Annotated in this window: 46 protein-coding genes and 1 riboswitch; of the genes, 15 read left to right on the plus strand and 31 right to left on the minus strand. The window is 72.5% G+C overall.

Annotated features, from left to right (window positions below; genetic code table 11):
• Nucleotides 1-154: 154 nt before the first annotated feature.
• From gatB to ACFY60_RS01095, 12 genes are all read right to left on the minus strand, one after another.
• The gene (gatB, locus tag ACFY60_RS01040; RefSeq protein ID WP_388607844.1) at nucleotides 155-1,666 is read right to left on the minus strand and encodes an Asp-tRNA(Asn)/Glu-tRNA(Gln) amidotransferase subunit GatB; all 1,512 of its coding nucleotides are present in this window, start codon (nucleotides 1,664-1,666) and stop codon (nucleotides 155-157) included.
• A gap of 16 nt (nucleotides 1,667-1,682) precedes the next feature.
• Nucleotides 1,683-1,916 (minus strand): hypothetical protein, encoded by a 234-nt coding sequence (locus ACFY60_RS01045; RefSeq protein WP_250765831.1) that lies wholly within the window; start codon nucleotides 1,914-1,916, stop codon nucleotides 1,683-1,685.
• Between the two features lie 5 nt (nucleotides 1,917-1,921).
• Nucleotides 1,922-3,418, minus strand: coding sequence for an Asp-tRNA(Asn)/Glu-tRNA(Gln) amidotransferase subunit GatA (gatA, locus tag ACFY60_RS01050; protein WP_388607841.1), 1,497 nt, complete (start codon nucleotides 3,416-3,418; stop codon nucleotides 1,922-1,924).
• 4 nt (nucleotides 3,419-3,422) lie between these two features.
• Entirely contained in the window at nucleotides 3,423-3,719 is a 297-nt protein-coding gene (gene gatC / locus ACFY60_RS01055; RefSeq protein WP_015036350.1) for an Asp-tRNA(Asn)/Glu-tRNA(Gln) amidotransferase subunit GatC, read from the minus strand.
• 98 nt (nucleotides 3,720-3,817) lie between these two features.
• Nucleotides 3,818-5,986, minus strand: a complete 2,169-nt coding sequence (locus ACFY60_RS01060; RefSeq protein ID WP_388607840.1) for a putative bifunctional diguanylate cyclase/phosphodiesterase — start codon at nucleotides 5,984-5,986, stop codon at nucleotides 3,818-3,820.
• A 315-nt stretch (nucleotides 5,987-6,301) separates the two neighbouring features.
• Nucleotides 6,302-8,479 carry an NAD-dependent DNA ligase LigA gene (gene ligA / locus ACFY60_RS01065; protein ID WP_388607838.1) on the minus strand — a complete coding sequence of 726 codons (2,178 nt, stop codon included), beginning with the start codon at nucleotides 8,477-8,479 and terminating at the stop codon, nucleotides 6,302-6,304.
• A gap of 32 nt (nucleotides 8,480-8,511) precedes the next feature.
• On the minus strand, nucleotides 8,512-9,510 hold the full coding sequence (locus ACFY60_RS01070) for a methionine synthase (protein ID WP_388607837.1): 999 nt from the start codon (nucleotides 9,508-9,510) through the stop codon (nucleotides 8,512-8,514).
• Between the two features lie 2 nt (nucleotides 9,511-9,512).
• A complete protein-coding gene (locus tag ACFY60_RS01075) occupies nucleotides 9,513-10,211 on the minus strand; it encodes an SDR family oxidoreductase (RefSeq protein ID WP_388607835.1) in 699 nt (232 codons plus the stop codon).
• 14 nt (nucleotides 10,212-10,225) lie between these two features.
• Nucleotides 10,226-10,696: a hypothetical protein gene (locus tag ACFY60_RS01080; protein ID WP_388607833.1), complete on the minus strand. Its 471-nt coding sequence runs from the start codon at nucleotides 10,694-10,696 to the stop codon at nucleotides 10,226-10,228.
• Nucleotides 10,697-10,797: 101 nt separating this feature from the next.
• A complete protein-coding gene (locus ACFY60_RS01085; protein ID WP_388607832.1) occupies nucleotides 10,798-12,636 on the minus strand; it encodes an alpha/beta hydrolase in 1,839 nt (612 codons plus the stop codon).
• Nucleotides 12,633-13,058, minus strand: a complete 426-nt coding sequence (locus tag ACFY60_RS01090; protein ID WP_388607830.1) for a hypothetical protein — start codon at nucleotides 13,056-13,058, stop codon at nucleotides 12,633-12,635. The genes ACFY60_RS01085 and ACFY60_RS01090 overlap by 4 nt, the downstream gene beginning before the upstream one ends.
• Nucleotides 13,059-13,241: 183 nt before the next feature.
• Entirely contained in the window at nucleotides 13,242-13,775 is a 534-nt protein-coding gene (locus ACFY60_RS01095; RefSeq protein ID WP_388607828.1) for a TIGR00730 family Rossman fold protein, read from the minus strand.
• A gap of 98 nt (nucleotides 13,776-13,873) precedes the next feature.
• Between ACFY60_RS01095 and ACFY60_RS01100 the strand changes: the two genes are divergently transcribed.
• Complete coding sequence (locus ACFY60_RS01100) at nucleotides 13,874-14,662, plus strand: alpha/beta fold hydrolase (RefSeq protein WP_388607826.1); 789 nt, start codon at nucleotides 13,874-13,876, stop codon at nucleotides 14,660-14,662.
• 63 nt (nucleotides 14,663-14,725) lie between these two features.
• Here the strand turns inward: ACFY60_RS01100 and mnmA are convergent, their stop codons facing one another.
• On the minus strand, nucleotides 14,726-15,877 hold the full coding sequence (gene mnmA / locus ACFY60_RS01105; RefSeq protein ID WP_388607825.1) for a tRNA 2-thiouridine(34) synthase MnmA: 1,152 nt from the start codon (nucleotides 15,875-15,877) through the stop codon (nucleotides 14,726-14,728).
• A 61-nt stretch (nucleotides 15,878-15,938) separates the two neighbouring features.
• On the opposite strand from mnmA, the gene ACFY60_RS01110 reads away from it, so the two are divergent.
• Complete coding sequence (locus ACFY60_RS01110) at nucleotides 15,939-16,631, plus strand: N-acetylmuramoyl-L-alanine amidase (RefSeq protein ID WP_388608175.1); 693 nt, start codon at nucleotides 15,939-15,941, stop codon at nucleotides 16,629-16,631.
• Between the two features lie 53 nt (nucleotides 16,632-16,684).
• Here ACFY60_RS01110 and ACFY60_RS01115 read toward each other — a convergent pair whose 3' ends face one another.
• From ACFY60_RS01115 to ACFY60_RS01165, 11 genes are all read right to left on the minus strand, one after another.
• Entirely contained in the window at nucleotides 16,685-17,848 is a 1,164-nt protein-coding gene (locus tag ACFY60_RS01115; RefSeq protein ID WP_388607823.1) for a cysteine desulfurase family protein, read from the minus strand.
• Nucleotides 17,849-17,978: 130 nt separating this feature from the next.
• The gene (locus ACFY60_RS01120; protein ID WP_388607822.1) at nucleotides 17,979-18,839 is read right to left on the minus strand and encodes a thioesterase family protein; all 861 of its coding nucleotides are present in this window, start codon (nucleotides 18,837-18,839) and stop codon (nucleotides 17,979-17,981) included.
• A gap of 23 nt (nucleotides 18,840-18,862) precedes the next feature.
• Nucleotides 18,863-19,543, minus strand: a complete 681-nt coding sequence (locus ACFY60_RS01125; RefSeq protein WP_345285718.1) for a trimeric intracellular cation channel family protein — start codon at nucleotides 19,541-19,543, stop codon at nucleotides 18,863-18,865.
• Between the two features lie 124 nt (nucleotides 19,544-19,667).
• On the minus strand, nucleotides 19,668-20,792 hold the full coding sequence (locus tag ACFY60_RS01130) for an ABC transporter ATP-binding protein (RefSeq protein WP_388608173.1): 1,125 nt from the start codon (nucleotides 20,790-20,792) through the stop codon (nucleotides 19,668-19,670).
• 8 nt (nucleotides 20,793-20,800) lie between these two features.
• Nucleotides 20,801-21,907: an ABC transporter ATP-binding protein gene (locus ACFY60_RS01135; protein ID WP_388607820.1), complete on the minus strand. Its 1,107-nt coding sequence runs from the start codon at nucleotides 21,905-21,907 to the stop codon at nucleotides 20,801-20,803.
• Nucleotides 21,904-22,902, minus strand: a complete 999-nt coding sequence (locus ACFY60_RS01140; protein ID WP_388607817.1) for an ABC transporter permease — start codon at nucleotides 22,900-22,902, stop codon at nucleotides 21,904-21,906. Before ACFY60_RS01140 ends, ACFY60_RS01135 begins: the two co-directional genes overlap by 4 nt.
• A gap of 114 nt (nucleotides 22,903-23,016) precedes the next feature.
• On the minus strand, nucleotides 23,017-24,777 hold the full coding sequence (locus ACFY60_RS01145; protein ID WP_388607815.1) for an ABC transporter substrate-binding protein: 1,761 nt from the start codon (nucleotides 24,775-24,777) through the stop codon (nucleotides 23,017-23,019).
• A 108-nt stretch (nucleotides 24,778-24,885) separates the two neighbouring features.
• Complete coding sequence (locus ACFY60_RS01150) at nucleotides 24,886-25,902, minus strand: ABC transporter permease (RefSeq protein ID WP_388607814.1); 1,017 nt, start codon at nucleotides 25,900-25,902, stop codon at nucleotides 24,886-24,888.
• A 361-nt stretch (nucleotides 25,903-26,263) separates the two neighbouring features.
• Nucleotides 26,264-27,055 (minus strand): enhanced serine sensitivity protein SseB C-terminal domain-containing protein, encoded by a 792-nt coding sequence (locus ACFY60_RS01155; protein WP_388607812.1) that lies wholly within the window; start codon nucleotides 27,053-27,055, stop codon nucleotides 26,264-26,266.
• Between the two features lie 64 nt (nucleotides 27,056-27,119).
• The gene (locus ACFY60_RS01160) at nucleotides 27,120-27,860 is read right to left on the minus strand and encodes an enhanced serine sensitivity protein SseB (RefSeq protein WP_388607810.1); all 741 of its coding nucleotides are present in this window, start codon (nucleotides 27,858-27,860) and stop codon (nucleotides 27,120-27,122) included.
• Nucleotides 27,861-27,978: 118 nt separating this feature from the next.
• Complete coding sequence (locus ACFY60_RS01165) at nucleotides 27,979-28,659, minus strand: AAA family ATPase (protein WP_388607807.1); 681 nt, start codon at nucleotides 28,657-28,659, stop codon at nucleotides 27,979-27,981.
• Nucleotides 28,660-28,806: 147 nt separating this feature from the next.
• A riboswitch (glycine riboswitch) is annotated at nucleotides 28,807-28,906 on the plus strand.
• A gap of 160 nt (nucleotides 28,907-29,066) precedes the next feature.
• Between ACFY60_RS01165 and gcvT the strand changes: the two genes are divergently transcribed.
• The 4 genes from gcvT (at nucleotide 29,067) to ACFY60_RS01185 (ending at nucleotide 33,464) form a co-directional block, all read left to right on the plus strand.
• Nucleotides 29,067-30,182, plus strand: a complete 1,116-nt coding sequence (gene gcvT / locus ACFY60_RS01170) for a glycine cleavage system aminomethyltransferase GcvT (protein WP_388607805.1) — start codon at nucleotides 29,067-29,069, stop codon at nucleotides 30,180-30,182.
• Nucleotides 30,183-30,259: 77 nt separating this feature from the next.
• On the plus strand, nucleotides 30,260-30,637 hold the full coding sequence (gene gcvH, locus ACFY60_RS01175) for a glycine cleavage system protein GcvH (RefSeq protein ID WP_309051904.1): 378 nt from the start codon (nucleotides 30,260-30,262) through the stop codon (nucleotides 30,635-30,637).
• A 30-nt stretch (nucleotides 30,638-30,667) separates the two neighbouring features.
• Nucleotides 30,668-31,927: a serine hydroxymethyltransferase gene (gene glyA, locus ACFY60_RS01180; RefSeq protein ID WP_309051905.1), complete on the plus strand. Its 1,260-nt coding sequence runs from the start codon at nucleotides 30,668-30,670 to the stop codon at nucleotides 31,925-31,927.
• A gap of 166 nt (nucleotides 31,928-32,093) precedes the next feature.
• Nucleotides 32,094-33,464 (plus strand): L-serine ammonia-lyase, encoded by a 1,371-nt coding sequence (locus ACFY60_RS01185; protein ID WP_388607803.1) that lies wholly within the window; start codon nucleotides 32,094-32,096, stop codon nucleotides 33,462-33,464.
• A 38-nt stretch (nucleotides 33,465-33,502) separates the two neighbouring features.
• On the opposite strand, the gene ACFY60_RS01190 is transcribed toward ACFY60_RS01185, so the two are convergent.
• Both ACFY60_RS01190 and ACFY60_RS01195 read right to left on the minus strand, forming a co-directional pair.
• On the minus strand, nucleotides 33,503-34,414 hold the full coding sequence (locus ACFY60_RS01190) for a CopD family protein (protein ID WP_388607801.1): 912 nt from the start codon (nucleotides 34,412-34,414) through the stop codon (nucleotides 33,503-33,505).
• Between the two features lie 69 nt (nucleotides 34,415-34,483).
• Nucleotides 34,484-34,699, minus strand: coding sequence for an EF-hand domain-containing protein (locus ACFY60_RS01195; protein WP_388607800.1), 216 nt, complete (start codon nucleotides 34,697-34,699; stop codon nucleotides 34,484-34,486).
• Between the two features lie 74 nt (nucleotides 34,700-34,773).
• On the opposite strand from ACFY60_RS01195, the gene ACFY60_RS01200 reads away from it, so the two are divergent.
• Nucleotides 34,774-35,412: a GNAT family N-acetyltransferase gene (locus ACFY60_RS01200; protein ID WP_388607798.1), complete on the plus strand. Its 639-nt coding sequence runs from the start codon at nucleotides 34,774-34,776 to the stop codon at nucleotides 35,410-35,412.
• Nucleotides 35,413-35,740: 328 nt separating this feature from the next.
• On the opposite strand, the gene ACFY60_RS01205 is transcribed toward ACFY60_RS01200, so the two are convergent.
• From ACFY60_RS01205 to ACFY60_RS01220, 4 genes are all read right to left on the minus strand, one after another.
• Nucleotides 35,741-36,244 (minus strand): ATP-binding protein, encoded by a 504-nt coding sequence (locus ACFY60_RS01205; protein ID WP_309050852.1) that lies wholly within the window; start codon nucleotides 36,242-36,244, stop codon nucleotides 35,741-35,743.
• A gap of 123 nt (nucleotides 36,245-36,367) precedes the next feature.
• Nucleotides 36,368-37,135: an enoyl-CoA hydratase/isomerase family protein gene (locus ACFY60_RS01210; protein ID WP_388607796.1), complete on the minus strand. Its 768-nt coding sequence runs from the start codon at nucleotides 37,133-37,135 to the stop codon at nucleotides 36,368-36,370.
• 85 nt (nucleotides 37,136-37,220) lie between these two features.
• Entirely contained in the window at nucleotides 37,221-38,468 is a 1,248-nt protein-coding gene (locus tag ACFY60_RS01215) for an Ig-like domain-containing protein (RefSeq protein WP_388607794.1), read from the minus strand.
• A 219-nt stretch (nucleotides 38,469-38,687) separates the two neighbouring features.
• A complete protein-coding gene (locus ACFY60_RS01220; RefSeq protein WP_388607792.1) occupies nucleotides 38,688-39,917 on the minus strand; it encodes an Ig-like domain-containing protein in 1,230 nt (409 codons plus the stop codon).
• Nucleotides 39,918-40,081: 164 nt separating this feature from the next.
• On the opposite strand from ACFY60_RS01220, the gene glgX reads away from it, so the two are divergent.
• The 6 genes from glgX (at nucleotide 40,082) to ACFY60_RS01250 (ending at nucleotide 50,885) form a co-directional block, all read left to right on the plus strand.
• Nucleotides 40,082-42,283, plus strand: a complete 2,202-nt coding sequence (gene glgX / locus ACFY60_RS01225; protein ID WP_388607790.1) for a glycogen debranching protein GlgX — start codon at nucleotides 40,082-40,084, stop codon at nucleotides 42,281-42,283.
• Nucleotides 42,284-42,391: 108 nt separating this feature from the next.
• Complete coding sequence (locus tag ACFY60_RS01230) at nucleotides 42,392-44,221, plus strand: ABC transporter ATP-binding protein (RefSeq protein WP_388607787.1); 1,830 nt, start codon at nucleotides 42,392-42,394, stop codon at nucleotides 44,219-44,221.
• Complete coding sequence (locus tag ACFY60_RS01235) at nucleotides 44,218-46,089, plus strand: ABC transporter ATP-binding protein (RefSeq protein WP_388607785.1); 1,872 nt, start codon at nucleotides 44,218-44,220, stop codon at nucleotides 46,087-46,089. Before ACFY60_RS01230 ends, ACFY60_RS01235 begins: the two co-directional genes overlap by 4 nt.
• A gap of 459 nt (nucleotides 46,090-46,548) precedes the next feature.
• Nucleotides 46,549-48,585 (plus strand): M4 family metallopeptidase, encoded by a 2,037-nt coding sequence (locus ACFY60_RS01240; RefSeq protein WP_388607783.1) that lies wholly within the window; start codon nucleotides 46,549-46,551, stop codon nucleotides 48,583-48,585.
• A 109-nt stretch (nucleotides 48,586-48,694) separates the two neighbouring features.
• Nucleotides 48,695-49,372 carry a response regulator gene (locus tag ACFY60_RS01245; RefSeq protein WP_388607782.1) on the plus strand — a complete coding sequence of 226 codons (678 nt, stop codon included), beginning with the start codon at nucleotides 48,695-48,697 and terminating at the stop codon, nucleotides 49,370-49,372.
• Nucleotides 49,365-50,885, plus strand: a complete 1,521-nt coding sequence (locus ACFY60_RS01250; RefSeq protein ID WP_388607779.1) for a sensor histidine kinase — start codon at nucleotides 49,365-49,367, stop codon at nucleotides 50,883-50,885. The genes ACFY60_RS01245 and ACFY60_RS01250 overlap by 8 nt, the downstream gene beginning before the upstream one ends.
• A gap of 13 nt (nucleotides 50,886-50,898) precedes the next feature.
• Here the strand turns inward: ACFY60_RS01250 and glgP are convergent, their stop codons facing one another.
• Nucleotides 50,899-53,472, minus strand: a complete 2,574-nt coding sequence (gene glgP / locus ACFY60_RS01255) for an alpha-glucan family phosphorylase (protein WP_388607777.1) — start codon at nucleotides 53,470-53,472, stop codon at nucleotides 50,899-50,901.
• Nucleotides 53,473-53,841: 369 nt separating this feature from the next.
• Between glgP and ACFY60_RS01260 the strand changes: the two genes are divergently transcribed.
• Together ACFY60_RS01260 and treS are read left to right on the plus strand one after the other, a co-directional pair.
• Nucleotides 53,842-55,827, plus strand: a complete 1,986-nt coding sequence (locus ACFY60_RS01260; RefSeq protein ID WP_388607775.1) for an alpha-1,4-glucan--maltose-1-phosphate maltosyltransferase — start codon at nucleotides 53,842-53,844, stop codon at nucleotides 55,825-55,827.
• Nucleotides 55,824-57,536, plus strand: coding sequence for a maltose alpha-D-glucosyltransferase (treS, locus tag ACFY60_RS01265; protein ID WP_388607774.1), 1,713 nt, complete (start codon nucleotides 55,824-55,826; stop codon nucleotides 57,534-57,536). The genes ACFY60_RS01260 and treS overlap by 4 nt, the downstream gene beginning before the upstream one ends.
• The last annotated feature ends 135 nt before the right edge of the window (nucleotides 57,537-57,671 follow it).

Raw genomic sequence — 57,671 nt, forward strand, 5'->3', positions numbered from 1 at the left:
CATCTGCTCATCAGGTCTCCCCGGCCGCCACCCCCCCCCACCCCACACCCCCCCCGCCGCCCCCGGCCCGGTCGCCCCCCCCATTACCACCCGGGGCGCCCCCCCCCGGCCGGCCGGGGGGGGGCCCGCCCCTGTCACGCGTACGAGAACGGGATCAGCCCTCGCTGACGCCCAGCTTCTCCAGGATCAGGTCCTTGACCTTCGCCGCGTCCGCCTGGCCGCGCGTGGCCTTCATGACCGCGCCGACCAGGGCGCCGACCGCCGCGACCTTGCCGCCGCGGATCTTGTCGGCGATGGCCGCGTTGCCCGCGATGGCCTCGTCGACCGCCGCGCCGAGCGCGCCGTCGTCCGAGACGACCTTCAGACCGCGCTTCTCGACGACCTCGTCCGGGGCGCCCTCGCCGGCGAGGACGCCCTCGATGACCTGGCGGGCCAGCTTGTCGTTGAGCGAACCGTCCGCGACGAGCGCCGAGACCCGGGCCACGTCGGCCGGGGTGATGGGCAGCTCCTCCAGGGAGACGCCCTTCTCGTTGGCGTTGCGGGCGAGTTCACCCATCCACCACTTGCGGGCCGAGGCCGCGTCCGCGCCCGCCTCGACCGTGGCGACGATCGGGTCGACCGCGCCCGCGTTGAGGATGGCCTGCATCTCGACCTCGGAGACGCCCCACTCCTCGCGCAGCCGGTTGCGGCGCACCCGCGGCAGCTCCGGAAGGCCCTTGCGCAGCTCCTCGACCCACTCACGGGACGGGGCGACGGGGACCAGGTCCGGCTCCGGGAAGTACCGGTAGTCCTCGGCGTTGTCCTTGATGCGGCCGGCGGTGGTGGTGCCGTCGTCCTCGTGGAAGTGGCGGGTCTCCTGCACGATCGTCCCGCCGGAGGCCAGGACGGCCGCGTGGCGCTGGATCTCGAAACGGGCGGCCCGCTCCACCGAACGGAGCGAGTTGACGTTCTTCGTCTCCGAGCGGGTGCCGAAGGTCTCGCGGCCGTGGGGGCGCAGCGACAGGTTCACGTCGCAGCGCATCTGGCCCTTGTCCATGCGCGCCTCGGAGACGCCGAGGGCGCGGATCAGCTCGCGCAGCTCGGCGACGTACGCCTTGGCGACCTCGGGGGCCCGCTCGCCCGCGCCCTCGATGGGCTTGGTGACGATCTCGATGAGCGGGATGCCGGCCCGGTTGTAGTCGAGCAGCGAGTGCGAGGCGCCGTGGATGCGGCCGGTCGCGCCACCGATGTGGGTGGACTTGCCGGTGTCCTCCTCCATGTGGGCGCGCTCGATCTCCACGCGGAAGATCTCGCCGTCCTCCAGCTGGACGTCCAGGTAGCCGTTGAAGGCGATCGGCTCGTCGTACTGGGAGGTCTGGAAGTTCTTCGGCATGTCCGGATAGAAGTAGTTCTTCCGGGCGAAGCGGCACCACTCGGCGATCTCGCAGTTCAGCGCGAGACCGATCTTGATGGCGGACTCGACGCCGACCGCGTTGACCACCGGCAGCGAGCCGGGCAGGCCGAGGCAGGTCGGGCAGGTCTGCGTGTTGGCGTCCTGGCCCAGCTCGGTCGAGCAGCCGCAGAACATCTTCGTCTTCGTGCCGAGCTCGACATGGACCTCCAGGCCCATGACGGGGTCGTACTCGGCGAGTGCCGCTTCGTACGACAGCAGTTCAGTGACAGTCACGGTGGAACTTTCCCTCTCAGCCCAGCAGGACGTCGTCGTCGCCGAGGCGCTTCAGCTCGCGGTACAGGATCGCGAGGCCGGTGACGATGGCGGCGGCGGACACGGCGGCGTCGACCAGGCGCAGCATGTCGCCGTCGCTGCGGGCCAGCTTCGCCTGCTTGGCGACGCTGACCGCGCCGAAGGCGGTGCTGGCCAGCGACACGTAGACGCCGGTCTTCGACTTCTTGAAGTTCTTCGCCTTCTTGGCCATGGCGTTCACAGTGCGGGAGCCTCCTCGAGCAGCGGGTGGCCCCACCTTTCCACGAACGCGGCCTCGACGGCCGCACCGACCTTGTAGAGGCGGTCGTCCTTCATGGCGGGGGCGATGATCTGCAGGCCGACCGGGAGGCCGTCCTCCGGCGCGAGGCCGCAGGGCAGCGACATGGCGGCGTTGCCGGCCAGGTTGGTCGGGATAGTGCACAGGTCCGCGAGGTACATCGCCATCGGGTCGTCGGCGCGCTCGCCGATCGGGAAGGCGGTGGTGGGGGTCGTCGGGGAGACGATGACGTCCACCTGCTCGAAGGCCTGCTCGAACTCGCGCGTGATGAGGGTGCGGACCTTCTGGGCCGAACCGTAGTACGCGTCGTAGTAGCCGGAGCTCAGCGCGTACGTGCCGAGGATGACGCGGCGCTTGACCTCGTCGCCGAAGCCGGCCTCACGGGTGAGGGCGGTGACCTCCTCGGCCGAGCGCGTGCCGTCGTCGCCGACCCGCAGGCCGTAGCGCATGGCGTCGAAGCGGGCCAGGTTGGAGGAGCACTCCGAGGGCGCGATCAGGTAGTACGCGGAGAGGGCCAGGTCGAAGGTCGGGCAGTCCAGCTCGACGATCTCGGCGCCCAGCTCCTTCAGCAGCGCGACGGACTCGTCGAAGCGCTGCATCACGCCGGCCTGGTAGTGCTCGCCCCGGAACTGCTTGACGACGCCCACGCGCATGCCGGCGACCGAGCCGTTCCGCGCCGCCTCGACGACCGGCGGGACCGGGAGGTCGATGGAGGTCGAGTCGAGCGGGTCGTGGCCGGCGATGGCCTCGTGCAGCAGGGCCGCGTCCAGGACCGTACGGGCGCAGGGGCCGCCCTGGTCGAGGGAGGAGGAGAAGGCCACCATGCCGTAGCGGGAGACGCCGCCGTAGGTCGGCTTGACGCCCACGGTGCCGGTGACGGCGGCGGGCTGGCGGATGGAACCGCCGGTGTCGGTGCCGATCGCGAGGGGCGCCTCGTACGCGGCGAGGGCGGCCGAGGAACCGCCGCCGGAGCCACCGGGGATGCGGGTCAGGTCCCACGGGTTGCCGGTCGGGCCGTAGGCGCTGTTCTCCGTGGAGGAGCCCATCGCGAACTCGTCCATGTTGGTCTTGCCGAGGATGACGACGTCGGCGGCCTTCAGCTTCTTGACCAGGGTCGCGTCGTACGGCGGGATCCAGCCCTCGAGGATCTTCGAGCCGACGGTCGTCGGCACGCCGACGGTCGTGAAGATGTCCTTCAGCGCCAGCGGCACACCGGCGAGCGGGCCCAGCTTCTCGCCCCGGGCGCGCTTCTCGTCGACGGCGCGGGCCTGCGCGAGGGCGCCCTCACGGTCGACGTGCAGGAAGGCGTGGACCTTCTCGTCGACGGCCTCGATGCGGGCCAGGTGCGCCTCGGTGACCTCGACGGCCGTCAGTTCGCCGGAGGCGATCTTCGCGGCGATCTCGGCGGCCGTGAGCTTGATGATGCTGTCCGTCATGGTCTTAGTCCTCCCCCAGGATCTGCGGCACCTTGAAACGCTGCTGCTCCTGGGCCGGGGCGCCGGAGAGCGCCTGCTCGGGGGTGAGCGACGGACGAACCTCGTCCGCGCGCATGACATTCGTCAGCGGCAGCGGGTGGGAGGTCGGCGGTACGTCTTGGTCGGCGACCTCGGAGACGCGGGCGACCGCGCCGATGATGTCGTCGAGCTGGCCGGCGAAGTGATCGAGTTCTTCGCCCTTCAGCTCCAGACGCGCCAGCCGTGCGAGGTGGGCGACCTCCTCGCGCGTGATGCCAGGCATGCGGATCCTCACGGGGTGAGTGTGATGGTGTTGACCCAATCCTATGGGGCCCGCACCTCTGCCCGTGAAACGGTTTGCCCCGGGGGCGGCCGGGGCGGCTACTGCACGACCTGGCCGGGGGCCGGGTCGAGCTCGGCGGCGGGGGCCGGGTCGAGCGTCACGGCGGTGGCCCGGCCGAGCTCGGCGGCGGCCGCGGCGGCGATGTCGGCGGGGCGGCGCCAGCCGTGCTCGCCCCGGGCCAGCAGCCAGGCGGTGGCCTCGCCGGGCGGCATGGCGGCGGCGACCAGCCAGCCCTGCACGGCGTCGCAGCCCAGGTCGCGCAGCCGTTCCCAGGTCTCGTCGTCCTCCACGCCCTCCGCGACGACGAGCAGGCCGAGGGAGTGGGCGAGGTCGACGGTGCAGCGCACGATCTCGGCGTCCTCGGTGTCCACGGCGAGCCGGGCCACGAAGGAACGGTCGATCTTCAGTTCGCTGACGGGCAGCCGACGCAGGTGCACGAGGGAGGAGTAGCCCGTGCCGAAGTCGTCCAGGGACATCTTGACGCCGTGGCCGGTGAGCCCGTTGAGGGTGTCGGCGGCCTTCTGCGGGTCCTCCAGGAGGACGTGCTCGGTTATCTCCAGCTGGAGGGCGCCGGCCGGGACGCCGTGGCGGGCGAGGCGGGCGGCGACGGCGCCCGCGAAGCCGGGGGTGTGGACGTCGCGCGGCGAGACGTTGACGGCGACCGGGACGTTCAGGCCCTGGGCGCGCCAGCGGGCGACCTGGGCCAGGGCGGTCTCCAGGACGTACTCGGTCAGGTGCGGCATCAGGCCGGAGGACTCGGCGATGGCGATGAACTCGTCCGGAGGAACCTTCCCGCGCTCGGGGTGGACCCAGCGGACGAGGGCCTCCAGACCGGCGACCTGGCCGTCGAAGCGGACCTTGGGCTGGTAGTGGAGTTCGACCTCGCCGGCGTCCAGGGCGCGGCGGAGGTCACCGAGGAGGCCGAGCCGGTCGGGGGTGTTGGAGTCGCGCTTGGACTCGTAGACCTCGACGCCGGTGCGGTCGCGCTTGGCCTGGTACATGGCGACGTCGGCGCGGCGGAGCAGGCCCTCGGCGTCGAGGGCGTGCTCGGGGAAGACGGCGACGCCGGCGCTGGCCTCCAGGACGAGGGTGAGGCCGTCGAGGTCGAGCGGGGAGGAGAGTTCGGCGACGAGATGGCGGGCGACGCGCTGGGCGCTGGTGGTGGAGTCGGCGGCGGGGAGCAGGACGGCGAACTCGTCGCCGCCGAGGCGGGCGGCCTCGGCGCCGCGGGGCAGGGCGAGGCGGAGCCGTTCGGCGATCTGGAGGAGGAGCCGGTCGCCCGCGAGGTGGCCGAGGGTGTCGTTGACCGAGCGGAAGCGGTCGAGGTCGATGAGGACGAGGGCGGCCCGGACGCCCTGGCCCTCGGCCTCCTCCAGGGCCGCCCAGGTGCGCTCCAGGAGCCACTGGCGGTTGGGGAGGCCGGTGAGCGGGTCGCGCAGCTGCTCCTCGGCGCGGGCGCGGGCGATCCAGAGGGTGGAGTCCAGGGCGATGAGGGGGACGGCGAAGAGGGGCAGCAGGATCGGCCGGGAGGCGGCGACGACGCAGATGAGGGGGGTGATGCCGAGGAGGGCGACGGCCACGAGGCCCTGGCGCAGCAGGGCGGTGCGGGCGACGGTGGGCAGGCCGCGGCCGGGGGGCGAGAGCGTGTACCACAGCAGGAGCCGGGTCGCGACCAGGTAGACGGCGGCGGCGAGCGCCACTTCCGGTACGTCCGCGATCCCCCAGTCGAGGGGCTGCCAGGGCTGTTCGACCGTCGGTACGTCTCCGAAGAGCGCGAGGACCAGGGCGGCGGCGCCGACGCCGAGGATGTCGGCGGCGCCGTGCAGGAGGCCCTGGCGCCAGCGGTGGCGGCGGGCCGCGCCGACCAGGACGACGACCGTGAGCGAGACGAGCCCGGCGGGCACCCAGCCGTACAGCAGCAGGACGGCGAGGGTGAGGGCGGCGCCGGACCCGGTGCCGCCCCACCAGCGGTCCCGGCCGAGGGCGACCAGGTGGCCGACGATGAGGCCGGTGAGGACGGCGAAGGACCAGCCGGTCGCGCCGCCGGGGAAGAGTCCGCGGCCGGTGCTCAGGGCCCACTGGAGGCCGGTGACGAGCACGGCGGCCGCGGTGCCCACCACGGCGGTGGGCAGGCCGGGGACGAAGCCGGCGGGGGCCACACGGCGACGCGGCCGTGCGACCGGGGCGGCGCTCTCGGTCGGTTCCATTCCCGTCCCTCTCACAGGCGGCGGTGCCGTCGGTGTGCGATGGGCCGCGGAGGCGGCCGTGTGTCGTCGTCCGTGGCGGGAGCGGCCGCGGGGCGGCCGCTCCTGGTGCCACGGGGCCGGTGTCCTGGCGCCGCACCGGGCAGAGCCCTCGCTCGGCCGTGCGGAACAGGACGCACGGTCTCCACACTAGGCCGCCGAGGGCGCGACGGGCAGCGCTCTCCATGTCTTGCCCGAATGCGAGCCGGCCACCCGTAACGATCTGGTATGCGCCGAACGGGTGAGCCTCGGGGGCGGCGAGGGGGTGTCCGCGGACGGTCAGCCGGCGACCGGGACGGCGGCCTCCCGAGCGGCTTCGGGCCCCTGTTCGAGCAGGATTCTGAAGCCGTCCTCGTCCAGAACCGGAACCTTCAGCTGCATCGCCTTGTCGTACTTGGAACCCGGGTTCTCCCCGACGACCACGAAGGCGGTCTTCTTGGAAACGGAACCGGAAACCTTGGCTCCGAGGGCTTGGAGCGACTCTTTTGCGCCATCCCTGGTGAAGTCCTGGAGGGTGCCGGTGACCACGACCGTGAGCCCGTCCAGCGGCCGGGGCCCGAGGTCCTCTCCCGCGCCCTCGTCCTCGAAGCTCACGCCCGCCGCCCGCCACTTGCGCACGATCTCGCGGTGCCAATCCTCGGCGAACCACTGCTTCACCGCGGCCGCGATAATGTCACCTACGCCGTCGGTCGCCGCGAGTTCCGCCTCGCTCGCCTGCTCGATCCGCTCCAGGGAACGGAACTCCCGGGCCAGCGCCTCGGCGGCGACCGGGCCCACGTGCCGGATCGAGAGACCGTTGAGGAAGCGGGCCAGCGGACGGGTCTTGGCCTCCTCGATGTTCCGCAGCATGGCGAGGGCGTTCTTCTTCGGCTCGCCCTTCTGGTTGGCGAAGACGTGGACGATCTTCTCCTCGCCGGTCTTCGGGTCCCGCTTGGGCAGTCCGCTGTCCGGATCGAGGACATAGGCCCTGATCGGCAGCAGCTGCTCGATGGTGAGGTCGAAGAGGTCGCCCTCGTCGGCGAGCGGCGGCTCGGCCGGCTCCAGGGGCCGGGTCAGCGCGGCGGCGGCCACCGCGCCGAAGTTCTCGATGTCCAGGCACTGGCGCCCGGCGAGGTAGAAGAGACGTTCACGCAGCTGGGCGGGGCAGGTGCGGGCGTTGGGGCAGCGGAGGTCGATGTCGCCCTCCTTCATCGGCTGCAGCGGGGTGCCGCACTCGGGGCACTCCGCCGGCATGACGAACTCCCGCTCGCTGCCGTCCCGCAGGTCGGCCACCGGGCCGAGGATCTCCGGGATGACGTCACCGGCCTTGCGCAGCACGACCGTGTCCCCGATCAGCACGCCCTTGGCCTTCACCACCTCCTGGTTGTGGAGGGTGGCGAACTCGACCTCGGAACCGGCCACCGTCACCGGCTCGACCTGCGCGTACGGCGTGACGCGCCCGGTCCGGCCGACGCCGACCTTGATGTCGATCAGCTTGGTGTTGACCTCCTCCGGGGCGTACTTCCAGGCGATGGCCCAGCGCGGGGCGCGCGCCGTGGAGCCCAGCCGGCCCTGGAGCGGGATCTCGTCCAGCTTGACGACGACCCCGTCGATCTCGTGCTCCACGGAGTGCCGGTTCTCGCCGAAGCGGGTGATGAACGCCCGCACCTCGTCGAGTGAGCCGACCACCTCGTTGTGCCGGGCGGTGGGCAGGCCCCACCCGCGCAGCAGCCCGTACGCCTCGGAGAGCCGGGAGATGTCGAAGCCCTCGCGGGCGCCGATGCCGTGCACCACCATGTGGAGCGGGCGGGAGGCGGTGACCTTGGGGTCCTTCTGGCGCAGCGAACCGGCCGCCGCGTTCCGCGGGTTGGCGAAGGGCTTCTCGCCCGCCTCCACCAGGCGGGCGTTGAGCCCCTCGAAGGCCTCCATCGGGAAGTAGACCTCGCCCCGGATCTCGACCAGGGCGGGGACGTTCTCGCCGCGGAGGCGGTCCGGGACGTCGGCGATGGTCCGGACGTTGGGCGTGATGTCCTCGCCGGTGCGGCCGTCGCCGCGGGTCGCGGCCCGGGTCAGCCGGCCGTGCTCGTAGGTGAGGTTGACCGCGAGGCCGTCGACCTTCAGTTCGCACAGGTAGTGGAAGTCGGGGGTGCCGACGTCCCGGGCGACGCGCTCGGCCCAGGTGGCGAGCTCCGCGTCGTCGAAGGCGTTGTCCAGGGAGAGCATGCGCTCCCGGTGCTCGACGGCGGTGAACTCCGTCTCGTACTGCCCGGCGACCTTCTGGGTCGGCGAGTCGGGCGTGCGCAGCTCCGGGTACTCCTCCTCCAGCGCCTCCAGGGAGCGCAGGAGCCGGTCGAACTCGCCGTCGCTGATGACCGGCTGGTCCTTCACGTAGTACCGGAAGCGGTGCTCCTCGATCTGCTCGGCCAGCTCGGCGTGCTTCTCCCGCGCCTCCGCGGGGGCCCCCTGTTCGACTGCCACCTTCGTCCGTCCTCCCGTACCTCAGAACCCGGTCACTCTGGGTTGTCCGCGAGTGATCTCGCCGCCCGGACGCAGTGGGCGAGCGCCGCCCGGGCGTACGCGGGCGAGGCGCCCGCCAGCCCGCACGTGGGCGTGACGACCACGGACTCGGCGAGAGTCCCCGGATTCAGCCCCAGCCTGCGCCACAGCGTCCTGACACCCATGACGCTACCGCCCGGGTCCGACAACGGGCCGTCGGTGGACGGCACCACACCGGCGAGGAGCTTCGTCCCGGCCTCCACCGCCTCCCCGATCGCCTCCTCGTCACGCTCGGTGAGGAGTCCGAAGTCGAACGAGACGGCGGCCGCGCCGGACCGGCGCAGCAGCGCGAAGGGGACGTCGGGGGCGCAGGAGTGGACGGCCACCGGCCCGTCGTGGACGGCGACGATGTCGCGCAGGGCGCTCTCCACGACCTGCCGGTCGACGGCCCGGTAGGTGCGGTAGCCGCTGGCGGTACGGACCTGCCCGCGCAGCACGGCGGTGAGCGAGGGCTCGTCGAGCTGGAGCACGATCCGGGCGCCGGGGACGCGCCGGGTGACCTCCGCGAGGTGCGCGCGCAGCCCCTCGGCGAGGGAGGCGGCCAGGTCGCGGCAGGCGCCCGGGTCGCCGAGGGCGGCCTCGCCGCCGCGCAGCTCCAGGGCGGCGGCGAGCGTCCACGGGCCGACGGCCTGGACCTTCAGGGGGCCTTCGTACCCCTGGGTGAACTCCTCCAGGGCGTCGAGGTCCTCACCGAGCCAGGAGCGGGCGCGCCGGGTGTCCCGGCCGGGCCGGTCGCTGACCCGCCAGCCGCTCGGCTCCACGTGCGCGTACAGCTCGACGAGCAGCCCGAGGGTCCGGCCGATCATGTCGGCGCCGGGCCCGCGGGCGGGCAGTTCGGCCAGGAAGGGGAAGTCCTCGAAGGAGCCGGCGACGGTCTTCGCCGCCTCGCGTGCGTCACCGCCGGGGAGGGACCCGACGCCGGTGGCGGGGCCCCACAGGGTCGTCTCGGTCACGGTCACCGCCCCGGACGGACGGTGAGGTCGTTGATCTCCGCGTCGCGCGGCAGGTCGAGCGCGGTGAGGATCGCCGTCGCCACCGACTCGGGGTCGATCCACCGCGACGGGTCGTACTCCTTGCCCTCCTGCTGGTGCACCTTGGCCTGCATGGGGCTGGCGGTGCGGCCCGGGTAGACGGAGGTGACCCGCACGCCGTTGCCGTGCTCCTCGTGGCGCAGCGCGTCCGCGAGGGCCTTCAGTCCGTGCTTGGAGGCGGCGTACGCGCCCCACTCGGCGTGCGCGTTGAGGCCGGCGCCCGAGTTCACGAAGACGACGTGGCCCTGGGCGACCCGCAGTTGGGGCAGGAAGTGCCGGGTGAGCTCGGCGGGGGCGATCAGGTTCACGTTGAGCTGGTGGTGCCAGGTCTTCGGCGTGAGCTCGCCGACCGGCCCGAGGTCGACGACCCCGGCGATGTGCAGCAGGCCGTCCACCCGTTCCGGCAGGCTCTGGTGCGAGAACGCCCAGGACAGCCGGTCCGGGACGGCGAGGTCCCCCACGAGCGTCCGGGCCCCGGGGAACGCGGCGGCGAGCTCCTTGGCCCGCCCCGCGTCCCGCGCGTGCAGCACGAGCTCGTCCCCGCGCGCGTGGAGGCGGCGCGCGACGGCCGCGCCGATGCCGGAACCGGCTCCGGTGATCACATGTGTAGCCATGGGAGCCATGCTCCCACCTGCGGTCAGCCGGAGGGGGACGGGGCGGGGGTGGTGGCGGACCAGAAGTCGGAGCGGACGTGGGGGGTGGGGATGCGGCCGGGGGGGTGGGCGGGGCCGTTGGGCGGGGAGGTGGGCGCGGCGACGTCGGAGGGCTCCACGCAGGGGGTGATGACGTCGAAGAACGCTTGCCCCTTGTACCCGATCTTCAGGGCCAGCTGAAAGCCGTCGGGCGACGTGGCGAACAGGGCGGGCATCTCCTGGCTCGGATTCACCGAGGTGATCCGGAAGCCGCTCTTCTTCCAGAAGCGCTCGACGACACCCAGGAAGCTGCCCCGCCGCTCCTGCGAGATGATGGTCGTCACCGCCCGGCGCCGGGTCACGTCGCAGCCACGCGCCGTGTGGGTGCGGTGGTTCCACTGGACCTCGGGCTCGATCGCCCCCAGAGTCGCGTCCAGCATGGCGTCCGCGCGGTCCGCCGCCTCCTGCATGTTCATCTCCGCCGCTCCTCCCTCGTCGCCCTGCCTTCCGCACCCCACGAGAACCACACCCGCCGTGACGACCGGCACTAGGACCCGCGCAACCTGTCGCAGGCGCTTCATCGATGCTCCTCGGTGGTGATCTCGTGCGGCTTTCCGCCGACGACCTTGGCGATGTTGGCCGCGGACGCCGCGTCCACGGTCGGCGTGAAGTACTGCGAATGAGCATCCATGAAGCCCAGGTCGCGGACCGGGCGGGGCCCGTCGTCGACCAGGAACCGACGGCCCCCGAATGCCTCACTCGCGGGGTCCTTGCCGAAGCGCAGGTCGTCATCGCCCCGGTCCGCGATGTCGGATGCGATGAGCGCGCCGCCGATCATGCCGGCCGGACCGAGGGGTGCTCCGACGAGGGCGCCGGCCACACCGGCCCCGCTCTGCTGGTTCGACGGCATCTTGGTGACCAGGTCGTTGTCGGCGGAACCGACGAAGACGTGGTCGCGGCCCACTCCCAGATCCTCGGCCCTGTCGACTCCGACACCGGGGCTGCCGACCAGGACGATGTCGTCGACGCCGGGAATGCCACCCGACTGCCTGGCAGCCGTTCCCACGGTGAGCGAGCCGTACGAGTGCCCGATGGCCGTCAGATGAGGGTCCTTGTTCTCGTTGGTCTCCGCGAGTCCCGCCATGAACTGGTTGTAGGCGCGCCCGCCCCGCTCGGCGTCACCGGTCGTGGCCACGTCCGCGAGCTGTGGCGCGTCGTAGCCGAGCCAGATGATCGACGCGCTGGACGGATCGACCTCCTGGGCTCCGAGGGCCGTGTCCTGCGCGCGCTGCATCGTGTCCTTCACGAATTCACCGTCCAGCTTGGTGCGGAAGCCCGGCACGTACGCCGACACGTTCCTCGACGTGTCCGGGTTGCCGTACGAGACGATCGCGCGCCCGTTGCCCTCGTCGCCGATTCCCAGCAGGAACATCGGCGGGTCGCTCGGCTCGTTCAGTTTGCCCTGGAGCATGCGGAGGGCGTTGAGCTTCGTCTCGGCGTCACCGTCGCCCCTGCGGGAGAGGTCCTCGATGAGGACGGGCAGGTAGTTGCGGTTCGCCTCGTCGCGGGCCGCTGCGGGGATGCCGTCCAGGTTGCCGACGAGGTCCGGGGCCACCTCCAGGTACTCCTGGCGCTGCTCGTCCGTCAGGCCGTCCCACCACTTCTTGCGTTCGGCGGGGCTCTTGTCCTCCGGTACGCCTGCGCCGAGGTGCATTCCGGCGGTGGAGCGGACGTCGGCGGTGTCCCGGAAGACGTCCTTCAGCGTGGCCTCGGTGACGTCCAGGCCCTTCTCGGCCCGCAGTCCTTGCAGGGTCCTGGCGTACCGCGCGTCGATCTCCCGCGCCGAGCGCACGGCCCGGGCGATCCGGTCGGCCACGTCCTGGGCCTTGGCCGCGTTCGGGTTGAGGGGAGCGAAACCCGAGTACCCCGGACGCAGGGAGGGTTGTCCGCCGGGGCCGAGGCCGGGCGGTTCCAGAGGGAGGCGGGAGTCGCCGCGCGTGGTGCTTCCCGGGGTCTCCTGCTTCGTACCCGTGAGGTCCTCGACCTCGGCGGCCGGATAGCTCACGGAGCCGTCGTCGTGGACGGTGAAGTGCAGGGCGGCGGCGTCGGCGAGGGCTTGTCTCAGCTGGTTCTGCGGCTCGGTGAGGTCGCCGGCGAGGCCGTTGAGGGCGGTGCGGACGAGCCCGCATTCACTGTGCAGGTACTGGAAGTTCCGGCTCAGGCGCCGGAGTCTGCCGAGGGCCGCTTCCGCCGCCTCGCTCTCCTGGGTCTCGCGGAGTTTCGCGGACATCGCCCGCTCGACCCGGGCGCGGTCGGAGTCGGAGCGGTTCGACACCGCGTGCCACGTGTCGCCGGCATCCGTGAACCCGGATGTCTTGAGGTCCCGGAGCAGTTGCCAGGTAAGGGTCTCCGTCATCGCCGGTCCCCGGCCTTCCCGGCCGGGCCGCCGGCGCCCTGGAAGGACCTCTCGATCGCGCTCTCGGTCTCGCCCATCTCCTTGGCCACGGTGAGCAGTGACCCCTTGAGCTGCTCGCACTCGTCCCGCACCGCTCGCAGACGCTCCTCCCAGGAGGTGAGCACGCTCATCAGGGCCGCGACGGAGGTGAGACCTCCCGGCGTGACGCCCTCATGGCCGGGGCGGAGCGCCGAACGGCTCGTCTCCGTGCTGGTGCGGAGGCCGTCGGCGGTTCCGGCGGCGCTGGTCCACGGGCCGCCGCTGTGCCGGAGAGTCCCGTTCCCGCCTCCGGAGCGGGGCCCCGGGACGGCCGACGCGAGCCTCGTGGCGGGCCCGCCGTCGAGCGGCCCGAACACCTCCTGCCAGCGCTCCGAATACGACACTGCGCCCCCCTCTGCGTCCCTGTTCCGTTTTCGCGCTCCGCGAGGCTAACGCACACGATTTGCAGTTCTGCTACTGGAAAGTGGATCTCCGCCGGGAAAGCACTCGATCATGTAGCAGGAAGGTCTCGTCATCACAAGAGCATCTGTGCGCACATCGCACACGTGAACGGTGCGTCGGGTCGCTCAGGTCAGCGCCGCCTCCAGGTGGGCGAGGGCCTCCGGGCCGTCGTCGGCGAAGCGGACGAGGTCGGCGAGGGGGACCGGGAGGAAGCCCTCCTCCTCCATGCGGCGGAACTGCGTCTTCAGGCCGTCGTAGAAGCCCTCGGTGTTGAGGAGCACCACCGGCTTGTTGTGCTTGCCGTGCTTCTTCAGCTCCAGGATCTCGGTGGCCTCGTCCAGGGTGCCGGTGCCACCGACCATGATCACGACGGCGTCGGACTTGGCGAGGAGGAGCGCCTTGCGCTCGGCCAGGTCGCGGGCGACGACCATCTGGTCCGCGCCGGTGCGGGCTTTGTGGGCGAGGAAATCCACCGAGACGCCGACGAGCCGGCCGCCCGCCTCCTGGACGCCGTCCGCGACGACCTTCATCAGACCGGTGTCGGAGCCGCCCCACACGAGGGTGTGGCCGGCCTTGCCGAGGAGGTGGGCGAACTCGCGGGCGGGGGCGGTGTAGCGCTCGTCCAGGGTGGCGGCGGAGAGGAAGACGCAGATGTTCATGGCCTCCACCGTAGGCCCTGACCAGCGGTTTCCAGGATTTCCGAAGAAAGTGCGGCGAGCGGCGATGAGTTCCGGTGACGGGTCCGGTCTGCACTGGCATGGACGAGGTGGACACCACGCTGAGCAGGGTCCGGGGGCGGGTCACGTCACGGGACGGCACACGGATCGCGTACGAGCGGTACGGCGAAGGGGACGGGCGCGGGCCCGCGGTGGTCCTGGTGAGCGGGGCGCTGCGCACGGCGGCGAGCGAGCGCCCGCTGGCCCGGCTGCTGGCACGGGACGTGACGGTCGTGACGTACGACCGGCGGGGGCGGGGCGCGAGTGGCGACACCGCGCCGTACGCGGTGGAGCGGGAGGTCGAGGACCTGGCGGCCGTGGTCGAGGCGGCCGGGCCGGGGGCGGCGCTGCACGGGACGGACACGGGGGGCGCGCTGGCGCTCGCCGCGGCGGCGGCCGGGGTGCCGGTGGGGGCGGTCTCGATGTACGAGCCGCCGTACGCGGCGGAGGCGGCGGCCCGGCGGCGCGAGGCGGCGGCGCTGCTGGCGCGGGGGCGGCGGGCGGCGGCGCTCGACGCGTTCCTCGCGGACGGGATCGTACGGGGGGAGCCGCGGCCGGTCCTGGAGGCCGTGGCGCACACCCTGGCGTACGAGGACGCGGTCATGGGCGACGGGACGGTGCCGGCGGTGCACGCGCGCGTGCTGGTGATCGACGGCGGCGCGAGCCCGGCCGCGGCCCGCCGCGCCGCCCGGGACGTCACGGCGGCCCTCCCCCGGGCCCGGCACCGGACGCTGACGGGCCAGACCCACGAGGTCGCCCCGCACGTGCTGGCGCCGGTCCTGTCGGCGTTCCTGCGGGAGTTCGCGGCGGAGGGCGCGGAGGCGGCGTAGGCGCGGGGTTCCGGTGCCGTCCCGCGGATCGCGCCGGGCCCGCCGGGGGGCGGGCCCGGCGGCTCAGGCTTCGGCGGAGGCCGCGGCGGGGGTACGGCGGGTGGTGGTCGCGATGGTGGCCGAGCCGACCACGCGCGTGCCGTCGTAGAGGACGATCGCCTGGCCCGGGGCCACGCCCCGGACGGGCGCGTCGAAGGTGACGCGCAGTTCGCCGCCCTCCAGGGTGGCCGAGACGGGTGTCTCGTCGCCGTGGGCGCGGAGCTGGGCGGTGTAGCGGCCCGGGCCCTCGGGCACGGTGCCGCACCAGCGGGGCCGGATCGCGGTGAGGGCGGTGACGTCGAGGGACTCGGCGGGGCCGACCGTGACGGTGTTGTTCACGGGCGAGATGTCGAGGACGTAGCGGGGCTTGCCGTCCGGCGCGGGGTGCCCGATGCGCAGGCCCTTGCGCTGGCCGATGGTGAAGCCGTACGCGCCCTCGTGGGTGCCCACCTTCGTCCCCGACTCGTCCACGATGTCGCCCTCGGCCCTGCCGAGGCGGGTGGCGAGGAAGCCCTGGGTGTCGCCGTCGGCGATGAAGCAGATGTCGTGGCTGTCGGGCTTCTTGGCGACGGCGAGCCCGCGCCGCTCGGCCTCCGCCCGGATCTCGTCCTTGGTGGTGAGGGTGTCGCCGAGCGGGAACATCGCGTGGGCGAGCTGCTTCTCGTCCAGGACGCCGAGGACGTACGACTGGTCCTTGGCCATGTCGGAGGCCCGGTGCAGCTCGCGCGTGCCGTCCTCGTTGACCAGGACGGTGGCGTAGTGGCCGGTGCAGACCGCGTCGAAGCCGAGCGCGAGGGCCTTGTCGAGCAGCGCCGCGAACTTGATCTTCTCGTTGCAGCGCAGGCAGGGGTTGGGGGTGCGGCCGGCCTCGTACTCCGCGACGAAGTCGTCCACGACGTCCTCGCGGAACCGCTCGGCGAGGTCCCACACGTAGAAGGGGATGCCGATGACGTCGGCCGCCCGGCGCGCGTCGCGGGAGTCCTCGATCGTGCAGCAGCCGCGCGCTCCGGTGCGGAAGGACTGCGGGTTCGCGGAGAGCGCGAGGTGCACGCCGGTCACGTCGTGGCCCGCCTCGACCGCGCGGGCGGCGGCGACGGCGGAGTCCACTCCGCCGGACATGGCGGCGAGTACCCGGAGAGGGCGGGTGCGGGGGCTCTGGGGCGGGGTCTGAGTCATAGCCCTACCAGGGTACGGGGCGCCGGGAACCGGCGTGGCGGTCGTGAGCGTTCTGGCAGTCATGGGGAGCGAGCCGGGGAAGAACGTGGGGCGGCGCGCCGTGCTGCTCGGGGGCGGGGTCGCCGTGCTGGGCACGGCGGCGCTGGCCCGTGAGGAGCTGACGCGGGCCTGGTGGCGGCTGCCGTGGATGGAGAAGGAGCGGACCGACGGCGAGCTGGACCACAAGCCGGCCGAGTGGCGGGCGGCGTCGGCGGCGAACTCCCGGCGGGCCGACCGGCCGGACGACTTCTCCGTCGACCGGGTGGTGATCCACGTCGTGCAAGGCAGCTACGCGACCGCCCTGAAGGTCTTCCGCGATCCGCTGCACGGGGCGGCCACGCATTACGTCGTCCGCAAGGACGGGCACGTGGCGCAGATGGTGCGGGAGCTCGACGTGGCCTTCCACGCCGGGAACCGGGACATGAACGAGCGGAGCATCGGCATCGAGCACGAGGGGTTCGTGGACCGGCCGGAGGACTTCACGGCGGCGATGTACGCGGGCTCGGCGCGGCTGACGGCCGACATCTGCGCCCGGCACGGGATACCGGTGGACCGGGAGCACATCATCGGGCACGTGGAGGTGGAGGGCACCGACCACACCGATCCCGGTCCGCACTGGGACTGGGACCGGTACATGGAGCTGGTGGCGAAGGAGCGCGCGCGTCTGGACGGCGGCGGCTCGGCCCGGGCCGCCGGACGGGGGACGCGCGGCTGAACCGGCGGTACGGGCCGGGACTCCGGGCCGCCGCCCGGAACCCGGCGCCGCCGTCAGCTGAGGCCGGCGGTGCGGGCGCGGGCAACGGCCGGGCCGATGGCCTCGGCGACCGCCGCGACGTCCGCCTCCGTGGAGGTGTGGCCGAGGGTGAAGCGGAGGGTGCCGCGGGCGAGGTCGGGGTCGGTGCCGGTGGCGAGCAGGACGTGGCTGGGCTGGGCGATGCCCGCGGTGCAGGCGGAGCCGGTGGAGCAGGCGATGCCGGCGGCGTCGAGGAGGAGGAGCAGGGAGTCGCCCTCGCAGCCGGGGAAGGTGAAGTGCGCGTTGGCGGGGAGCCGGTCGACGGGGTCGCCGCCGAGGAGGGCGTCGGGGACGGCGGTCCGGACGGCGTCGACGAGGGCGTCGCGGAGGGCGCCGACCTCGCGGGCGAACTCCTCGCGGTGCTCGGCGGCGTGACCGGCGGCGACGGCGAAGGCGGCGACGGCCGGCACGTCGAGGGTGCCGGAGCGGACGTGCCGTTCCTGTCCGCCGCCGTGCAGGACGGGTACGGGGGTGTGCTCGCGGCCGAGGAGGAGGGCGCCGATCCCGTAGGGGCCGCCGATCTTGTGGCCGGAGACGGTCATCGCGGCGAGGCCGGAGGCGGCGAAGTCGACCGGGACCTGGCCGACCGCCTGGACGGCGTCGGCGTGCAGCGGCACGCCGAACTCGTTGGCCACGTCGGCGAGTTCGCGGACCGGCATGACGGTGCCGATCTCGTTGTTGGCCCACATGACGGTGGCGAGGGCGACGGAGCCGGGGTCCCGGGCGACGGCCTCGCGCAGGGCCTCGGGGTGCACCCGGCCGTAGTGGTCCACCGGCAGGTACTCGACGGTCGCGCCCTCGTGGACGGCGAGCCAGTCGACGGCGTCGAGGACCGCGTGGTGCTCGACGGGGCTCGCGAGGACCCGGACGCGGCGCGGGTCGGCGGCGCGGCGGGACCAGTAGAGGCCCTTGACGGCGAGGTTGTCGGCCTCGGTGCCGCCGGAGGTGAGGACCACCTCGCTGGGGCGCGCGCCGAGCGCGGCGGCGAGCGTCTCGCGCCCCTCCTCGACGGTCCGCCGGGCTCTGCGGCCGGCGGCGTGGAGGGAGGAGGCGTTGCCCGTGACGCCGAGGTGGGCGGTCATCGCCTCGATCGCCTCGGGGAGCATGGGCGTGGTCGCGGCGTGGTCCAGGTAAGCCATGGTGGCTCGATTCTACGAGTCCCCCACGGGAGTCCGGCCCGGGGACCGGGCGGGACCGGGCTGCGGGCGGGGCCGGGCGGTGCTCGGAGCCTCCAGCGCCCGGACCCGGGCCCCGCCGGGCCTGCCCCGTTCAGCCCCTCGGCGCGCGGGCCAGCTGGCGGGACTGGGCGACCAGGCGGTCGGCGCTGTCCCAGACCTCGGCGTCCTCCTCCAGGAAGCCGCCGGCCAGGTTGCGGGTGGTGATGGAGACCCGGAGCGGGCCGGGCGCGGGGCGGCAGCGGACGTGGGTGGTGAGTTCCACGGTGGGCGTCCATCCCTTGAGGCCCAGCTCGAAGGAGGTCGGCGGCAGGGCGTCGACCGTGAGCAGCAGGGAGAGCGGGTCGGGCTCGCGACCGTCGGCGAGGCCGAACCAGGCGCGCATCTCGCCCTTGCCCGAGGGGGCGCCGATCGCCCAGCCGACGCAGGCGGGGTCGAGGCGGATGTCGAGCCGCTCGGTGATGGCGGAGGAGCCGGGGATCTGCGGGGTGGGGCCGTCGGAGGCGCCGAAGCACTGGTCGAGGGGCGCGAGAGCCGGCGGCGTCGCGGTGGTGCGGACGTCGTCGGGGAGGGCGTCCAGGTCGCCGTAGGAGGCGAGGACGCGGATGCGCTCGACCTCGGTGCCGTCCTCCTCGTACTGGAGGAGTGAGGCCTGGCCGGTGGAGAGCGTCCGGCCGGTGCGGACGGTCTCGGTCCTGATCACCGCGGGGCCCGGCACGGACGGCGTCAGGTAGTGCGCCGAGATCGTGAACGGGTCGGGGTGCGGGAGGTGGTCACCGAGGGCGCGGCCGAGCAGGGCGAGGAGGTATCCGCCGTTGACGGCGTGGATGATCGTCCAGCCGGCGGAGAGGTCGGCGTCGTAGACGCCCGGCTCCCGGCGGGTGACGGCGGTGTCGCGGTCGAACTCGCTCGTCGTGGCGACGTTCTCCGCGGTCGTCTCGGTGCGCGTGCTCATGCCGCAGACCGTACAGCAGAAAACTACTGAGCGGTAGCTTTCTGTACGTCCTCCTCCCGGGCGGCCGAGCGGCGGTTCCAGGCGCGGGGCGCGCGCCAGTGGTAGCGCAGGGCCAGGATCCGCAGGACGAAGGCGGTGAGGACGGCGGCGCCGCTCGTGTACGCGTTGAGCGCGTCGAACCGGATGCAGAGGACGACCATCGTGGCGCCGACGATCGCCGGCACCGCGTACAGGTCGCGGTCCCAGCGGAGCAGCGAGGGCACCTCGTTGGCGAGCACGTCCCGCAGGACGCCGCCGCCGACGGCGGTGGCCAGGCCGAGCGCGGCGGAGGAGGTGAGGCCGAGCCCGTAGTCGTACGCCTTGGTCGTCCCGGTCACGCAGAAGAGGCCGAGACCGGCGGCGTCGAAGACGTTCACGGCGGTCTGGGTGCGCTCCACCACCGGATGGAGGAAGAAGACGAGGGCCGTCGCGACCAGCGGCATGAGGAAGTAGCCGAGATCGGTGAAGGCCGCGGGCGGTACGGCGCCGATGATCAGGTCGCGGAAGAGACCGCCGCCGAGCGCGGTGACCTCGGCGAGGACGGCGATGCCGAAGACGTCGAAGTTCTTGCGGACGGCGAGCAGGGCGCCGGAGATGGCGAAGACGAAGATGCCGACGAGGTCCAGGGCGTGCTGGACATCGGGGCTGAACAGGTCGTGGAGCACCGCCCCATTGTCCCGGTCGCTCCGGCGCGGGGCGGCGGGGCTCCCCCGCGCCCGGCCGTGGGCGGGCGTCCGCCGGGAGGGGCGGGACGCGGGCCCACGGCCGGGAGGGGCGTCGCGGCGCGGATCAGGCGCCGGGCGCGGCGTCCTGCGCGGCCGGCCCGCCGGCGGCCTCCGGCTCCGCTCCGGCCTTCGCCGCCGGCTCCGTCGCCTCCGGCTTCTTCGTGCTCGTGACGTCCACCGACTCGCGGGCCGCCGGGACGGTGACGCCCTCCGCGTTCTCCGGGTGGTGGCAGGCGACCCGCTGCCCCGGGCGCAGCTCCAGGAGCGGGGGCTCCTGCGTCCTGCACACCTCCGTCGCCTTCCAGCAGCGGGTGTGGAAACGGCAGCCCGGTGGCGGGGCGATCGGGGACGGGACGTCACCGGTCAGCAGGATCCGCTCGCTCTTGGCGCCCCGGCGGCGCGGGTCCGGGATCGGGACGGCCGACATCAGGGCCCGCGTGTACGGGTGCATGGGCGACTCGTACAGGGACTTCCGGTCCGCCAGCTCGACGATCTTGCCGAGGTACATCACCGCGATGCGGTCGGAGACGTGCCGGATGACCGACAGGTCGTGCGCGATGATCACGTAGGTGAGGCCGAGCTCCTGCTGGAGGTCGTCCAGGAGGTTGACCACCTGCGCCTGGATGGAGACGTCCAGGGCGGAGACGGGCTCGTCCGCGACCACGAGCTTCGGCTTGAGGGCGAGCGCGCGGGCGATGCCGATGCGCTGGCGCTGGCCGCCGGAGAACTCGTGCGGGTAGCGGTTGTAGTGCTCGGGGTTGAGGCCGACCAGGCCGAGGAGGCGCTGGACCTCCTTCTTCAGGCCGCCCTCGGGCTCGACGCCCTGGAGCTTGAAGGGGGCGGAGACGATCGTGCCGACCGTGTGGCGCGGGTTCAGCGAGCCGTACGGGTCCTGGAAGATCATCTGGATGTCCCGGCGCATCGGGCGCATGCCCGCGATGCCGAGGTGCGAGATGTCCGTGCCCTGGAACTCGACGGTGCCGTCGGTCGGTTCGAGCAGCCGCGTGATCAGGCGGCCCATCGTGGACTTGCCGCAGCCGGACTCGCCGACGACGCCGAGCGTCTCACCGGGCAGCACCTCGAAGTCGATGCCGTCGACCGCCTTGACCGCACCGGTCTGGCGCTGGAGGAGGCCCTTCCGGATGGGGAAGTGCTTCTTCAGGCCGGTGACCTTGAGCAGGGGTTCCATAGTGTCGCTCACAGCTTCGGCGCAATCTCTTCGGTCCAGATACGGGTCCGCTCCTCCTGCGGCATGTGACAGGCGGAGTAGTGGCGCTCGCCCGCCAGGGTCAGCTCGGGCCGCTGGGTGCGCGTGATGCCGCCCTTGGGGACGTCCGCGTACGGGCAGCGGGGGTTGAACGCGCAGCCGCTGGGGACGTTGATGAGGCTGGGCGGGTTCCCCTTGACCGGGATGAGCCGGTCGGTCTGCTCGCGGTCGATGCGGGGCATCGAGCCGAGCAGGCCCCAGGTGTAGGGGTGCTGCGGCTCGTAGAAGACGGACTCGGCCGGACCGCGCTCCACGCACCGCCCGCCGTACATCACGAGGATGTCGTCGGCGAGCTCGGCGACCACGCCGAGGTCGTGGGTGATGATGATGACCGCGGAGCCGAACTCCTTCTGCAGGTCCCGCATCAGGTCCAGGATCTGGGCCTGCACGGTCACGTCGAGCGCGGTGGTCGGCTCGTCCGCGATGAGCAGCTCGGGGTTGTTGACGAGTGCCATGGCGATCATGGCGCGCTGGCGCATGCCGCCGGAGAACTCGTGCGGGTAGTTGTCGACCCGCTTGGCCGGCTCGGGGATGCCCACCCGGTCGAGGAGTTCGACGGCCCGCTTGCGGGCGGTCTTCTTGTCCACGTCGTGGTGGATGCGGTACGCCTCCACGATCTGGTTGCCGACCGTGTAGTACGGGTGCATCGCGGACAGCGGGTCCTGGAAGATCATGGCCATCTCGCGGCCGCGCATCCTGCGGACCTCGTCCGGGTTCGCGGAGAGCAGCTCGCGCCCGTTCAGCCAGATCTCGCCGGAGATGCGGGCCTTCTGCCGGCCGTACTGGCCGACGGTGTGCAGGCCCATGATGCCGAGCGAGGTGACCGACTTGCCGGAGCCGGACTCGCCGACGATGCCGAGGGTCCTGCCCTTCTCCAGCTGGAAGGTGAGGCCGTCGACGGACTTGACCAGGCCGTCGTCGGTCGGGAAGTGGATCTTCAGGTCGCGTACGTCGAGGAAGGCGTCGGAGGGGGCGGACTTCCCCGTGGCGACCGGCTCACCGACCGCCGCGCCGGTCTTCGTCAGCTTGTCCGTCATGCGAGCCTCACTCGGGGGTCGATCACCGCGTACAGCAGGTCCACGACGAGGTTGGCGATGACCACACAGGACGCGGTGACGAGCGTGACGGCCAGGATCAGCGGCAGGTCTCGCTCGCTCACGCCCTTGATGGCCATCCAGCCGAGGCCCTGGAGGTTGAACGTGGTCTCGGTCAGGATCGCGCCGCCGACGAGGGCGCCGAGGTCCATGCCGAAGATGGTCAGGATGGGGGTCATGGTGGAGCGCATGGCGTGCTTGCGGAGCACGACCGGCTCGGTCAGGCCCTTGGCCCGGGCGGTGCGGATGTAGTCCTCGCCGAGGACCTCCAGCATGGTGGCGCGGGTGAGCCGCGCGTACATGGCCGCGTAGAGGAAGGCGAGGGTGACCCAGGGCAGGATCAGGCCGCCGAACCAGCCGCCGAAGGACTCGGTGATCGGCACGTACGAGGCGTTGAGCCAGCCGAGCTGGGTGCGGAAGACGAACATCGCCAGCATGCCGGTGAAGAAGATCGGCAGCGAGACGCCGGCGAGGGCGGTCATCATCGCCGTGCGGTCGACGATCGTGCCGCGCTTCAGCGCGGAGATCACACCCGCGGAGATGCCGAGGACCAGCCAGAGCGCCGCGGCGCCCAGCACCATGGAGAAGGTGACGGGGAAGGCGTCGACCATCATCGTCCACACGTCCTGCTCGGTGCGGAACGAGTAGCCGAAGCACGGGGCCGCGCAGTGGATGGTGGAGCCGCCGCCCGTGTAGTCACGGCCGACGAAGATGCCGGACACGAAGTGCCAGAACTGCACCAGGATCGGCTCGTCCAGGCCCAGCTTCTGCCGGATGGCCTCGATGGAAGCCGGATCCGCCTGCTTGCCGACGAACATCGCGGCAGGGTCGCTGCCGGTCATCTTGGGGATGAGGAAGAAGATGCTGAGCGTCACGAGAGTGACGACGAGCAGCATCACGACGACGGCGAAGAGCCGTCGGACTATGTATGCAAGCATGCGGTCGGCCGGGCGGTGGCCGGGGCCCCCGGTGGGGAGCCCCGGCCACCGCGCGCGGCCATCACCTGCCCTTCGGACCTGGCGGCGGGTGGTGCGCCGTTGAAACGGGTCGGATTACTTGACGCCGAGCGACGCGTAGTCGTAGCGGCCGTTGTAGGCGTCCGCCGTGTAGACGTTGGTCAGCCGGGAGCTGCGCCAGATGATGTTCTTCTCGTGGGTGAAGGGCAGGTAGACCGCGGCCTCCGAGACCTTCGTGTTGATCTGCTTGTAGAGCTCGCCCGCCTTGACCGGGTCGGTCTCCTTCAGCGCCTTGTCGAACAGGCCGTTGATGGCCGGGTCGTTCAGCTCCGAGAAGTTGTTGTTGCCGCTCTGGAGGATGAAGCGGCCGTCGACCAGCGGCTGGAGGAAGCCCTGGCCGGTCGGGAAGTCGGCGCCCCAGCCCATGATGATGATGCCGTAGCCCTTGCTCTTGACGACCTTCGGCGAGCCGATGATGCCGGACGTCTGGGCGCCGTCGAACAGGTCGATCTGGGCGTCGATGCCGACGGCCCGCAGCGACTGCTGGAGGGACTCGGCGGTGGCGATCTCGATCTTCTTGTTGTTGCGGACCGCGATCGTGGTCTTGAAGCCGTTCGGCTTGCCGCACTTGGCGAGGGCCTCCTTGGCCTTCGCGATGTCGGGCTTGCCGCTGAGCTTGCCGTACGGGTCGGCCTTCGGGTCGGCGCCCTTGATGGCCGGCGGGAGCATGTTGGTGGCGATGTCGCCGCCGCCCTGCGGGCCGCCGCGGGCGGTCTGGAGGGACTTGGAGTCGGCCGCGTAGATCATGGCCTTGCGGCACTCGATGTTCGGCGTGACCGTCTGCGGGAAGACCGCGTACCGGATGAAGCCGGTCTGCGGGTTGTCCACGTTCTCGTTGTGGCGCTGCAGGACCTTCTGGCGGGCGGCGGCGCCGACACCGGTCGCGTTGATGTCGAGGTCGTACTCGCCCTCGACGAGGCGGTTGTCCATGTCGTCGGCGTTCGTGGTGAACGTGACGCTGATGCTGTCCGGCAGGGCCTTGCGGACGGTGTCCGTCTTGGCGTCCCACTTGTCGTTGCGGACGAGCTTGATGGACTTGTTCGGCGTGTACGACTGCCACTTGTACGGGCCGGAGGAGAACGGCTTCAGGCCGTACTTGGCGCCGGTGTCCTTGTCCTTGCGGACCGGGGAGGCGGCCGGCATGGCCAGCATCTGGAGGAAGTCGCCGTTGGGGGCCGGCAGCTTGAAGACGATGGTCTTGTCGTCCGGCGTCTCGATCGCCTTGAGGCCGAGCTTGTCCGGGGTGCTGTCCTTGTACGGGCCCTTGTACTCGGCCTTCGGGTCGAGCACCTGCTGGAGGTAGATCGGGCCGCCGGAGATGACGTCCTGGGCCCAGATGCGCTCGATGCCGTACTTGATGTCCTTGGAGGTGATCGGCTTGCCGTCCTCCCAGGTCACCCCCTCCTTCAGCGTGAAGGTGTAGGTCAGGCCGTCGGGCGAGACCTTGCCGGTGTCGGTGGCGAGGTCGGCGACGAGCTCGGTGGAGGCGGCACCCGGGGCGGCCTTGAAGGTGACCAGCTGGCGGGTGTAGTAGCGGGCGAAGTCCCAGACGAAGCCGTAGTAGCCGCGCTGCGGGTCCCAGCTGTCGGCCTCCTGCGAGCCGATGAACTTCAGCTCGCCGCCCTTCTTGTCCGAGGGGTTGAGGACCTTGTTGACCGCGCCGTTGAAGACGAGGTCACCCTTGCCCTTGCTGCCGCCGCCGTCGCCGTTGCCCCCGCCGCAGGCGGTGGTGACGACCATCGTGGCCGCGGCGAGCAGCGCGCCCGCGGCGATTCTGCGCTGAGAACTCTTCAGCATGGGTCCAGCAACCTCCGGAATCGTGGCGGCCGTACGGCGGGCCGCCGATGGGGATGAGCCTCCTGTCGCCAGCGGCAGGGGCGGGTCTTGCGTGGCGTGGGCGTCAGGTCAGCGGGAGCCCTTCGGGTCGAGCGCGTCGCGCACGCCGTCGCCGAAGAGGTTGAACGCCAGGACGGTGATGAAGATCGCGAGGCCGGGGAACACCATGAACAGCGGGTCCGCCTCGTAGGTGGTGATGGCCGTCGACAGCATCTGCCCCCAGGAAGCGGTGGGGGGCTTCACGCCCGCGCCGAGGAAGCTCAGGGCCGCTTCGGTGAGGATGTTGGTCGGGATCATGAGCGTCGCGTAGACGGTGATCGGCGCGATCAGGTTGGGCAGCAGCTCCTTGCGGAGGATGTAGAGGCGGCCCGCGCCGAGGCTCTGGGCGGCCTCGACGTACTCGCGGTTGCGCAGCGAGAGCGTCTGGCCGCGGACGATGCGGCCCACGTACGGCCAGCCGAAGAAGCCGATCACGAGCACCAGGGCGGCGATGCGGACGCCCGAGCCGTCGAGCCCGAGGAGCTCGTTGGGCAGCACCGAGACCAGGGCGATGGTGAAGAGGAGCTGCGGGAAGGCGAGCATGACGTCCATGACGCGGCTGACGGCGGCGTCGACCCAGCCGCCGAAGTAGCCGGCGACGATGCCGAGGACGGTGCCGAGGAAGACGGCGAAGAGGGCGGCGAGGCAGGCCACGAGCAGCGAGATGCGGGCGCCGTAGACGATGCGACTGAAGACGTCACGGCCGTTGACGGGCTCGACGCCGAGGAGGAACTCCGAGCTCATGCCGCCGAAGGAGCCGATCGGCGTGCCGAACAGCGGGTCGATCTGGTCCTCGTGGAACTCGTCCGGCGGGTGGCCGAGGAGGCCGACGATGACCGGGGCGAAGAGGGCGACGAGGATGAGGAAGACCACGACGAAGCCGCCGGCGAGGGCGAGTTTGTCGCGCTTGAGCCGGGTCCAGGCGATCTGCCAGGGCGAGCGGCCCTCGATCGCCTTGCCGGTGCCGGGAGTGCCGGGGGCGTCGGGCGCGCCGTCGACGGTTGCGGTCGACTCGGCCGCACTCGTCTCGTGCAGTGGTGCCGTCATCGTGGTGAGGACCCCTCTCGGCCGCCGGTAGCCGGCCCTTGCCCGCCGCGGGTAGCGGCTCGGTGGAACAACTGCTGGGCTGTGGCTCGAACGGAGCCGAACGCCCGGTGTTCCGGGGAGTCTTCAATGTGTCCGCGATCACCCGCCAGACCTGGAGGTGAATGTTTGCGCAACCGTGATGCGGTGCTGTGACTTCCGTTATCCGGACGTCGTGATCATCTGAGCGGACCAACCGGGTCCCTCTTCCGCGCAATCGGACATGTCGCCCAACTCCTGCTTCGGCGTGGTGAATTGGGGCGAACGAAGGCCCCCGGAGCGGGACTCCGGAGGCCGGCGGTCCGGGCGGGACAGGAGGGCCGTCTCAGTATCCGGACGGCGCGGGGGGCGGATATCCGTAACCGGGCACGGACGCGGAACCGCGCCCGCCGTGGGCCTCGCGGTCGTAGAAGGGCCGGGCGTTCGCCCGGAGCCAGAGTGCCACGGGGTCGTACGCGTCGGAGAGGGCGACCGTGGAGACGGGCAGGCCCTCGGGGACGGCGCCGATCGCCTGGCGCATCATCGCCCGCACCTCCTCGACGGCCGCCGCCGAGGTGTCGTACAGATCGAGCCCGATGACCAGGTAGGGCGAGCCGAGCGCGGGCTGCACCCAGCCGCGGCGCAGCGAGCGGACGGCCGGGGTGCGGTGGGCGGTGTGCGTGAGCAGGGCGTAGAACTGCGGGATCTCCACGGCGGGCTCGCCGACCCTGAGCGGCCCCGCGGGCATCCGGTCCAGGCCGGTGGCGATCCGGCGCAGATCGGCCCAGGGGATGCCGACACCGCCGCCGGGGGCGTGCGGATTCAGCCAGACGCCCCAGCGGTCGGGGTAGAGGGCGCGGGCGATCTCCCGGCCCGTGACGCGCTCGTGGGCACGGTTCCAGCCGGAGGCCGCCAGCTCCTGGGGGGAGGTGACGCAGGGGGCGTAGCCGAAGCCGTCGACCTCCATGTTCCCGTACTGCGCGTCGGGCGACCCGGCCGAACCCTGCCAGAGCAGCATCCACACCTCGCCGTCGGCGAGGGCGTGGAGCAGCCGCTCGTACGCGTCGTAGCGTCCGGGCGCCACCTGGCGCAGCATGTGCTCGACCTGCCCGGCCGCGGCGGTGCCTGACGCGCTCACCCTGGGTTCCGCCCCTCTTGTCGTACGGCTCGCTCGAATCGGTTCAGCTTAGACAGCGGGGCGCTCACCCGGCGGCACGCCGGTAGAAGGGACGCACCCGCTCCAGCATCCAGTCGCCGACGGGGTCCTGGGCCATGTCGAGGAGGATGAGGTTGACGGGCCAGGCGACCTCGACGCGGCCCAGGGCGCGCCCGAGGGCGTCCAGGGGCGCGGTGCGGTCGACGCCGTCCAGGGAGACGAGCTGCACACCGATGAAGAGGGCCGGCTCGGTGCCCTCGACGCTGGCGAGGGTGCGGCGGGCCGTGGTGACGATCCCGGTGGCCTCGAACTCGGCGGAGGCGGCGGCGAGGAAGTCGACGGGGTCGTCCTGCCAGTCGGGCTCGAAGAGGCGGACGCGGCCGCCGCTGGCGGGGCCGTCGAGCGGGGTGCGGCCGACCCGGCAGAGTTCGGCCACGGCGGGCGGGGGCAGCGGGACGCCGACGGTGCCGCCGGGGTTGACGGCGATGCCGAGCTGGGGCGGCAGGCCGCGGGCGAAGTCGCGGGCGGGGGCGACGGTGAAGGACATGTGGGGGCCGACGCAGGCGAGGAACTGCTGCTCGGAGCTGAAGACGGGCACGTAGGCCGCGCCGTCGATCTCCATGGTGGCGAGGTCCAGGTCCGTGCTGTCGGGTCCGCCGCCGTTCGGCAGGGGCACCCAGACCGGGCTGCGGCCCAGCACCTCGACGAGCCGGCCGCCTGCGGCGGGGTCGCCCAGCGAGGCGGCCAGCACCTCTTCGAGCTCATTGCCCGGCCACGTCACATCCACGGTCCTGTGTCCCCTTCTCGCGCGGTCTGCCGCCCCCGGCCCGTCCCCGGCAGCACCCTAACGCCGCCCCGCCGCCGGTGTGGCCTGAAAGAAGGGTACGAGCGCGGGGGAGCCGCGCTCAGGCCGCCTCCCGGAAGCCGATCTTCCGCAGCGCGCCCGCCGCGTCCCGGTCCAGCAGGGTGACCGAGGCGCAGCCGCGGGGCAGGGTGCCCGCCGCGGCGGCGTCGAGGAGCCGGCCGACGGCCCGGCGGTGGCGGGCGAAGGCGTAGGCCGAGACGCCACGGCCGCGCTCGCGCTGGCCGGCCCGGGCGGTCTCCGGGGCGACGTCGAGCAGGACGAGGTGGAGGGCGCGGCCGCGCCGCCGCGCCTCCCGGGCGAGCCAGCCGCGCACCCAGGACTGGGTGCCGCAGTCGTGCACGATCACGCTCTCGCCGGCGCGCAGGGCGCGGCGCAGCCCGGCGTAGTGCGCGACGCGGACCAAGGGGCGGTAGAGGGCGTACGGCAGGAGGCGCGGCATCCGGGCCTCCCAGCGTTCGCGGGCGTCCTGGGAGTCGATGCCCCGGCCGTGCGCGGTCCGTCTCATCAGGGTGGACTTGCCGCTGCCGGGCAGGCCGGAGACGACCACCAGGTCACCGGCGGCGAAGGTGAGGGCGCGGGGGCCCCGGCCGCCGCGCTCCCGCAGGTCCCGCAGGAGCCGTCCCCTGCCGTGCGAGCGGGTCCGCGCGCGGGCGCGAACGGGCACCCGCTGGGGCGGTATGCCGGTGCCGGCCGCGAACGCGCCGGTGTGCTCGATCGTCATCGCTCCCCCTGTCGGGTCTCGGGAGACCCTTCCCCACGAAGTGTAAAGAAGCGGTAATCCCAGACAAGCGATTTGCCCCGCCGACACCACATGCAATGATGTGCGCGCCAGGCGCGCTCAGCGCCGTACAACCGCATACCGGCCGCTCGAATCCGCGCGGGAGAGTTCCGGACCGCCGAGCGCGTCCGGGCGCCGAAGGAGCAAGACCCTCCCTTGAATCTCTCAGGCCCCGTACCGCGTGGATGAGGCAGATCTGAAAAGCGGGACGCCCGGTGCGTCCCCACCCAAGGTGCAAGCCGAGGATGCCCTCGGTGAACCTCTCAGGTTCCATGACAGATGGGGAGGACGTCCTCGCCCGTCATGTGTTTTCGTCACCGATCACGCCCTTGGGACCCTGGAGCCACCCCATGAGCACTGCCCCCCGCCTCACCGCCCTCGACGCGCTCCATCGTTCGCTGGGCGCGACCATGACCGACTTCGCCGGCTGGGACATGCCGCTGCGGTACGGCAGCGAGCGCGACGAGCACACCGCCGTGCGCACCCGGGCCGGCCTCTTCGACCTCTCCCACATGGGCGAGATCACCGTCACCGGCCCGCAGGCCGTGGACCTGCTGGATCACGCCCTGGTCGGCAACATCTCCACCGTGGGCAACGGCCGCGCCCGCTACACCATGATCTGCCAGGAGGACGGCGGCATCCTGGACGACCTGATCGTCTACCGCCTCGGCGAGACCGAGTACATGGTCGTGGCGAACGCCTCCAACGCGCAGGTGGTCCTGGACGCCCTGGTCGCCCGCGCGGAGGGCTTCGACGCGGAGGTCCGCGACGACCGCGACGCGTACGCGCTGATCGCCGTGCAGGGCCCGGAGTCCCCCGGCATCCTCGGGCAGGTCACCGACGCCGACCTGGACGGCCTGAAGTACTACGCGGGCCTGCCCGGCACGGTCGCCGGGGTGCCCGCCCTGATCGCCCGCACCGGCTACACCGGCGAGGACGGCTTCGAGCTGTTCCTGAAGCCCGAGCACGCGGAGGGCGTCTGGAAGGCGCTGACCGAGGCCGGCGCCGGCGTGGGCCTGATCCCCTGCGGCCTGTCCTGCCGTGACACGCTCCGCCTGGAGGCGGGCATGCCGCTCTACGGTCACGAGCTGACCACCTCCCTCACCCCCTTCGACGCCGGCCTCGGCCGGGTCGTGAAGTTCGAGAAGCCGGGCGACTTCGTCGGCCGCAAGGCCCTGGAGGCCGCCGCCGAGCGCGCCGAGACCGCCCCGCCGCGCAAGCTCGTGGGCCTGGTCGCCGAGGGCCGCCGCGTCCCGCGCGCCGGGATGTCCGTGGTCGCTAACGGCGAGGTGATCGGCGAGGTCACCTCCGGCGCCCCGTCGCCGACCCTCGGAAAGCCGATCGCCATGGCGTACGTGGACGCGGCGCACGCCGCCCCCGGCACCGAGGGTGTAGGGGTGGACATCCGCGGCACCCACGAGCCGTACCAGGTGGTCGCGCTGCCGTTCTACAAGCGTCAGAAGTGACGGATTCGTCTCACACCACGTCCCACCACGCAAGACCCGCGTACATCCGCACTCCCCCGATCCAGGAGAATCAGGTCATGAGCAACCCCCAGCAGCTGCGTTACACCAAGGAGCACGAGTGGCTGTCGGACGCCGTGGACGGCGTCGCGACCGTCGGCATCACGGAGTTCGCGGCCAACGCGCTCGGCGATGTCGTCTACGCCGATCTCCCGGCGGCCGGCACCACCGTCACCGCGGGCGAGACCTGCGGTGAGCTGGAGTCGACGAAGTCCGTGAGCGACCTGTACTCCCCGGTGACGGGTGAGGTCGTGGAGTCCAACCAGGACGTGGTGGACGACCCGTCCCTGGTGAACTCGGCTCCGTTCGAGGGTGGCTGGTTGTTCAAGGTGCGCGTCGCGGAGACGCCGGACGATCTGCTCTCCGCCGACGAGTACGCCGAGTTCTCCGCCGGCTGAGACCGGGCCCGAGACCCCAGGGATCGAAACATGTCGCTTCTGAACACTCCCCTCCACGAGCTGGACCCGGACGTCGCCGCCGCCGTCGACGCCGAGCTCCGCCGCCAGCAGTCCACCCTCGAGATGATCGCCTCGGAGAACTTCGCTCCGGTCGCCGTCATGGAGGCGCAGGGCTCCGTCCTCACCAACAAGTACGCCGAGGGCTACCCCGGGCGCCGCTACTACGGCGGCTGCGAGCACGTCGACGTGGCCGAGCAGATCGCGATCGACCGGATCAAGGACCTGTTCGGCGCCGAGTACGCCAACGTGCAGCCCCACTCCGGTGCCTCCGCCAACCAGGCCGCGCTCTTCGCGATCGCCCAGCCCGGCGACACGATCCTGGGCCTGGACCTGGCGCACGGCGGCCACCTCACCCACGGCATGCGCCTGAACTTCTCCGGCAAGCAGTTCAACGTGGTCGCGTACCACGTGGACGACGCCGGCCTGGTCGACATGGCCGAGGTCGAGCGGCTCGCCAAGGAGCACCGCCCCAAGGTGATCATCGCGGGCTGGTCGGCCTACCCGCGCCAGCTGGACTTCGCGGAGTTCCGCCGGATCGCCGACGAGGTCGGCGCGTACCTGTGGGTCGACATGGCGCACTTCGCGGGCCTGGTCGCCGCGGGTCTGCACCCGAACCCGGTCGAGTACGCGGACGTGGTGACCTCCACCACCCACAAGACGCTCGGCGGCCCGCGCGGCGGCGTCATCCTGGCGAAGAAGGAGTTCGCGAAGAAGCTGAACTCCTCCGTCTTCCCCGGCTTCCAGGGCGGCCCGCTGGAGCACGTGATCGCGGCCAAGGCCGTCTCCTTCAAGGTCGCGGCCTCGGAGGAGTTCAAGGAGCGCCAGGAGCGCACCCTGGAGGGTGCCCGGATCATCGCCGAGCGCCTGGTCCAGGACGACGTCAGGGAGCACGGCGTGTCCGTGCTGTCCGGCGGCACCGACGTGCACCTGCTCCTGGTCGACCTGCGGGACAGCGAGCTGGACGGCCAGCAGGCCGAGGACCGCCTCCACGAGGTCGGCATCACGGTCAACCGCAACGCCGTCCCGAACGACCCGCGGCCCCCGATGGTCACCTCGGGTCTGCGGATCGGCACCCCGGCCCTCGCCACCCGCGGTTTCCGGGCCGAGGACTTCCGCGAGGTCGCCGACGTCATCGCCGAGACGCTGAAGCCCGGCTTCGACGCCGAGGCGCTGAAGGCCAGGGTCACGGCGCTCGCCGACAAGCACCCGCTGTACCCCGGCCTGAAGTAATTTCGTACGCTTTTGTTCCGCGGTCCGTCCGTGACCGTTCGTACGAACCCCCGGGGCACCGCGCACACTGGACAGTGGGCGCGGTGCCCCACCCCACGTTTTCCGCGCTTTTCTGCTCCACCCCGGCAGACAACGGCGTCTACCAGCCCCCACAAGGAGTCTCCCCGTGGCCATCTCGGTCTTCGACCTGTTCTCGATCGGCATCGGCCCGTCCAGCTCCCACACGGTGGGACCCATGCGCGCCGCCCGGATGTTCGCCCGCCGGCTGAAGAACGAGGGCCTGCTCGCCGGCACCGCCGCCATACGGGCCGAGCTGTACGGCTCCCTGGGCGCGACCGGCCACGGCCACGGCACCCCGAAGGCCGTCCTGCTCGGCCTGGAGGGCCACTCCCCCCGCACGGTGGACGTGGAGAGCGCCGACGCCGAGTTCGAGCGGATCAAGGCGAGCGGGCGGATCAACCTGCTCGGGGCCCACGAGATCCCCTTCTCCTTCGACGACGACCTGATCCTGCACCGCCGCAAGGCGCTGCCGTACCACGCCAACGGCATGACGGTCTTCGCGTACGACGACGAGGGCGCGCTCGTCCTGGAGAAGACCTACTACTCCGTCGGCGGCGGCTTCGTCGTGGACGAGGACGCCGTCGCGGGCGAGAACCCGATCGTGCCGGACGACACCGTCCTGAAGTACCCCTTCCGCACCGGTGACGAGCTGCTGCGCCTCACCAAGGAGACCGGCCTGTCGATCTCCGCCCTGATGCTGGAGAACGAGAAGGCCTGGCGGACCGAGGAGGAGATCCGCGCGGGCCTCCTGGAGATCTGGCGGGTCATGCAGGCCTGCGTCTCGCGCGGCATGTCCCGCGAGGGCATCCTGCCCGGCGGTCTGAAGGTCCGCCGCCGGGCCGCGAACTCGGCCCGCAAGCTGCGCTCCGAGGGCGACCCGGCCGCGCACGCCATGGAGTGGATCACCCTCTACGCCATGGCCGTGAACGAGGAGAACGCGGCGGGCGGCCGGGTGGTGACCGCCCCGACGAACGGCGCGGCCGGCATCATCCCCGCCGTCCTGCACTACTACATGAACTTCGTCCCGGGCGCCGACGAGGACGGCGTGGTCCGCTTCCTCCTCGCGGCGGGCGCGGTCGGCATGCTGTTCAAGGAGAACGCCTCGATCTCCGGCGCCGAGGTCGGCTGCCAGGGCGAGGTCGGCTCGGCCTGCTCCATGGCCGCCGGCGCCCTCGCCGAGGTCCTCGGCGGCTCCCCCGAGCAGGTGGAGAACGCGGCCGAGATCGGCATGGAGCACAACCTGGGCCTGACCTGCGACCCGGTCGGCGGCCTGGTGCAGATCCCCTGCATCGAGCGCAACGGCATGGCGGCGGTCAAGGCCGTCACGGCCGCGAAGATGGCCATGCGCGGCGACGGCAACCACCTGGTCTCCCTCGACAAGGTCATCAAGACCATGAAGGAGACCGGCGCGGACATGAGCGTCAAGTACAAGGAGACGGCCCGCGGCGGGCTCGCGGTCAACATCATCGAGTGCTGAGCGGTCCGGTCGCCCCCTGAGGCCCGGTGCCCCGGGCCTCAGGGGGCGAGCCAGTGCGGGTCCGGCACGACCGTCAGGAGCGCCGAGATCACCATGACGGCCCCCAGGACCCTCAGCTCGGTACGGGCGGGGGGCTGGGCGTCGCCGCCGGTCAGGAGCCGTGAGCGGGCGGCGAGGGCCATCAGGCTCGCCCCGGCGAACAGCAGCAGCTTCACGACCAGGACGCGGCCGTAGGCGCTGGCGAGCACGGCGTCGGGCGGCAGTCTGCGCAGCGTGGAGACGGTGCCGGTGACGGCGAGCGCCCCGTAGACGCAGGCGGCCATCCGGGCGTACCGGAGCAGCACCTCGCGCCCGCCCGCGCGCAGCCGCAGGGTGCGCAGCACGTGCAGGAGCGTGCCGCACCAGAGCGAGGCGGCGGTGAGGTGGACGAGGGTGAGCGCGGTGCCGACGCCGAAGCCGGGGGTCTCGGGGTGGGCGCGCAGGGCCTCGGCCCCGATGGCGACGGCCAGGGGCAGCACGGCCAGCGCGGGTCTGCGGGAGGCGGCGCACAGGGCCGCGAGGGTGAAGGCGTTGGCCGTGACGAGGAGCAGGCGGCCCTCCCGGAGCCCGTACACGACGGGGAGGCTCAGCCCGCTGACGGCGGCGAGGAGCAGCAGGAGGGCGGCGGAGGCGGCCGCCGCGAGGAGGGCGGCGGGGACGGACCAGCGGCGGGGCAGGGGGCCCGCCGCGCCGGCGAGACGGGTGCCGGCGAGCTCGCCGACGTGGACGGCGAGGCCGGTCAGGACGAGCAGGCGGAGCAGCGTGGTGGTGCCGGCCGCGGGTATGCGGAGTTCGCCGGTTCCGGTCTGGGCCAGGCCCGCGCCGAGGAGGGCGACGGCCAGGACGGCCGCGGCGGCGAGGACCGCCGCGGTCAGACGGCTCGGCGTACCGAAAGGTCCGGGAAGCGTCACCGGACGATCGTCACCGAGCCCCGGACGGGCGGCAACTCAGGTGGGTGCCGCCCGTCGGGGCGGGCGTGGTCAGGCCTTGCTGTAGTGGCCCCAGAACTCGTCCCAGGACAGCAGGCCGTCGCCGTTGTCGTCGCGCTGCTTGATGAGCGCCTCGGCGACCGTCTCGGTGACGTTGAAGTCGCCCAGCTGCGCCATCACGCTCTTGTACTCCGCGGCGGTGATGTAGCCGTCCCCGTCCACGTCGTACCGGTTGAATGCCGTGCGTGCCGACTCGATGTCCGCCACTGCTTCCGCCCCTTCATGGTGCTTCTCTGACGGGGGCCAGATTAGCGGGCGCGGTGCTGCCGGATGATGGGGGTATGAGCAGCGAGGTGGCACGGATACTGGCGGCGGCGGCGCGGGGGGAGTTCCCGCCGCCGGACGGGACGACGCGGGTGGTGCCGCAGCCGGGTCCGCGGGACGCGGGGGTGCTGGCGTTCACCGCGCATTCCGTGGTCTTCACGGACGAGGATCCGGACTGGGTTCGGGCGGAGCTGGCGGCCACGGCGGCGGACCCGCTGGCGGCGAGCATGAATCCGGCGTTCCTGGTGGCGCTCATGGCGCGGACGGGCCGGCGCATGCACACGATCGACCTGCTGACGGTGGCGGACGCGCTGCCCGGGCCGCCCCCGCTGCCGCTGCGGGAGATCGAGGACCCGGAGCATCCCCGGGTGGCGCGGGCGCGGAAGTACCGCGACGACGTGCGGGTGTGGGCGGCGGACGGCGGGGTGCTGATCCTGGGCCGGGCGGTCGGGGGCCGCTGGGAGGCGGCGATCGAGGTGGACGAGGCGGTACGGCACCGGGGGCTCGGCCGCGCGCTGGCGGTGGCGGCCCGGCACCTCACCCCGGGTGAGGTGGTGTGGGCGCAGCAGTCGCCGGGCAACGCGCGCAGTGTGCGGGTCTTCCAGGCGGCGGGCTACCGGCCGGTGGCCTCCGAGGCGCTGCTGGTCGCCCACTGAGGGAGTCCAGCATGCGGACGATCCCGGGAAACAATCGATGAACCGCATAGTCATTCATGGTTTGCAAGGTGGGTGCTGCATGTCACCAATGATTCATCGGAGAACTATGCACTTCTGCCCGATTATGAGCCGATAAGGTCTTTTGGCGGCAAGGCCCCCCGTCTGCCATAGTCGGGGACACGACCCCCATTGACCCGGGCGAGGTCGACCCGGCGACCGTGGACACACCCCTTTCGTCCATGGCGCCCCACCAGGAAGCCCCCAGCGCCCCATCACGGCGAACGGGGGCTTCCGTGCGTTCCGGAGCGCAGTCCCGGTGGGACACGGCCTAGCGGTCCGTGACGCGCATCTCGAACCAGGTGGTCTTGCCCCGGGGCGCGAGGTCGGCGCCCCACCGGTCGGAGAGCTTGTCCACCAGGAAGAGGCCGCGCCCGCTGATGTCGAGTTCACGCACGGGCAGCAGGCAGGGCAGCCCGCGCGAGGGGTCGCGGACCTCGATCCTGATCCGGCCGGGGCGGCGGTGCATCCGCAGGGTGAAGACCCGCGCGCCGGTGTGCCGGACGGCGTTGCCGACGAGTTCGGAGACGAGCAGAACCGCGTGCTCGGCGATCTGCGGGCCAAGGCCCCACTGCCGGAGCACCACGTACTGGGTGAGCCGGCGCGCCAGCCGCGCGGACTCGGGGAGGGAGGGCAGACCGACATCGCCCTCGGCGGGGTTGCCGTACAACTCGAGCGCTTCGAGGGCCTGTTCGTCCTCCACGGCCGGTGTCCACCGTGCGGCGACGGCGCTGCCGCCCTGCCGCGGTTGTTCCCTACCCTCCAGGCCCGCCATGCCCCCCATCATGGCCGCAGCGGGCGGCCTCCGGGTGCCGTTCCCCGGGAATCGGCACCTGGGGAGGGACATTTTCAGGACGTACCCCCGGCATATGCCGGGGGCTGTCCGTTCGGAGGCGTCTTATACGAACTTGGCCTTGCCCGGCCCCTCCTCGACGAAGCTCCGCATGCCGCGCTCGCGGTCCTCGGTCGCGAACAGGGCCGCGAACCAGGTGCGTTCGATCGCGAGGCCGGTGTCGATGTCGGCCTCCAGACCCTGGTCGACCGCCTCCTTCGCGGCCCGCAGCGCCACGGCGGGGCCCTGGGCGAGCCGGGCGGCCCAGGCGTGCGCCTGCTCGTACACCTCGGCGGCGGGGACGACACGGTCCACCAGTCCGAGGGACAGGGCCTCGTCCGCCTTGACCATCCGGCCGGTGAAGATGAGGTCCTTGGCGCGGGAGGGGCCGATCAGCCGGGAGAGCCGCTGGGTGCCGCCCGCGCCCGGGATCAGACCGAGCAGGATCTCCGGCTGGCCCAGCTTGGCGTTGTCGGCGGCGATGCGGTAGTCGGCGCAGAGGGCGAGCTCGCAGCCTCCGCCGAGGGCGTACCCGGTGACCGCGGCGACGACGGGCTTGGGGATGCGGGCGACGGCGGTGAAGGCGTCCTGGAGCGCGCGCGACCGCTTGACCATGGCCACGTGGTCCATGACCTGCATCTCCTTGATGTCCGCACCGGCCGCGAACACCTTCTCACCGCCGTAGAGGACCACGGCGCGCACGTCGTCGCGGTCGGTGGCCTCCTGGGCCAGCTCGCGCAGCCGGTCCTGGGTGGCGATGTCGAGAGCGTTCATCGGGGGGCGGTCGAGGCGGATCGTACCGACGCCTTCGGCGACTTCGAGATTCACAGTCATACCGGAAGGTTAGTGGGCGTTAACGGCGCGGGACCCGGTGCTGTTGCTCACAGCACCGGGTCCCGCGCGGAGGTTCAGGGGCGGACTACCTGATCCACTCCGACCAGTCCATGTTCCAGCCGTTCAGGCCGTTGTCCGGCTTGATCTGCTTGTCCTTGGAGTTCTTCACGATCACGACGTCACCGATGATCGAACTGTCGTAGAACCAGGCGGCCGGCATGGAGCTGTCGCCCGCGCCCCGGCGGTCCTGGAGGCCGACGCAGCCGTGGCTGACGTTGGCGGAGCCGAAGGTGGACGCCGAGGCCCAGTAGTTGCCGTGGACGAAGGTGCCGGAGGTGGACAGGCGCATGGCGTGCGGCACGTCCTTGATGTCGTACTCGCCGCCGAAGCCGACGGTGGCACCGTTCATCCGGGTCACCTTGTACTTCTCGCTGATGACCATCTGACCGTTGTACGTGGTCGTCGACGGGGCGCCGGCGGTGATCGGCAGCGTCTTGATGATCCTGCCGTCGCGCTCGACCTTCATCGTCTTGGCCTCGGCGTCGACGGTGGAGACCTGGCGGCGGCCGATGGTGAAGGAGATCGTCTTCTTCTGCTTGCCGTAGACGCCCGGGCGGCCCTCGACGCCGTCCAGGTTCAGCTCGACCTTCACCTTGGTGCCGGCCTTCCAGTACTGCTCGGGCCGGAAGTCGAGCCGGTCGTTGCCGAACCAGTGGCCCTCGATCCGCACGGCCGGCTCGGCCGTCACCTTGATGGCCTTCTCGACGGCCTCGGGGTCGGTGATGCCCCGGGTGAAGTTGATGGAGACCGGCATGCCGACGCCGACGGTCGAACCGTCCTCCGGCGTGTAGTGGCCGATGAAGGTGTTCTTCGGGACGAGGGTCGTGAAGGTGGTGTCCTTCGCCGACTCGCGGCCCTCCGCGTCCTTGGCGACGGCGTGGACCTTGTACTGCGTGCCCGCGGACAGGTGGGCGGTCGGCTCCCAGCTGGCGCCGTCCGCCGCGATCCTGCCCTCCACCGGGGTGCCCTTGGAGTCGGCGACGGTCACGGTGGTGAGCTTGCCCTGCGAGGCGGTGACCTTGAGGGCCCCGCTGGTGGCGACCGATTCGGCGCCGTCCTTCGGAAGGATCGACACGACGGCCTGGGAGGCGGCGTTGTCGGACCGGGCGTTGCCCCCGGCCGCCGGGTTCCCGCCCGCGGGGTCACCGCCGCCGCAGGCCGTCAGCGCCAGCAGCAGTGCCCCCGTCGCGAGGGCCCCCAGGCGGGCGCCCCCACGCCGCCTGCGCAGGCCCGCGCCCCCGACCGATGCCCCCGATATCGGCTGCCCGTTCACTGTGGTCGTCTCCCCTCGCACGGCCCGGCATCGCCACGGCCCCACCCCCGTGCGCAACCTGGCGTGCACACGCCCGCTAGATAATCACACCGCAGGACACGAAACTTCCTCGTGAATGTCACCGTTACGTCGCAGTTGACCTGCCGGTGGGCGGTGGGGCGCGGGGGGCCGGGGCGGCACGTCCGGGGAGCACGGGGAGGGGACGCGGGCGACGGGGCGTCAGCGCAGGGCGGAGCCGGCCTTCCAGCGCTTCCAGTCCATGTTCCAGCCGCCCAGGCCGTTGTCCGGGGCGACCTGCCTGTCCCGGGAGTTGACGACCTCCACCACGTCACCGACGAGGGTCCGGTCGAAGAACCAGCCCGCCGGGGAGTCGGGGCTGCCGCCCTTGTCGTCCCGCAGGCCCACGCAGCCGTGGCTGACGTTGGCGGTGCCGAAGGTGGACGGCGCCGCCCAGTAGTTGCCGTGCAGGAAGGTCCCCGACTCGGTGAGCCGCATCGCGTGCGGCACGTCCTTGATGTCGTACTCGCCGCCGAAACCGACCGTGGCCCCGTTCATCCGGGTCACGTCGTACAGCTCGGTGACGACCATCTTCCCGTTGTACGTGGTGGTCTTCGGCGCGCCCGCGGTGATCGGGACGGTGGCGAGGAGCCGGCCGTCCCTGCGGACCTCCATGGTGTGCGCGGCGGCGTCCACCAGCGACACCTGGGAACGGCCGACGGTGAAGGAGACCTTCTTGCGCTGGCTGCCGTACGCGCCCGGGGCGCCCTCGACGTCGCGGAGGGCGAGGTCCACGGTGACGACGGTGCCGGGCCGCCAGTACGCCTCGGGCCGGAAGTCGAGCCGTTCGCGGCCGAACCAGTGACCGGCGATCTCGACCGGCGGCTCGGAGGTGATCCTGATGGCCCGCTCGACGGCGGCCCGGTTCTCGATGGGCCGGCTGAAGCCGAAGGAGACGATCATCCCGGTGCCGACCGTGGAACGGTTCTCCGGCTTGAAGTAGCCGATGAACCGGTGCTCGGGCACGACGGTGGTGAAGGTGCCGTGCCGGGCGGAGCGGCGGCCGTGACCGTCGAGGGCGACCGCGTCCACGCTGTACTTCGCCGAGAGCGCGAGCCGGGTGCCGGGGCGGGGCCGCCAGCGCAGCCCGTCCGCCGAGATCGCGCCGGGAACCTCGGCCCGCTGGGCGTCCTCGACCCGGACGACGGTCACCCGTTCCAGGCGTCCGCTGTCCACCCGCACCTCGACCGGCCCCTCGGCGGGGACCCCGCGGCTGCCGTCGTCGGGGGTGATCCGGATGACGTCACCGGGGGCCCGCGCCTTGCCCGGCAGGGAGATGCCGGCGCCCCCGCCGCCGTCCGCCGCGGTGCAGCCCGCGGGGCCCGCGAGCGCCCCCGTCAGCAGTCCCGCCACCACGAGGGCGCGTCCCGCCCGTTTCCATACAAGTGCCATGCCCGGCCAACGACCGCCACCCTCCAGGGGAAACGTCCGTACGGGGCATGTTGGGAGCACGGCCGTGCGGGCAGAAGAGAGGGGAGAACGACGCACGGGAGCGGGGCCGGGACGCCACCGCTCCCGCGTGGTGCGGGCCCGACGGAGCCGCAGGAGGCCGGGACGTGTCGAGCGCAGCCGAGCAGGAGGCGGTACCGGAGCGTGCCCTGGAACGGGCCGGGCCGCCGGTGTGGCCAGGGACACCGACGCCCCTCGGGGCCCGGTGCAGGGTCGGCCCCGACGGGGTCGCGGGGACCAACTTCGCCCTGTGGGCGGGGGGTGCGGAGGCCGTCGAGCTGTGCCTGTTCGACGCGGACGGGACGGAACGGCGGCTGCCGCTGACGGAGCTGACGCACGAGATCTGGCACGGCTTCGTGCCCGGGATCGGGCCGGGGCAGCGGTACGGCTACCGGGTGCACGGCCGCTGGGACCCGTGGACGGGTGCCCGCTGGAACCCGGCGAAGCTGCTGCTCGACCCGTACGCCCGCGCGGTCGACGGCGAGTTCTCGCTGCCCGCCGAGGTGTACGGGCACGTACGGGACTGGCCGCAGCAGCACGTGGCCGACACCGTGCGCGACGAGCGGGACTCGGCGCCGTTCGTGCCGAAGGGGGTGGTGGTCCAGGACGACGACGACTGGTCGGACGACCGCAGGCCCAAGACGCCCTGGCCGGACTCGGTCATCTACGAACTGCACGTGAAGGGGTTCACCCGACTGCACCCGGGCGTGCCCGAGCACCTGCGCGGCACGTACGCGGGCCTCGCGCACCCGGCGGCGATCGAGCACCTCGTACGGCTCGGGGTGACGGCGGTCGAGCTGCTGCCGGTGCACCAGTTCGCGCACGAGGACCACCTGCTGCGGCGGGGGCTGCGCAACTACTGGGGCTACAACTCGATCGGCTACTTCGCCCCGCACGCCGGGTACTCCGCGTCCGGGACGGCCGGGCAGCAGGTGGGCGAGTTCAAGCGGATGGTGCGGGCCCTGCACGCGGCCGGCATCGAGGTCATCCTCGACGTCGTCTACAACCACACGGCGGAGGCGGGTGAGCTGGGTCCCACCCTCTCCCTGAAGGGCATCGACAACCGGGGCTACTACCGGCTCCAGTCCGACGCGCGGCGGTACGCCGACTACACCGGCTGCGGGAACACGCTGCACGTGGTGCAGCCGCAGGTGCTGCGGCTCATCACCGACTCGCTGCGGTACTGGGTGACGGAGATGGGCGTCGACGGCTTCCGCTTCGACCTGGCGGCGGCGCTCGCGCGTTCCTTCCACGACGTCGACATGCTCTCGCCGTTCCTGGCGGTGATCGCCCAGGACCCGGTGCTGCGGCGGGTGAAGCTGATCGCCGAGCCGTGGGACGTGGGCAACGGCGGCTACCAGGTGGGCGCGTTCCCGCCGCTGTGGACCGAGTGGAACGACCACTACCGGGACACGGTGCGGGACTTCTGGCGCGGCGCGCTGCCGGACGTGCGGGACCTCGGCTACCGGCTGTCCGGCTCCAGCGACCTCTACGCCTGGGGCGGGCGGCGGCCGTACGCCTCCGTCAACTTCGTCACCGCGCACGACGGCTTCACCCTGCGCGACCTCGTCACGTACGAGCGGAAGCACAACGAGGCCAACGGTGAGGGCAACCGGGACGGTACGCACGACAACCGGTCCTGGAACTGCGGTGCGGAGGGCGAGACCGACGATCCGGAGGTCAACGCCCTGCGCCTGCGGCAGCTGCGGAACCTCCTCACCACGCTGCTGCTGTCGACCGGTGTGCCGATGCTCGTGGCGGGCGACGAGATGGGCCGCACGCAGGGCGGCAACAACAACGCCTACTGCCAGGACAACGAGATCGGCTGGCTCGACTGGACGCTGCCCGAGGACCCGGGCCGGGCGCAGCTCCTCGCGCTCACCCGGCGGCTGCTGGACCTGCGCCACCGGCATCCGGTGCTGCGCCGCAGGGCCTTCTTCTCCGGCCGGCCGCAGCGGGCGGACGGGCTGCGGGACCTGGCCTGGTTCGGCGCGGACGGCACGGAGATGACCGAGGGCGACTGGTACGCGCCCTCGGCCACGCTCGGGCTGTACCTGTCGGGCCGCGACATCCCGGGCCGGGACGACCGGGGCGAGCGGATCACCGACGACAGCTTCCTCGCCGTGCTGCACGCGGGGGCCGAGCCGCTGGAGTTCCGGCTGCCCGGGCCGCCGTGGGCCGCGTCGTACGAGCTCGTCCTCGACACCGCCCGGGAGGACCAGTCCGCGGCGCCGGCGACCCGGCACGCGGGCGGGGGGACGCTCACCGTGGGGGCGCGGTCGGTGGTGCTGCTGCGGGTGGGCGACTGAGGAACGGGGGCGGCGCCGGGCCCGGCGCCGCCCCCGTTCGCGGGGCGGACGGTGCCGGCCGGAAAACGGGATGAGCCGTGTCAGTGGTGAACCGTAGGGTCGGACCTGATGCCCGAGAAACCCCTCGCCCCAGAGTCCTCCCCGCCCGGCCGCTCGGCGGTGCGGACGCTCCTCCGGTTGTGGCCCTACGTACGGCCCGTACGCGTCCGGCTGTTCACGGCCGCCGTCGTCGCGGTCGTCGCCTCCTGCCTCTCGCTCGTCATCCCGCTCGTCCTGAAGTGGATGGTGGACGGTCCGGTCGCGGACCGGGACCCGGGCGGGGTGTGGCTGGGCGCCCTGTACCTGCTGCTGCTCGGTGTCGCCGAGGCCCTGCTGTTCGGCCTGCGGCGGTGGCTTGTGGCCAGGCCGCTCGCCTCCGTGGAGGCACGGATGCGGGGCGAGCTGTTCGGGCGGCTCCAGCGGCTGCCGATCGCCTTCCACGACCGGTGGGCGTCCGGGCAGCTCCTCTCGCGCGGCACGACCGATCTGATGCTGGTCCGGATGTTCCTGGCGTTCCCGCTGACCTTCCTGGTGGTCAACGGGGTGACGATCCTGGCCGGTTACGTGCTGCTGCTCGCCCAGGACCCGGCGCTGGGCCTGGTGCTCCTCACCCCGGTGGTGCCGCTGGTGGTGGTCTGCTCCCTCTTCGAGAGCCGGTACGCGCTCGTGGCCCGGCGCGCCCAGGACCAGGTGGGCGATCTGACGACGGTCGTCGAGGAGAGCGTGCTCGGGATCCGGATCGTGAAGGGCTTCGGGCGTCACCGCAGCCAGGCGGAGGCCTTCCGGACCCTCACGGCGCTGCTGCGGGGGACGGAGCTGACCAAGGCCCGGCTGCTCGCGGCGATCTGGGGACTGATCACCTTCCTGCCGGAGCTGGCGATCGGGGCGGCGCTGGTGCTCGGCACGGTGCGGGTCGCCGACGGGGAGCTGTCGGCGGGCACGCTGGTCGCCTTCCTGTCGACGGCCCTGGCCCTGCGCTGGCCGGTGGAGTCCATCGGTTTCCTCATCGCCATGAGCCAGGAGGCGGCGACGGCGACGGAGCGGTACTTCGAGGTGATGGACGCGCAGGAGGAGACCGACCACGGCGGCCTGGGCTCCGGAGGCGCGCCGGTGGGCGGCGGGGCCGCGGGCGGGGTCCGCTTCGAGGGGGTGTCCTTCCGCCACCCGGACGCGCCGCCGGACGCTCCCCCGGTCCTGGACGGCGTCGATCTGCACATCCGGCCCGGCGAGACGCTGGCCCTGGTCGGCGGCACGGGCTCCGGCAAGACCACGCTCACCGCGCTCGTCCCCCGGCTGCACGAGGTGACGGCGGGCCGGATCCTGCTCGACGGGGAGGACATCGCGCTCATGGACCGGGAGCGGTTGCGGTCCCTGGTGGCGGTGGCCTTCGAGGAGCCGACGCTGTTCTCGGCGAGCGTCGGGGAGAACGTCCTGATGGGCGCGGACGCCGGGGCCGGGGAGCCGGAGCTGCGGCGGGCCCTGGCCGTGGCGCAGGCGGACGGTTTCGTGGACCGGCTGCCGGAGGGCGCGCGGACGCGGGTGGGCGAGCAGGGGCTGAGCCTGTCGGGCGGGCAGCGGCAGCGGCTGGCGCTGGCCCGGGCGGTGGTCGGCCGGCCGCGCTTCCTCATCCTGGACGACCCGCTGTCGGCCCTCGACGTGCACACGGAGGCACGCGTGGAGGCGGCGCTGCGCGAGGTGCTGCGGGAGACGACGGCACTGGTGGTGGCGCACCGGCCGTCGACGGTGATGCTGGCGGACCGGGTGGCACTGCTGTCCGGGGGCCGGATCGCGGCGGTCGGCACCCATCAGGAGCTGCTGCGGAGCAGCGCGGAGTACGCCTGGCTGATGTCGGGCGACGGCAAGGCCGGCGCGGACGGCCGCAGGGACGGGGAGCGATGACGGACACCACCCTCGCGCAGGCGGCCGAGGAGGAGCGGCCGGACGGATCCGGTCCGGCGGGCGCGCCGGGGCCGGGCGACCCCTTCGACCGGGACGACCTGCCCGCGCCGCGCGGGGCGACGGGGGCGCTGCTGCGCTCGCTGCTCGCCGCGCACCGGGCGCGGGTCGCGTGGGCGGTGCTGGTGCTGCTCCTGAAGGAGGGCGCGGTCCAGGCGGGCCCGCTCCTCGTCGCGTACGCCATCGACCGGGGAGTTCCGGCGCTGCGGGCCGGGGACCACGGGCCGGTGGTGGCGGTGGCGGCCGGCTGTCTGCTGTGCGCGGGGCTCGGCGGGCTCCTGCAGTACGTCTTCGTGCGGGGCGCGGCCCGGATCAACCAGGACGTCCTGCTGGACCTGCGGGGCCGGATCTTCCGGCACGCGCAGGTGCTGAGCGTGGACTTCCACGAGCGGTACACCTCGGGGCGGCTGATCTCCCGCTCGACGACGGACGTGGAGTCGCTGCGGGAGCTGCTGTCGGAGGGGCTCCAGGAACTGATCGGGGTGGTGCTGTCCTTCGTCTCCATCTCGCTGATGCTGCTCTGGCTCGATCCGGCGATCGGGACGGTGGCGGTGGGCTCCTTCGTCCCGCTGCTGCTGCTGGTGCGGCTCTACCGGCGGCGGGCGGGCCGGGTGTACGGGGAGAAGTCGACGGCCATGGCGGGCGTCATCGTGAAGTTCGCGGAGACGATGAACGGCATCCGGCCGGTGCGGGCGTTCCGCCGGGAGCGGGCGAACGACACGGAGTTCGCGGTGCTCAACCGGCGCCATGAGCGCAGCAACGGCGACGCGCTCCTGGAGATGGCCCGCTACGTGGTCGGTTCGCGGCTGGTGGCCAACACGGCGGTCGCGGGCATGTGCCTGTGGGGCGCCTCCCGGGTGGCGGGCGGCACGCTGGCGCTGGGCGTGCTGGCGGCGGCCGTGCTGTACATGCGCCGGCTGTACGACCCGATCGACCGGCTGGGCATGTTCCTCAACTCGTACGAGTCGGCGGCGGCCTCCCTGGCGAAGATCGCGGGCCTGCTGGCGCAGGAGCCGGGTGTGCCGGAGGCGGTGGCCCCGCGGGAGCTGCCGGCGCGCCGGTCGGGGGCGCCGGGCCGCGAGGTGGTCTTCGAGGGGGTGCGGTTCGCCTACCGGACGGGCGGCGAGGTCCTGCCCCGCTTCGACCTGACGATCCCCGCGGGGCAGACGGTGGCCGTGGTGGGGGCGACGGGCGCGGGCAAGTCGACGCTGGTGAAGCTGCTCGCCCGGTTCTACGACCCGACGGAGGGCCGGGTGCTGCTCGACGGGGTGGACCTCAGGGAGCTGGCGACGCCGGAGCTGCGGCGCGGTGTGGTGATGGTGACGCAGGAGGCGTTCCTGTTCTCCGGGACGGTCGCGGAGAACATCGCGATCGGGCGCCCCGACGCAACGCGCGAGGAGATCGAGGCGGCGGCGCGGGCGATCGGCGCGCACGAGTTCATCACGGGCCTGCCGGACGGGTACGACACGGACGTACGGAAGCGGGGCGGCCGGATCTCGGCGGGGCAGCGGCAGCTCGTCTCCTTCGCGCGGGCGCTGCTCGCCGATCCGGCGGTGCTGATCCTGGACGAGGCGACGAGTTCGCTGGACGTGCCGGGCGAGCGGGCGGTGCAGCGGGCGATGGACACGGTGCTCGCGGGCCGCACGGCGGTGGTCGTCGCGCACCGGCTGTCCACGGTGGAGGTGGCGGACCGGGTGCTGGTGATGGAGGCGGGGCGGATCGTCGAGGACGGGGCGCCCGCGCGGCTGGTCGCCGGCGACGGGCGGTACGCGGGGCTCCACCGGGCCTGGCGCGAGAGCCTGGTGGGCTGACCCCCGGGGCGGTGGGCGGGCGACGCCGTGAGCCCGGACGGCGGTGGCGTGGACTTGCCGAACTCCCCCGGTGGGCGGGGGGAAGGATCGCGCCAGGGTCGGCGGGGGTGACGGCGGCCGGCGGTCCCGGGCGCGTGTCGCGCCGGGTGCCCGCGCGAGGGGCGGGCGGCCCGGGAGCCGAACGGAGGCCCGGCCTCCCGGCGGGTGGTGAACGCCGGAAGGCCGGCCTTCCAAGATCACTGAAACGTCCGGTCAACGAACACGCCTGTACGGGCACCGGACGATTTCTGGCCAACTTGCCGTCACGGTCCTGACAGGTCCATGCCCTGCCTGTCAGTCTCTCAGCGGTTCTTCGCACCACTGTTCACCGCATCACCCGAACGTGCTGCACAGCTCTGTTTGCTCCGCCCGGAGAGCATCCCCCGGCGCTCCGGTACCCCCCTCGCAAAAGGAGTCTGCGTGAGATCCACGCCCAGCCGTCGCGCCACCGCGACCGGCGCCCTGATCGCTGCCGCCGCCATGCTCGCCGTGAGCGTCCAGACGGGAGCCGCCACCGCGGCGGACGGCCCGCTGGGTGCGGCGGCCGCCCCCAAGGCCCAGAACGCCATCGCCGCCAACCCCGGCAAGCTCCCCGCCGACCTCACGCCGGCCGAGCGCACCGCGCTCATCAAGGCCGCCGACGCCGACAAGGCGGACACCGCCAAGGCGCTCGGCCTCGGCGCCCAGGAGAAGCTGGTCGTCCGGGACGTCGTGCAGGACCGCGACGGCACCACCCACACGCGCTACGAGCGCACCTACGCCGGACTGCCCGTCCTCGGCGGCGACCTGGTCGTAGCCGAGAACAAGGCCGGCGCCCCCGTCGGCGTGGTCAAGTCCTCCCGCGCGGAGCTGAAGAACGTCGACCTCACGGCCTCGGTCGCCCCGGCCGCCGCCGAGAAGCAGGCCCTGGGCCTCGCCCGTGCGGAGGGCTCCGAGAAGACCGCCGCCGAGCGCGCCCCGCGCAAGGTCGTCTGGATGGCGCAGGGCGCCCCCGTCCTCGCGTACGAGACCGTCGTCGGCGGTCTCCAGCACGACGGCACGCCGAACGAGCTGCACGTCGTCACGGACGCCAGGACCGGCGCGAAGCTGTACGAGTGGCAGGCGGTGCACAACGGCACCGGCAACACGCAGTACAGCGGCCAGGTGACGCTGGGCACCGCGCCCTCGTACACGCTGACCGACACCGCGCGCGGCAACCACAAGACGTACAACCTCAACCGCGGCACGTCGGGCACCGGAACGCTGTTCTCCGGCGCCGACGACATCTGGGGCGACGGCACTCCCCAGAACCTGGAGACGGCGGGCGCCGACGCCCACTACGGCGCCGCGCTCACCTGGGACTACTACAAGAACGTGCACGGCCGCAACGGCATCCGCGGTGACGGCGTCGCGCCGTACTCCCGGGTCCACTACGGCAACGCCTACGTCAACGCCTTCTGGCAGGACTCCTGCTTCTGCATGACGTACGGCGACGGCTCCGCCAACGCCAAGCCGCTCACGTCCATCGACGTGGCCGCGCACGAGATGACCCACGGTCTGACCTCGAACACCGCGAAGCTCGTCTACAGCGGTGAGTCCGGCGGCCTCAACGAGGCCACCTCGGACATCTTCGCGGCGGCGGTCGAGTTCTACGCCAACAACGCCCAGGACCAGGGCGACTACCTGGTCGGCGAGAAGATCGACATCCGCGGCAACGGCACCCCGCTGCGCTACATGGACAAGCCCAGCCGTGACGGCTCGTCCAAGGACTACTGGTACTCCGGCATCGGCTCCGTCGACGTCCACTACTCCTCGGGCCCGGCGAACCACTGGTTCTACCTGCTCTCCGAGGGCAGCGGCACCAAGACGATCAACGGGGTCGCCTACGACTCCCCGACCTCCGACGGCCTGCCCGTCACCGGCATAGGCCGCGACAAGGCCGCGCTGATCTGGTTCAAGGCGCTCACCACCAAGTTCACCTCCAGCACCAACTACGCCGGCGCCCGCACGGGCACCGTCGCGGCGGCCACCGAGCTCTACGGCGCCAACAGCCCCGAGGTGCTCGCGGTCCAGCACGCCTGGGCCGGCGTCAACGTGGGCACCCGCCCCGGCGGGACCGAGCCGCCCACCGGCAAGGTCTTCGAGAACACCGCCGACGTGTCCATCCCGGACAACGGCGCCGCGGTGACCTCCACCGTCAACGTCACCGGGGTCACCGGCAACGCGCCCTCCACCCTCAAGGTGGACGTGAACATCGTCCACACCTACATCGGTGACCTCGTCGTCGACCTCGTCGCCCCCGACGGCACCGTCTACAACCTGCACAACCGCACCGGCGGCAGCGCCGACAACATCGTCCAGACCTACACCGTGAACGCCTCCTCCGAGGTCGCCAACGGCGCCTGGAAGCTCCGCGCCCAGGACAAGGCCCGGGTCGACACCGGCTACATCAACAGCGTCAAGCTGACCTTCCCGTAAGGGAGGCGACGCCCGGCCGGGGCCCGGAGGGAACCTTCCCTCCGGGCCCCGGCGCGTGCGCGGCGACCGGCGAAGAGGCCGCGGGCAGCCGCCCCCTAGGCTGGTCCGCATGATCAGGGTGCTGCTGGCGGACGACGAGGCGATGATCAGGGCCGGGGTGCGGGCCATCCTCGCCACCGATCCCGGGATGGAGGTCGTCGCGGAGGCCGGCGACGGGCGGGAGGCCGTCGGCCTCGCCCTCCGGCACCGGCCGGAGGTCGTCCTCCTCGACGTCCGCATGCCCCGCCTGGACGGGCTCGCCGCCGCCGAGGAGCTGCGGGCCACGCTGCCGGGGACGGCGGTGGTCATGCTCACCACCTTCTCGGAGGACGCCTACATCGCCCGCGCCCTCGGCTGCGGGGTCGCCGGCTTCCTGCTCAAGTCCGGTGACCCGCGCGAACTGATCGCGGGGGTACGGGCGGTGGCGGCGGGCGGCGCCGCCCTCTCCCCCACCGTCGCCCGCCGGATCATCGACACGCTCGGCGGCGAACGCCTCTCCCGCGCGGCCGGCGCGCGCTCCCGCCTGGAGCCGCTGACCGGCCGTGAGCGCGAGGTCGTGGCCCTGCTCGGCGCCGGACTGTCCAACCAGGAGATCGCCGCCCGGCTGCATGTCGTGGAAGGCACCGTCAAGGCGCACGTGAGCGCGGTCCTCGGCCGGCTCGGTCTGCGCAACCGGGTGCAGCTCGCGATCCTCGCGCACGAGGCGGGACTGGTCCCGGACGACGCCCGGGACCTGCCCGGTGCGTGAGACCACCCCGCTCCGCGCCCGTCTGTTCGACCTCGGGCTCTGGCTGCTGCTCTGCGTCCCGGTGCTGCTGCGTTCCGACCCCGCCGACGGCGGCTCCTGGACCCAGGTCGCCCTCGGTGTGGTCCTCCTCGGCGGCTGCGTCGCCGTCAGCCGCCGCCTGCCCCTGGTGCCCCTGGCCGTGACCGTCGCGGCGAGCCTGCCCGCCACCCTGGAGCTGTTCACCCCCTCGTACAGCCTGGCCCTCGTCGCCTTCGGCTATCTCGCCGGCCGGCGCCAGGAGCACAGCCGGGGGGCGCTGTGGCTGTTCGGCGGGGTGGCGGCCGTCGGGCTGCTGCTCACCCGGCTCACCAGCACCTCCCTGGGCCCGTGGTTCACCCTGCTGCTCGCCGTCGCGCTGGCGATCGTCGCGCCCTGGCTCGTCGGCCGTTACGTCCGCCAGTACGACCGGCTGGTGCGCAGCGGCTGGGAGCTGGCCGACCGGATGGAGCGGGAGCAGGCGGCCGTCGCGGACCGGGAGCGGCTGCGCGAGCGGTCCCGGATCGCGGGCGACATGCACGACTCGCTCGGCCACGACCTCGCCCTCATCGCGGTCCGCGCCGGCGCCCTGGAGGTGGACCCGGCCCTCGGCCCGGAGCAGCAGCGGGCCGCGGGCGAGCTGCGCCGGGCGGCCGCGGGCGCCACCGAACGGCTCCGGGACGTCATCGGCGTGCTGCGGGAGGAGGGCGCGGCCGCGCCGACGGCCCCGCCGGGCGAGACGGTGGAGGAGCTGGTCGACCGGGCCCGCGCCTCCGGCCTCGACGTCGCCCTCACCGGCGCCCCGGTGCCCGAGCTGCCCGGGATGGCGGGCCGGGCGCTGCACCGGGTCGTGCAGGAGGGGATGACGAACGCGGCCAAGCACGCCCCGGGCGCGGCCGTGGCGGTGACGGTGGAGCAGCAGGGCGGGACGGTCCGGGTACGGGTCGCCAACGGGCCGGGCGACGGCGGCGAGCCGCTCGCCTCGGGCGGCACCGGGCTGGTCGGCCTCGACGAGCGGGTGCGGCTGGCCGGCGGCACCCTCGTCCACGGCCCGGCCGGGGACGGCGGCTTCGTCCTCACCGCCGTCCTGCCCCGGGGCGGGACGGCCGCGCGGCCCGCGGTGGCGGCCCCGACCTCGGCCCGGGAGCTGGACCGGGCCCGCCGCGAGGTCCGCCGCGATCTGGTGCGGGCCATCTGGATCCCGCTGGCGCTGCTCGCCGCCCTCACGGTGCTGACGGCGGGTGCGGCCCTGTGGACGCAGTCCCGCTCCTATCTGGAGCGGGACGACTACGCGCGCCTGCTGGTCGGCCAGGCGTACGCGGAGATCGCCGAGGACCTCCCGGACCGGCCGCTGGCGGCGCCGCCGCCGGGGCTCGCGGCCCCGCCGCCGGGCATGGACGAGTGCCGGTACTACCGGGCCACCGTCTTCGCGGCGGTCCCGGTGTACCGGCTCTGCTTCGCCGGGGGGCGCCTCGCCGCGAAGGACGAGGTGGGCTGAGCGGCCCGGCCGGTCAGCGCAGCAGGACGCCCGGGGCTTCGGCGGCCGGCTCCCGCGGGAGGGCGACGAGGCCCAGCTCGGCGGGATGGGACAGCAGCGGGTGGGCGGGCAGGACGCGGACCGTGCAGCCGAAGGGGCCCGTCCGGTCCAGTTCCAGGGTGCCGGCGTAGGGCTGGCGGCCGTCCAGGTCCTCGCCGCCGGCGGGCTTGAGCGCGCAGGTGCGGGTGGCGGTCAGGGTGTCGTCGGCGTCGACGCGGCCGGTGACCGCCTGCACCTCCACGTCGTCGGGGCTCAGCCCGCCGAGCGCGACCCGGGCCCGGACGACCGGGGTGGCGCCGAGTTCGGCGTCCGCGCCGGTGAGCTCACCGCCGGCGCCGGTGCCGTCACCGAGTTCCACGTGGTCGACGGCGACCTCCGGCCAGGCGGCGCGGACCCGGGCCTTCCAGGCGGCGAGCTCCCGCGCCCGGTCGGGGGTGAGGGCCCGGCGGGCCTCGGCGGCGGGGACGTAGAGGCGGGTCACGTACTCGCGGACCATCCGGTCGGCGAGCACCTTCGGGCCGAGGTCGCCGAGGGTCCTGCGGACCATGGCCGTCCAGGCGGCGGGGACGCCGTCGGGGCCCCGGTCGTAGAAGCGGGGGGCGACCCGGCGTTCGATCAGCTCGTAGAGCGCGGCGGCCTCCAGGTCGTCGCGGCGCTCCTCGTCGGCGGCGGCGGTGCCGTCGGCTGTGGGGATGGCCCAGCCGAACTCCGGCTCGTACCACTCGTCCCACCAGCCGTCCAGGACGGAGAGGTTGAGGCAGCCGTTGAGGGCGGCCTTCATGCCGCTGGTGCCACAGGCCTCCAGGGGGCGCAGGGGGTTGTTGAGCCAGACGTCGCAGCCGGGGTAGAGACCGCGGGCCATCTCCATGCCGTAGTCGGGCAGGAAGACGATCCGGTGCCGGACGCGGGGGTCATCGGCGAACCGGACGAGTTCCTGCACGAGCCGCTTGCCGCCGTCGTCGGCGGGGTGGGCCTTCCCGGCGACGACGAGCTGCACGGGCCGCTCGGGGTGGAGCAGCAGCGCCCGCAGCCGGTCCTTGTCGCGCAGCATCAGGGTGAGCCGCTTGTACGAGGGGACGCGGCGGGCGAAGCCGATGGTGAGCACGTCGGGGTCGAGGACGGTGTCGGTCCAGCCGAGTTCGGCGTCGGTGGCGCCGCGCTGCCGCCAGGAGGCGCGGAGCCGGGCGCGGACGTCGGTGACGAGCCGCTCGCGCAGGGTGCGGCGCAGCTCCCACAGCTCGCGGTCGCCCGCCTCGGGGGAGAGCCGGCCGACCTCGGGGGCGACCCAGGTGGGGGCGTGGACGCCGTTGGTGACGGAGGTGATGGGCACCTCCTCGGCGTCGAAGCCGGGCCAGAGGCCGGCGAACATGGCGCGGCTGACGGCACCGTGCAGGGTCGAGACGCCGTTGGCGCGCTGGGCGAGCCTGAGGCCCATGGCGGCCATGTTGAAGACGCCGGGGTCGCCGCCGAGGGGGGTCTCGTCGCCGAGGGCGAGGACCCGGCCGAGGTCGACCCCCGGGAGGGCGCCGTCCTCGCCGAGGTGCCGGGCGACCTGGGCGCGGTCGAAGCGGTCGATGCCTGCGGGGACGGGCGTGTGGGTGGTGAAGACGGTGCCGGCCCGCACGGTCTCCAGGGCGGTGTCGAAGTCCATTCCCTCGCCGAGGAGTTCCCGGACGCGTTCGAGGCCGAGGAAGCCGGCGTGTCCCTCGTTGGTGTGGAACACCTCGGGGGCGGGCGCGCCGGTGAGCCGGCTGTACGTGCGCAGGGCGCGGACGCCGCCGATGCCGAGGAGCATCTCCTGGAGCAGCCGGTGCTCGCTGCCGCCGCCGTAGAGCCGGTCGGTGACGTTCCGTTCGCCGGGGGCGTTCTCCTCGACGTCGGAGTCGAGCATGAGGAGCGGGACCCGGCCGACCTGGGCGGTCCACAGGTGGGCGTGGAGGCTGCGGCCGCCGGGCAGGGCGAGGGTGATGCGGGCGGGCGTGCCGTCGGGCTCGCGCAGCAGGGTGACCGGCAGCTCTCCGGGGTCGAGGACGGGGTACTGCTCCTGCTGCCAGCCGTCGCGGCCGAGGGACTGGCGGAAGTACCCGTGCCGGTAGAGCAGGCCGACGCCGGTCAGGGGGACGCCGAGGTCGCTGGCCGACTTGAGGTGGTCGCCCGCGAGGATGCCGAGGCCGCCGGAGTACTGGGGCAGGGCGGCGGCGACGCCGAACTCGGGCGAGAAATAGGCGATGCCGGCCGGGGGTTCGCCGGCGCCCAGCTCCCGCTGGAACCAGCGGGGGGCGTGCAGGTAGGTGTCGAGTTCCTCGGCGGCGGCGCGCAGCCGGGCCAGGAACTCCTCGTCGGCGGCGAGGGCGGCGAGCCGGGGCCCTTCGAGGGAGCCGAGGACCCGGACCGGGTCGGCGCCGGACAGCCCCTCGGGCGCGAGGGAGTCGAAGAGGGCGCGGGTGGGCTCGTGCCAGGACCAGCGCAGATTGTGCGCGAGGCCGGCGAGGGGCCGCAGGGGGTCGGGGAGGACGGGACGCACGGTGAATCGACGGATGGCCTTCACGGGACCACCTTCGCGCGCGGATCCGGCGGAGCGGGCGCACCACGCTGTGCGCCCGGCGTGGCGGCCCCGTTCCCGCCGGCTCTTGGCCGAACGGCGCCCATCCGGTTGCGTCCCGGTAGTTGACACCCTAGTAGTTAACAAAGGACCGGGTTGCCCCCGCGCGTACCGTGGAAGGCTCCTCCGGTAACGGCTCCGCGCACCCCTCAACCCGTCCGTCCCCCAGCCCCTTCATCCCTGTGGACACGCCATCCGAGTGAACGCGGACGGGAGCGGCGATGCCCGCCATGCACCGGCCGTCGGCGGAGCTAGAAAGAGCGCACCACCACCCGCACCCCCGTAACCCCGTCAGGTGATGCTGTGAATCCGCTCATGGGACGCATTCCCGTTCTGGACGTCCGTCCGTTGGTCGACTGTGGCCGGCGCCCCGCGAAGGCGGTGGTCGGTGAGACCTTCGAGGTGACGGCGACCGTCTTCCGCGAGGGTCATGACGCCGTCGCCGCCAACGTCGTGCTGCGCGGGCCGTCGGGCCGCCCGGGCCCGTGGACCCCGATGCGTGAACTCGCCCCCGGCACCGACCGGTGGGGTGCCGAGGTCACCCCGGACGCCGAGGGCCTGTGGACGTACACCGTGGAGGCGTGGAGCGACCCGGTCGCGACCTGGCGCCACACCGCCCGGATCAAGATCCCGGCCGGGATCGACTCGGAGCTGGTCCTCGCGGAGGGCGCCGAGCTGCACGAGCGGGCCGCCAAGGGCGTGCCGAAGAAGGGCGGCGGCCGGGAGGCGGTGCTGGCCGCCGTGGACGCGCTGCGGGACGAGTCGCGTCCGGCGGCCGTGCGCCTGGCCGCCGCGCTCGCCCCCCGGGTGGTCGAGGCGCTCGACCGGCACCCCTTGCGCGAACTCGTGTCGGCCTCCCCGGCATTGCCGCTGGTCGTGGAGCGGGAGCGGGCCCTCTACGGTTCCTGGTACGAGTTCTTCCCGCGCTCGGAGGGCGTGCGGAAGGTCCGGGGCCGAACGGTGCAGGGGACGTTCCGGACGGCCGCCGAGCGGCTTCCGGCGATCGCCGCGATGGGCTTCGACGTGGTCTACCTGCCGCCGGTCCACCCGATCGGCGAGACGCACCGCAAGGGTCCGAACAACTCGCTTTCGGCCGGACCGAACGACGTCGGCGTGCCGTGGGCGATCGGTTCGCCGGAGGGCGGGCACGACGCCGTGCACCCGGATCTGGGCACCATGGAGGACTTCGACGCCTTCGTGGCGCGCGCCCGTGAGCTGCGTCTGGAGGTGGCGCTCGACTTCGCGCTCCAGTGCTCGCCGGACCACCCGTGGGTGGAGAAGCACCCGGAGTGGTTCCACCACCGGCCGGACGGTTCGATCGCGTACGCGGAGAACCCGCCGAAGAAGTACCAGGACATCTACCCGATCGCGTTCGACAAGGACATGGACGGGATCGTCGCGGAGACCGTGCGGGTGCTGCGGCACTGGATGGACCACGGGGTGCGGATCTTCCGGGTGGACAACCCGCACACCAAGCCGGTGGTGTTCTGGGAGCGGGTGATCGGGGAGATCAACCGGGCGGACCCGGACGTGATCTTCCTGGCGGAGGCCTTCACCCGGCCGGCGATGATGCGGACGCTCGGCGCGATCGGCTTCCAGCAGTCGTACACGTACTTCACCTGGCGCAACACCAAGGAGGAGCTCACGGAGTACCTGACGGAGCTGTCGGGGGACGTGGCGGCGCAGATGCGGCCGAACTTCTTCGTGAACACCCCGGACATCCTGCACGCCTACCTCCAGCACGGCGGCCGGCCCGCCTTCGAGGTGCGGGCGGTGCTGGCGGCGACCCTGTCGCCGTCCTGGGGGATGTACGCCGGGTACGAGCTGTGCGAGGCCACCCCGGTGCGGGAGGGCAGCGAGGAGTACCTCGACTCGGAGAAGTACGAGCTGCGGCCGCGGGACTGGGAGGCGGCCGAGCGGGCGGGAGCCACGATCACCCCGCTGATCACCACCCTGAACCGGCTCAGGCGCCGTCACCCGGCGCTGCGCCGGCTGCGGAACCTGACCTTCCACGAGACGGACGACCCGCAGGTGATCGCGTACTCCAAGCGCACCGGTTCGAACACGGTTCTGATGGTCGTCAACCTCGACCCGCACCACACCCACGAGGCGACGGTCTCGTTGAACATGCCGGAACTCGGCCTCGACTGGCACGAGACCGTGCCGGTGCGCGACGAGCTCACCGGCGAGACCTATCACTGGGGCAGGGCCAGTTACGTGCGTCTGGAGCCGGGTGTCAGGCCTGCGCACGTCCTCGTCCTGCGACCGTCCCCGCAGACCGGAGGGTCACCCACCTCATGACTGTCAACGATCCCGTCCCCGACACCTTCGAGGACACCCCCGCCCAGGACCGCGATCCCGAGTGGTTCAAGCGGGCCGTCTTCTACGAGGTCCTCGTCCGGTCCTTCCAGGACAGCAACGGCGACGGCGTGGGCGACCTGAAGGGCATCACGTCCCGGCTCGACTACCTCCAGTGGCTGGGGGTGGACTGTCTCTGGCTGCCGCCGTTCTTCAACTCCCCCCTGAGGGACGGCGGCTACGACGTGTCGGACTACACCTCGGTGCTGCCCGAGTTCGGTGACCTCGCCGATTTCGTGGAGTTCGTGGACGCGGCCCACCAGCGCGGGATGCGCGTGATCATCGACTTCGTCATGAACCACACGAGCGACCAGCACCCGTGGTTCCAGGAGTCGCGGCGCGACCCGGACGGGCCGTACGGCGACTACTACGTCTGGGCCGACGACGACAAGCAGTACCCGGACGCCCGGATCATCTTCGTCGACACCGAGACCTCCAACTGGACCTTCGACCCGGTGCGCAAGCAGTACTTCTGGCACCGCTTCTTCTCGCACCAGCCGGACCTCAACTACGAGAACCCGGCGGTGCAGGAGGAGATCCTGTCGGCCCTGAAGTTCTGGCTGGACCTGGGGATCGACGGCTTCCGGCTGGACGCGGTGCCGTACCTGTACCAGCAGGAGGGCACCAACTGCGAGAACCTGCCGGCCACCCACGCCTTCCTCAAGCGGGTCCGCAAGGAGATCGACGACCACTACCCGGACACGGTGCTCCTCGCCGAGGCCAACCAGTGGCCGGAGGACGTGGTCGACTACTTCGGCGACTTCCGCTCGGGCGGCGACGAGTGCCACATGGCGTTCCACTTCCCGGTGATGCCCCGGATCTTCATGGCCGTGCGGCGCGAGTCGCGCCACCCGGTCTCCGAGATCCTGGCGAAGACCCCGGCCATCCCCTCCGGCTGCCAGTGGGGCATCTTCCTGCGCAACCACGACGAGCTGACCCTGGAGATGGTCACCGACGAGGAGCGCGACTACATGTACGCCGAGTACGCCAAGGACCCGCGGATGCGGGCCAACATCGGCATCCGGCGCCGCCTGGCCCCGCTCCTGGACAACGACCGCAAGCAGATGGAGCTGTTCACGGCCCTGCTGTTCTCGCTGCCGGGATCGCCGGTCCTGTACTACGGCGACGAGATCGGCATGGGCGACAACATCTGGCTCGGTGACCGGGACGGGGTGCGCACCCCGATGCAGTGGACGCCCGACCGGAACGCGGGCTTCTCCTCCTGCGATCCCGGGCGGCTGTTCCTGCCGGCCATCATGGACCCGGTCCACGGCTACCAGGTGACCAACGTGGAGGCGGGGATGGCCTCGCCGTCCTCGCTGCTGCACTGGACGAAGCGGATGATCGAGATCCGCAAGCAGAACCGGGCGTTCGGCACCGGGACGTACACCGAACTCCCGTCGTCCAACCCGGCGGTCCTCGCCTTCCTCCGGGAAGCCGCCCCCGAAGAGGGCATGGACGCCGATCTGGTCCTCTGCGTGAACAACTTCTCGCGGTTCGCGCAGCCGACCGAGCTGGACCTGCGGCGCTACGCCGGCAACCACCCGGTGGAGCTGATCGGCGGGGTGCAGTTCCCGGCCATCGGCCAGCTTCCCTATCTCCTGACCCTTGCGGGACACGGGTTCTACTGGTTCCGTCTCAAGACGGGCTGACCTCCGGTCGGTTCGTCCGGCCCGGGGCGGGGCGGTTCCTCCGCCGTGCCCCGGGCACCGTCACCACCGCACGATCCAGATCCGTCCGGGCCCCCACCCGGACCCGTACGGATCTTCCCTTTCCGACACGTCCCG

This window comes from Streptomyces sp. NPDC012827 (assembly GCF_042900905.1).
Taxonomy (GTDB): Bacteria; Actinomycetota; Actinomycetes; order Streptomycetales; family Streptomycetaceae; genus Streptomyces; species Streptomyces gulbargensis.

Bases quoted from the DNA above. Each gene is read 5' to 3' on its own strand.
- ACFY60_RS01045 (WP_250765831.1), bottom strand. From the start codon at position 1,916: ATGGCCAAGAAGGCGAAGAACTTCAAGAAGTCGAAGACCGGCGTCTAC.
- gatA (WP_388607841.1), bottom strand. From the start codon at position 3,418: ATGACGGACAGCATCATCAAGCTCACGGCCGCCGAGATCGCCGCGAAG.
- gatC (WP_015036350.1), bottom strand. From the start codon at position 3,719: ATGCCTGGCATCACGCGCGAGGAGGTCGCCCACCTCGCACGGCTGGCG.
- ACFY60_RS01060 (WP_388607840.1), bottom strand. From the start codon at position 5,986: ATGGAACCGACCGAGAGCGCCGCCCCGGTCGCACGGCCGCGTCGCCGT.
- ACFY60_RS01075 (WP_388607835.1), bottom strand. From the start codon at position 10,211: ATGGCTCCCATGGCTACACATGTGATCACCGGAGCCGGTTCCGGCATC.
- ACFY60_RS01080 (WP_388607833.1), bottom strand. From the start codon at position 10,696: ATGAACATGCAGGAGGCGGCGGACCGCGCGGACGCCATGCTGGACGCG.
- ACFY60_RS01085 (WP_388607832.1), bottom strand. From the start codon at position 12,636: ATGACGGAGACCCTTACCTGGCAACTGCTCCGGGACCTCAAGACATCC.
- ACFY60_RS01095 (WP_388607828.1), bottom strand. From the start codon at position 13,775: ATGAACATCTGCGTCTTCCTCTCCGCCGCCACCCTGGACGAGCGCTAC.
- ACFY60_RS01100 (WP_388607826.1), top strand. From the start codon at position 13,874: ATGGACGAGGTGGACACCACGCTGAGCAGGGTCCGGGGGCGGGTCACG.
- mnmA (WP_388607825.1), bottom strand. From the start codon at position 15,877: ATGACTCAGACCCCGCCCCAGAGCCCCCGCACCCGCCCTCTCCGGGTA.
- ACFY60_RS01110 (WP_388608175.1), top strand. From the start codon at position 15,939: ATGGGGAGCGAGCCGGGGAAGAACGTGGGGCGGCGCGCCGTGCTGCTC.
- ACFY60_RS01115 (WP_388607823.1), bottom strand. From the start codon at position 17,848: ATGGCTTACCTGGACCACGCCGCGACCACGCCCATGCTCCCCGAGGCG.
- ACFY60_RS01120 (WP_388607822.1), bottom strand. From the start codon at position 18,839: ATGAGCACGCGCACCGAGACGACCGCGGAGAACGTCGCCACGACGAGC.
- ACFY60_RS01130 (WP_388608173.1), bottom strand. From the start codon at position 20,792: ATGGAACCCCTGCTCAAGGTCACCGGCCTGAAGAAGCACTTCCCCATC.
- ACFY60_RS01135 (WP_388607820.1), bottom strand. From the start codon at position 21,907: ATGACGGACAAGCTGACGAAGACCGGCGCGGCGGTCGGTGAGCCGGTC.
- ACFY60_RS01140 (WP_388607817.1), bottom strand. From the start codon at position 22,902: ATGCTTGCATACATAGTCCGACGGCTCTTCGCCGTCGTCGTGATGCTG.
- ACFY60_RS01145 (WP_388607815.1), bottom strand. From the start codon at position 24,777: ATGCTGAAGAGTTCTCAGCGCAGAATCGCCGCGGGCGCGCTGCTCGCC.
- ACFY60_RS01150 (WP_388607814.1), bottom strand. From the start codon at position 25,902: ATGACGGCACCACTGCACGAGACGAGTGCGGCCGAGTCGACCGCAACC.
- ACFY60_RS01165 (WP_388607807.1), bottom strand. From the start codon at position 28,659: ATGACGATCGAGCACACCGGCGCGTTCGCGGCCGGCACCGGCATACCG.
- gcvT (WP_388607805.1), top strand. From the start codon at position 29,067: ATGAGCACTGCCCCCCGCCTCACCGCCCTCGACGCGCTCCATCGTTCG.
- gcvH (WP_309051904.1), top strand. From the start codon at position 30,260: ATGAGCAACCCCCAGCAGCTGCGTTACACCAAGGAGCACGAGTGGCTG.
- glyA (WP_309051905.1), top strand. From the start codon at position 30,668: ATGTCGCTTCTGAACACTCCCCTCCACGAGCTGGACCCGGACGTCGCC.
- ACFY60_RS01200 (WP_388607798.1), top strand. From the start codon at position 34,774: ATGAGCAGCGAGGTGGCACGGATACTGGCGGCGGCGGCGCGGGGGGAG.
- ACFY60_RS01205 (WP_309050852.1), bottom strand. From the start codon at position 36,244: ATGGCGGGCCTGGAGGGTAGGGAACAACCGCGGCAGGGCGGCAGCGCC.
- ACFY60_RS01210 (WP_388607796.1), bottom strand. From the start codon at position 37,135: ATGACTGTGAATCTCGAAGTCGCCGAAGGCGTCGGTACGATCCGCCTC.
- ACFY60_RS01220 (WP_388607792.1), bottom strand. From the start codon at position 39,917: ATGGCACTTGTATGGAAACGGGCGGGACGCGCCCTCGTGGTGGCGGGA.
- ACFY60_RS01230 (WP_388607787.1), top strand. From the start codon at position 42,392: ATGCCCGAGAAACCCCTCGCCCCAGAGTCCTCCCCGCCCGGCCGCTCG.
- ACFY60_RS01235 (WP_388607785.1), top strand. From the start codon at position 44,218: ATGACGGACACCACCCTCGCGCAGGCGGCCGAGGAGGAGCGGCCGGAC.
- ACFY60_RS01245 (WP_388607782.1), top strand. From the start codon at position 48,695: ATGATCAGGGTGCTGCTGGCGGACGACGAGGCGATGATCAGGGCCGGG.
- ACFY60_RS01260 (WP_388607775.1), top strand. From the start codon at position 53,842: ATGGGACGCATTCCCGTTCTGGACGTCCGTCCGTTGGTCGACTGTGGC.
- treS (WP_388607774.1), top strand. From the start codon at position 55,824: ATGACTGTCAACGATCCCGTCCCCGACACCTTCGAGGACACCCCCGCC.